This window comes from Mycobacterium sp. IS-1496 (assembly GCF_001499995.1).
Classification (GTDB): Bacteria; Actinomycetota; Actinomycetes; order Mycobacteriales; family Mycobacteriaceae; genus Mycobacterium.
In genome coordinates, this window is record NZ_LQIU01000002.1 from 1 (window position 1) to 57,671 (window position 57,671).

Sequence of the window (57,671 nt, forward strand, 5' to 3'; positions counted from 1 at the left end):
ACGCTGGCATCCTCGACCGCAACACACGATTCGAACCCACAACACTCCTCAATCAGAAGGGTGTTGCATCGACCGCTTGAAACCGCCGCTGAAATGCCGCCCTGAAAACACGATCGACGCCGCTCGCCGGCGGACGCGCGAAATTCTCAGGCGTGTTCGTCTTGCGCACTGTGCCGCATGGGTGAATCATCGCTGTTGCGTCATAAACATCGTGTTGCAGATAACGCAACAACTCCGAAGCTGAGTGGAAGCGGTCCGCCCATGCCCAAAATCGTCGTGATCGGTGCCGGGATTGTCGGCACCTCGCTGGCCGACGAACTGACGGCGCGCGGCGCCACCGATGTCACCGTGGTCGACCGTGGTCCGCTGTTCGCCACCGGCGGGTCCACCTCCCATGCGCCCGGCCTGGTGTTCCAGACCAACACGTCGAAGACCATGACCGCGTTCGCCCGCTACACCGTCGAGAAGTTCCTCACCCTAGACCACCCGGACGGGTGGGCGTTCAACCAGGTCGGCGGGCTGGAGGTCGCGACGACACCCGAACGCTGGGCCGATCTGCACCGCAAGGCGGGATGGGCGCAGTCATGGGGGATCGAGGGCCGGTTGCTGTCGGCCGACGAGTGCGCCGCCCTGCACCCACTGGTCGACCGCGACCGCATTCTCGGCGGATTCCACACTCCCACCGACGGTCTGGCGAAGGCCGTCCGAGCGGCCGAAGCGCAGGCCGGCCGGGCGATGGCCCGCGGTGCGGTGTTCCTCCCGCACACCGAGGTGCTCGGTGTGGTCGAGAAGGCGGGCCGGGTGACCGGCGTGCGGACCTCCAACGGCCTGCTCGACGCCGACGTCGTCGTGTGTGCCGCCGGCTTCTGGGGCGCCGAACTGGCCGAGCAGGTCGGGTTGGTGCTGCCGCTGGTGCCGATGGCCCACCAGTACGCCAGGACGGGACAGATCGCGCCGCTGGTCGGCCGCAACACCGAGCGCTCCGAGGCCGGCCTGCCGATCCTGCGCCACCAGGACGCCGACCTGTACTTCCGCGAACACGTCGACCGCATCGGCATCGGCTCCTACTGCCACCGGCCGATGCCCGTCGACATGTCCACGCTGATGGCCGACACCGCAGGCGAGGCGATGCCCTCGATGCTGCCGTTCACCGACGACGACTTCGCCCCTGCCTGGCGCGAGGCGGTGAAACTGCTTCCCGTGCTCGATGATTCGAAGATCGAAGAGGCCTTCAACGGCATCTTCTCGTTCACGCCCGACGGCTTCTCGATCATGGGGCAGCACCGCGATCTGGCCGGTTTCTGGGTGGCCGAGGCGGTATGGGTCACCCATTCCGCCGGGGTGGCCAAGGCGACCGCCGAGTGGATCCTCGACGGCGCCCCTTCGACAGACGTCGGCGAATGCGACCTCTACCGCTTCGAGGACATGGCCCGCAGCCCCGAGTTCATCGGGCAGACCAGCGCGCAGGCGTTCGTCGAGGTCTACGACGTCATCCACCCGTACCAGTTCCGCACCGCGCTGCGGGGACTGCGGACCAGCCCGTTCTACGAGCGTCACCGGGAACTCGGCGCACACTTCTACGAAGGCGGGGGCTGGGAGCGGCCCGCCTGGTTCGAGGCCAACGCCCCACTGCTGCGCGAGACGGTGGTGCCCGAGCGCGACGACTGGTCCGCCCGCCACTGGTCACCCATCTCGATCGCCGAGGCCCGGGTGACCCGCGAGCGGGTCGCGATGTACGACATGACACCGCTGACCCGCTACGAGGTCACCGGCCCCGGCGCGGCGGCGTTCCTGCAGCGGATGACCACCAACAACGTCGACAAGAGTGTCGGATCGGTCACCTACACGCTGTTGCTCGACGAAACGGGCGGAATCCGCAGCGACCTCACCGTCGCGCGCCTCGGTGAGACGACGTTCCAGGTCGGCGCCAATTCCCCCCGCGACCTCGACTGGCTGGACCGCCACCGGCCCGGCGACGTCGTCCTGCGCGACATCACCGGCGCCACCTGCTGCGTCGGCGTCTGGGGGCCGCTGGCCCGCGACATGGTCCAGCCGTTGTGCCCGGATGACCTGTCCCATGGCGCATTCCGTTACTTCCGCGCGCTGCGCACCTACCTCGGCGCCGTCCCGGTCACCATGATGCGGGTGTCCTACGTCGGCGAGCTCGGATGGGAGATCTACACCTCCGCCGAGTACGGCCGCGCCCTGTGGGACATGCTCTTCGAGGCGGGCCGCGCACACGGCGTCATCGCCGCCGGTCGGGTGGCGTTCAACAGCCTGCGCGTCGAGAAGGGTTACCGCAGCTGGGGAACGGACATGACGGCCGAGCACCGCCCCGCCGATGTGGGACTGGAGTTCGCGGTCCGGATGGACAAGGGCGACTTCGTCGGCAGGGCAGCGCTCGAGCAGGCGCCGCCACCGCGAAAAACGCTCCGCAGCATCGTGTTCGACGATCCTCGCGCCGTCGTACTCGGCAAGGAGCCGGTGTCTGTGGCCGGTGAATGCGTCGGCTACGTGACCAGCGCGGGTTACTCACCGACGGTCGGGCGCACGATCGCCTACGCCTGGCTGCCCGTAGGCGCGGACACCGGTGACGCGGTGTCCGTCGACTACCGCGGCACCCGGCATGCCGCCACCGTCCACGGCGAGCCGGTCGTCGACCCCGACATGCTGCGGATCCGGAGATAGCCGATGTCCTACGACGTCATCGTGATCGGCCTCGGCGGCATGGGCAGCGCCGCCGCGTACCACCTCGCCGCCCGCGGTCAGCGTGTGCTCGGGCTGGAGAAGTTCACCCCGGCCCACGACAAGGGGTCCAGCCACGGCGGGTCCCGCATCATCCGGCAGTCCTACTTCGAGGATCCCGCGTACGTTCCGCTGCTGCTGCGCGCCTATGACCTGTGGGACCGGCTCGCCGCCGACTCCGCCCGCGAGGTGTACCGGATGACCGGTGGCCTGTTCATCGGGCCACCCGACTGCCTCACCGTCGCCGGGAGTCTGCACGCCAGCCGGCAGTGGGGCCTGCCACACGAGGTGCTCGACACCGGCGAGATCCGCCGCCGATATCCGAACTTCACCCCGCGCCACGGCGACATCGCGCTCTACGAGGCCAAGGCCGGGTTCGCCCGCCCCGAGATGACCGTGCAGGCCCACCTGGACCTCGCTGATCGGGCCGGTGCAACCATGCGGTTCGGCGAGGAGGTCACCGGGTGGTCGGAGACCGCCGACGGCGTCCGCGTGACCACCGCCGCCGGGACGTACACGGCGGGCCAGCTGGTGATCTGTCCGGGCGCGTGGGCGCCACAGCTGCTCGCCGAGTTCGGCATCCCCATCACCGTCGAGCGTCAGGTGTTGTACTGGCTCGACCCGGTCGGCGGCGTCGACCCGTTCGCCGACCACCCCATCTTCATCGCCGAAAACGAACGCGCTGAACAGATCTACGGCTTCCCGGCCATCGACGGCCCGAACGGCGGGGTGAAGGTCGCGTTCTTCCGGAAGGGCATCGTGTGCACACCGGACACCATCGATCGCGTGGTACACGAGCAGGAGATCCAGGAGATGCGCGAGGAGGTGGCACGACTGCTGCCCGCACTGGACGGACCGTGTGTGCACTCCGCGACGTGCATGTACTCGAACACCCCCGACCAGCACTTCGTGATCGCCCGCCACCCCGACAGCATCAATGTGACCGTGGCATGCGGATTCTCGGGACACGGGTTCAAGTTCGTCCCGGTGGTCGGGGAGATCATCGCCGACCTCGCCACGACCGGCGCCACCGCCCACCCCATCGGCCTCTTCGACCCCCGCCGGCTGGTGACCGCATGACCGCCACCGGGCAGTCCGCAACCCTGCTCGCCACCCTCGGCGGCGAGTTCTACACCAGCGACGCGGTATTCGCCGCCGAGCAGACCGGGATCTTCGAGAACACCTGGATCTGCGCAGTCCGCACCGGCGACCTGGCCTTGCCGGGACAGTTCAAGAAGGTGCAGATCGGGCGGGAGAGCGTGCTGGTGGTGCGGGCCCGTGACGGGCTGCTCCGGGCGTTCCTCAACGTCTGCCGGCATCGCGGCGCGCAACTGTGCACCGAATCCGAGGGGCAGGTCCGGCGCACACTGCGCTGCCCGTACCACGCGTGGACCTATGCGCTGGACGGCAGGCTCGTCGCCGCACCGAACATCGCGACGCTCACCGACAACACCGGCGCGGCCATCGACCGCTACGAGTACGGGCTGGTGCCCGTGGCGCTCAGCGAATGGCTCGGATATGCGTGGGTGTGCCTGGCCGACGTCCCGCCGTCGTTCGAGGAGACCGTCGTGGGCGAGGTGGCGTTGCGCCTCGGCGACGCCGGGGCCATCGACCGCTACGGCGTGGACGGTCTGCAACTCGGCCACCGCATCGTCTACGAGGTCGCCGCAAACTGGAAGCTCATCGTCGAGAACTTCATGGAGTGCTACCACTGCTCGTCGATCCATCCCGAACTGGTCGACGTGCTGCCCGAGTTCGCGCGTGGCATGGCGGCCCAGTCCTCCGTCGGTCACGGCGCCGAATTCGGTTCCGAGGTCTCCGGTTTCACCGTCGATGGGTCCGCGGGTTTCGGCACCCTGCCCGGCCTGTCGGGTGACCAGGACCGGCGGTATTTCGCGATCACCGTGCGGCCGTCGGTGTTCGTCAACCTCGTACCCGACCACATCATCTTCCACCGCATGTACCCGCTGGCGGCCGACCGCACCGTCGTCGAATGCGACTGGCTCTACGCACCGGACGTCGTGACCGCCGGACACGACGTGACGCGCTCGGTCGAGTTGTTCCACCGGGTGAACCAGCAGGACTTCGAGGCCTGCGAACGTACGCAGCCGGCCATGTCGTCGCGGGCGTACCGACACGGCGGTGTGCTCGTACCCGCCGAACATCACCTCGCGGAGTTCCATCAGTGGGTAGTGTCCCGTCTCGGCATGTCGGACGGTTGCGCAAGGGGCTGACCCATGGACGGTGGACCGGACCTCTACATCGGAGGTTCATGGCGTCATGCCGGTGACGGCGGCACCCGCGACATCGTCAACCCGGCCGACGGCAGTGTCTTCGCCACCGTGGACGAAGCGACACCGGACGACGCCCGCGCCGCCGTCGCGGCCGCGCGGCACGCCTTCGACGACGGCGCCTGGCCCGCCACCCCGGTCGCCGAACGCGCGGACCTGCTCGACCGGATCGCCGACCTCCTCGTCCGCGACAAAGAGGACCTCGCGCTGCTGGAGACCCGTGACACGGGGAAGACGCTGCCGGAGAGCCGCATCGACATCGACGACGTCACCTCGGTGTTCCGCTACTACGCGCGGTTGATCGCCGTGCAGTCCGACCGGGTCGTCGACGTCGGTGACCCTGCGGTCATCAGCCGCGTCGTCCACGAGCCCATCGGGGTGTGCGTTCTCATCGCGCCGTGGAACTACCCACTGCTGCAGATGTCGTGGAAGGTGGCACCGGCGTTGGCGGCCGGATGCACGATGGTCATGAAACCCAGCGAGGTCACCCCACTGAGCACCATCGCGTTCTGCCGGCTGCTCGAAGAGGCTCTCGAAGGATGTGGCGCGCCCGCCGGTGTGGTGAATCTCGTCCAGGGCAGCGGGGCCACCCTCGGCGACGCGCTCACCGACACCGCCGACGTCGACTTCATCTCCTTCACCGGGGGTGTGGCCACAGGGCGCACCATCGCCGAGGTCGCGGCCAAGCACGTCACCAAGGTGGCGCTCGAACTCGGCGGCAAGAACCCCCACATCGTCTTCGCCGACATCGCGGAGTCGGGCCATTTCGACACAGCCGTCGACCACGTTCTGACCGGGGTGTTCCTGCACTCGGGGCAGGTGTGCTCGGCCGGTACCCGGCTCATCGTCGAGGAGTCGATCGCCGACGACTTCGTCGCCGACCTCGCCGCGCGGGCGGCCAAGATCCACGTCGGCGACGGGATGGACCCCGCCAGCGAGACCGGACCGCTGGTCTCCGAACAGCACCGCGCCAAGGTCGAGTCCTATGTGGCCCTGGGCATCTCGGAGGGCGCCCAACTGGTCTGCGGCGGCGCGCGGCCCAGCGACCCGGCGCTATCGAAGGGCAGTTTCTACCTGCCCACGATCTTCGACCGGTGTGACCGGTCGATGCGGATCGTCACCGAAGAGACCTTCGGGCCGATCCTGACGGTGGAGCGGTTCACCGACGAGTCCGAGGCGATCTTCCTCGGCAACGACACGCAGTACGGTCTCGCGGCCGGTGTGCGGACTTCCGACACGGCGCGGGGCGAACGTGTGGTGCGGGCCCTGCGGCACGGCACGGTGTGGCTCAACGACTTCGGTTACTACACCGCCGCAGCGGAATGGGGCGGATACGGCAAATCGGGCAACGGTCGCGAACTCGGTCCCGCCGGGCTCGCGGAATACCAAGAGACCAAGCACATCTGGCACAACGTCGCGCCTCAGAAGGCCGGTTGGTTCAAGGGCTGACCGCAGAAAGGACACCACGATGGTCATCAAGGAGCCTTCCGGGGCGAGCGGAGCGACGGGGAATGTGTCGGCCGACAGCGGCCTGGACGACTTCGGATACCGAGAGTCGCTGGACCGCAGCATCGGCAAGTTCGCCAGCTTCGCCGCAGGCGTCAGCTACATCTCGATCCTCACCGGCACGTTCCAGCTGTTCTATTTCGGCTTCGGCACCGCCGGTCCGGCCTACCTGTGGTCCTGGCCGATCGTCTTCGTCGGGCAGATGTCGGTGGCGTTGTGTTTCATGGAACTCGCGGCGAAATACCCCGTCGCCGGGTCGGTCTACAACTGGAGCAAGAAGCTGGCGAGCCGGCTGGTGGGCTGGACATCGGGTTGGCTGATGCTCACCGCGTCCATCGTGACGATCTCGGCGGTGGCGCTGGCCTATCAGCTGAACCTGCCGCGACTGTGGAGCGGCTTCCAGATCATCGGCGACGGCTCCGGCGAATACGACTACGCCGCCAACGCCGTACTGCTCGGCACGATCCTGATCGCCTTCACCACGCTGGTCAACGCGCTCGGTGTGCGGTTGATGGCGATGATCAACAGCTCAGGGGTGTTCATCGAGTTGATCGCCGCCGTGCTGATCGCGTTCCTGCTCGCCATCAACATCCAGAACGCCCCCGACATCTTCTTCTCCGCCAACGGTTACGGCGCCGACGAGAGCATGGGATACCTCGGCGCGTTCCTGGTGGCGTCGCTGGCGTCCGGGTACGTCATGTACGGCTTCGACACCGCGTCGTCGCTGGGGGAGGAGACCGTCGAACCCCGCCGCACCGCCCCCAAGGCCATCGCCCGCGCGATCCTCGCCTCGTTCGTGATCGGTGGCGCCATCTTGGTCTTCGCCGTGATGGCCGCGCCCAATCTGCAGGATCCCGCGCTCGGTGAGAGCTCAGGTGGGCTGCAGTACATCGTCGAACAGGTGATGTGGGGTCCGCTCGGCAAGGTGTTCCTGGTCTGCATCGTCATCGCCGTCACCGTGTGCACCCTGGCGGTGCACACCGCCGCGATCCGGCTGACATTCGCCATGGCCCGCGACAACGCACTGCCCTTCGGCGAGAAGCTGGCGACGGTCAACCCCAAGACCCAGACGCCGATCGTGCCCGCGGTGACCATCGGCATCATCGCCGTGTTCATCCTCGTCATCAACATCGGTCAGCCGAAGATCTTCACCGTGCTGACGTCGATCGCGATCATCATGATCTACCTGGCCTACCTGATGGTGACCGGACCGCTGCTCAAGAAGCGCCTGCAGGGACAGTGGCCGCCGAAGGATCTCAAGGAGGGCGGCTACTTCACGATGGGCCGCTGGGGCCTGCCGGTGAACATCTTCGCCGTGGTGTGGGGAATCGGGATGGCGCTCAACTTGGCGTGGCCGCGGGCCGCGGTGTACGGCGAGCCCTGGTACAACACCTGGGGCGCGTTCGTGTACATCGGGGTCATCCTCGGCGCGGGCCTGCTGTGGTACGCGGTCAAGGGCCGCCACCACATCGGCTGCCTCGAATCCCACGCGGCCACAACGAAAAACGAGGCCGCTCTCGATGGCTGAATCCCCGTTCCCTCCGCATGTTGGGGACACCGGCACGTTCGACTACGTGATCGCAGGCGGCGGGACCGCCGGATGTGTCCTGGCCGCGCGGCTGTCGGAGGATCCCGACGTCACGGTCTGTCTGATCGAGGCCGGGCCGAGCGACGTCGGCGACGACAAGATCCTGGTGCTCGCCGACTGGATGCACCTGCTCGACTCGGGCTACGACTGGGACTATCCGATCGAACCGCAGGAGCGGGGCAACTCGTTCATGCGGCATGCGCGGGCCCGGGTGCTCGGCGGCTGTTCGTCGCACAACTCGTGCATCGCGTTCTGGCCGCCGGCCGAGGCGCTCGACGAATGGGTGACCATGGGTGCCGACGGCTGGAGTGCCGCCGAAATCCTGCCGCTGACCGAGAGATTGACCAAGACCGTCCAGTTGCGCGACGTCCCGCCGGCCGATCCGTGCGGTGCCGCGGTGCTGCAGGCCGCTGCCTCGGTGGGTATACCGACCGTCGCCTTCAACCGCGGTGAGACGGTCCGCAACGGCGCAGGCTGGTTCCAGATCAACGCCGGCGAAGACGGCATCCGCAACTCGACCTCGCACGCGTTCCTGCACCCGATCCTCGACACCCGCCGCAATCTCGAGGTGCGCACCGACTGCTGGATCGCCGAGATCCTGTTCGACGAGGCGAACGTCGCGACCGGGGTGCGCTACCAACGCCCCGATCTGACCGGCTACGACACCGTCACGGCGCGGCGTGAGGTCATCGTCTGCGCCGGCGCGATCGACACCCCGAAGCTGTTGATGCTCTCGGGGATCGGACCCACCGCCCACCTGCGGGAGATGGGCATCCCGGTGCGGGTCGACTCCCCGGGCGTGGGGGCGAACCTCGACGACCACGTCGAGGGCCTGGTGTTCTGGGAGGCTGCCAGGCCGATGGTGAACTCCTCCACGCAGTGGTGGGAGATCGGGCTGTTCACCACCCTCGACGAGGGGGTGACGCAACCGGACCTGATGATGCACTACGGCAGCGTGCCGTTCGACATGAACACGCTGCGGCGCGGCTATCCCACGACCGACAACGGATTCTGCTTGACGCCCAATGTGACCCAGGGCCGCAGCCGGGGCACGGTGCGGTTGCGCAGCCGCGACTTCCGGGACCGCGCACGCGTCGACCCGCAGTACTTCACCGACCCCGACGGTTACGACGAACGGATCATGCTGGCCGGGGTGAAACTGGCGCGCTCGATCGCCGAGCAGCCGTCGCTGGCGCCGTGGGTGCAGCGGGAACTGGCGCCGGGGCCGGATGCCACCACTGACGACGAACTGCTCGACTACATCCATCAGTGCCACAACACCGTCTACCACCCCGCGGCGACCGCGCGGATGGGCGCCACCAGCGATCCGATGGCGGTTCTCGACCCGCAACTGCGGGTCAAGGGGGTGTCGCGGCTGCGGGTGGTCGACGCCTCCGCGATGCCCAAACTGCCCGCGGTCAACCCGAACATCACCGTCATGACGATGGCGGAGAAATGTGCTGACCTGATCCGAGAGTCATGACCCCCGCGGGCTCGACCGACGACGCCGTCCGGGCGTTCCTCGCCGGGCACACGCCTTTTCAGTCGATGCCCGACGAGGAACTCGACCGGCTCGCCGAGTGCGCCCGCGTCGAGGAGTTCCCCCAGGGCGCAGTGGTCGCCGACTACGCCAGCCGGATCCCGGACGACGTGTGGATGGTGTTCGACGGGCAGGTCACCCTGCACACCAGCGTCGACGGCGCGCTGATCGACACCGTCGATCCGGGCGGGATCTTCGGATACACCCCGATGCTGGTGGGCGGCGGGATGCAGTTCCAGGCGCGTACCGCCTTGCGCAGCAGACTGATTCGGCTCCCTTCCGGGCTGGTGCGCTCGCAGTTCGCCAGCCCGGCCGGGCTGGCGTTCCTGGCGTCGTCGGCGTGGAACGCGACCACGGCCGCGCGCCCGCCCGGCACATCGGCCGGTCAGGCGGTCGGCGAGATGGTGGCCGGGGACGTCCTGACCGTCGACCCGCACACCGCCGTGCGCGAGGCCGTCACCCAGATGACCCGCCACCGCGTGTCGTACGCCCTGATCCGGCTGCCCGACGGGGGCCTGGGCATCTTCACCGACCGGGATCTGAGGACCCGGGTCGTCGCGGCGGGCCTGCCCGTCGACGTGGAGATCAGTCGCGTGATGAGCGCCCCCGCGCGCACGGTCACCGCCGACCTGACCGCCGAGACGGTGCTCATGGAGATGCTCGAAAGCGGTGTGCGGCACATGCCGGTGCTGACCGGCCGCGGTGAGGTGGTCGGCGTGCTCGAGGACGCCGACCTGCTCGCGGCCTCGGCGCGGCAGAGTTTCCTGCTGCGCCGGGCGATCGGCTCCGCAGGGGACGCCCGCGAGTTGCAGCGCGCCGGGCAGCGGGTCCGGCGCATCGCGGGTGACCTGTTCCGCAACGGGACCAAGGCGTCGGCGGCCAGTGCGATCCTGTCCGTCGTCGTCGACAGCCTGGTACGCCGCGCGCTCGAGATCGCCCTGACCGAATCCGGGCGCGCGGTCGACGGTTTCGCGTGGCTCACGCTCGGCAGTGTCGCGAGACGGGAAGCGATGCCGTCCTCCGACGTGGACAGCGCGCTGTCGTGGCGTGACGAAACTTCCTGTGACGCAGCGGAACTACGAGAGATCGCGGCCCGCACCCACGCGATCATCGACGGCTGCGGGCTGCCGTCGGACACCAACGGCGCCGTCGCCACCCAACCCGGGTTCTCCCGGTCGGCCTCGCAGTGGTCGGCCGCGGCGCAGGGCTGGCTGGACCATCCGCTGCGCGACCGCGGCCTGATCATGTCGTCACTGATGATCGACGCCCGTGTGGTCTGGGGTGACGCGGCGCTGCACACCGTGCCGACCGCGTACCGCCGGCTGCGGGACCACCCCGAAGCGCTGCGGCTGCAACTGCTCGACGCCTTGTCTGGCCGGGTGCGCACCCGGTCGCTGCGTGACGTGCTCGCCCGCCGCGGCGGCACCTTCGACCTCAAGAGCCATGCCGTCACGCCGATCGTCAACCTGGCCAGGTGGGGTGGGCTGACGGCGGGCGTGACGGCTGCGACCACACCGGCGCGGTTGGCGGCCGCGGCGCAGGCGCGGGCCATCAGCAGCCAGGACGCCACCACCCTGCGTGACGTCTTTCTCATGCTGCAGCGCCTGCGCATGACCCACCAGGTCGATCAACTCGCCGCCGGGCACACACCCGGAGACGTCATCACGATGTCGGAGCTGTCGCCGCTCAACCGGAGCCTGCTCAACGAAGGCCTGCGCGAGATCGCCGCCGTGCAGCGCCGGGTGCGCCAAACCGGCATCCCTCCGGTTTAGGCTGGCGCCGATGCCCAGGGATGACGACAGGCCGGCCGCGGCGGTGCAGTCCGTCGACCGCGCGCTCGTCGTCCTCGAGATCCTCGCCAAGGCCGGTCAGGCCGGGGTCACCGAGATCGCTGCCGCGCTCGGCGTGCACAAGTCGACGGTCTCGCGGCTGATCGCGGTGCTGGAGTCACGCGGTTACGTCGAGCAGGTGTCCGGCCGGGGCAAGTACCGGCTCGGCTTCGCGATCGCCCGGCTGGCGCGGGCGAGCAGCGGCCACCTCGACCTGGGCCGGCTCAGTCAGGACGTGTGCGACGGCCTGACCGAGGCTCTCGGCGAGACGACGAACGTGGCGATCCTCGACGAGGATCGCAGTGTCAACATCGTCGAATCCATCGGCCCCGGCGAGATCACGCTGCGGACCTGGGTGGGGCAGAGCTGCCCCGCGCATGCGACGTCCAGCGGCAAGGTGCTGCTGGCCGGGCTCGACCCCGCCGAGGTGCGGGCACGGCTGACCGAACCGCTGGCGTCGTTCACGCCCGCCACCATTGCGACGGTGGCGCAACTACTGACCGAACTGGCCGAGGTCCGCGACCGCGGGTGGGCCAGCGTCACCGAGGAACTCGAGGTGGGCCTCAACGCGGTCGCAGCACCGGTTCGGGATGCGAACTCTCAGGTCGTCGCCGCGCTGAGTGTGTCGGGGCCGTCGTACCGGCTGGGTGAGGAGAAGTTCGGCGAGGTCGCCAAGCAGACCGTCGCCGCCGCCGACGCCGTCAGCCGGCGGTTGGGCTGGATCGACCCCGACACGGTGTGACAGATCGACCCGTCGATGTCACGTCGACGGCGCGTCATCGGGCGCCTTGCCTGCCGAGACCGGGGACAAACCCGTAAGCTCGATGAGGTGCAGCGACGAATCATGGGGATCGAGACCGAATTCGGTGTGACCTGCACGTTCCATGGCCACCGCCGGTTGAGTCCGGACGAGGTCGCCCGGTATCTGTTCCGGCGGGTGGTGTCGTGGGGCCGCAGTTCGAACGTCTTTCTGCGCAATGGCGCGCGGTTGTATCTCGACGTCGGGTCCCACCCGGAGTACGCCACCGCCGAATGCGACAACCTGATCCAGTTGGTCACCCACGACCGGGCCGGCGAGCGGGTGCTCGAAGACCTGCTCATCGACGCCGAGCAGCGGTTGGCCGACGAGGGCATCGGCGGCGACATCTATCTGTTCAAGAACAACACCGACTCGGCGGGCAACTCCTACGGCTGCCACGAGAACTACCTGATCGTCCGTGCCGGGGAGTTCTCCCGGATCTCCGATGTCCTGCTGCCCTTCCTGGTCACCCGTCAGTTGATCTGCGGTGCGGGCAAGGTGCTGCAGACACCCAAGGCGGCGACGTTCTGCCTCAGTCAGCGCGCCGAGCACATCTGGGAGGGCGTCTCGTCGGCGACCACCCGGTCCCGGCCGATCATCAACACCCGCGACGAACCGCACGCCGACGCCGAGAAGTACCGCCGGCTGCACGTGATCGTCGGCGACTCGAACATGTGCGAGTCCACCACCATGCTGAAGGTGGGCACCGCCTCGTTGGTGCTGGAGATGATCGAGGCGGGGGTCCCATTCCGCGACTTCTCGCTGGACAACCCGATCCGGGCCATCCGCGAGGTCAGCCACGACCTGACGGGGCGTCGGCCGGTGCGGCTGGCCGGCGGGCGGCAGGCCAGCGCGCTCGACATCCAGCGCGAGTACTACTCGCGCGCGGTCGACTACCTGCAGACCCGGGAGCCGAACTCGCAGATCGAGCAGGTCGTGGACCTGTGGGGCCGCCAGCTCGACGCGGTGGAGAGCCAGGACTTCGCGAAGGTCGACACCGAGATCGACTGGGTGATCAAGCGCAAGCTGTTCCAGCGCTACCAGGACCGCTACAACATGGAGCTGTCCGACCCGAAGATCAGTCAACTCGACCTGGCCTACCACGACATCAAGCGCGGTCGCGGGGTCTTCGACTTGTTGCAGCGCAAGGGCCTGGCCGCGCGTATCACCACCGACGAGGACATCGACGCCGCCGTCGACACACCGCCGCAGACCACGCGCGCGAAGCTGCGCGGTGAGTTCATCAGCGCCGCACAGGAAGCCGGCCGGGACTTCACGGTCGACTGGGTGCACCTGAAGCTCAACGACCAGGCGCAGCGCACGGTCCTGTGCAAGGACCCCTTTCGCTCGGTCGACGAGCGCGTCAAGCGGCTCATCGCCAGCATGTAGTCCCCGCCCCACTGACGCTGAATTTCGTGCGGTGGGGTCGAGCCGTGCTCAGGTAACATTTGCTGGACGATTCGTGAACGGGTGGCCGAGACGTGTCCCGAGGCAGATGAGGGTTTGATCTTGTCGGCGAAGCACTTGCTGGGCGGTTCGACGGCAGGGCTTCGCGCACTGGGTGAGTGGGGGTGGCGATGACCGAGTTGAGAGTCAACACCGGCGAGCTGGCTAACGGGGGGAACGGTCTGGTCAGCGGCGCACAGGCCATCCCGGAGCCGTTGCAACCGCTGGTGACCACGGGCACGGATGCGCTCTCACTCGCACTGACCGCGCGGACGAACGAGGTCGAGCTGCCGCTGATCGAGGGCATGCCCAAGACGAAGGCCGAAGCGCTCGCGACGGCGGAGAACATCATCCGAGCCGCAGCGCTCTACGAGCAGAGCGATCAACAGATCGCTGACCAGGTGCGCAAGGCGCTCGCGGAACTGGACGGCGCTCGAGCTGCGGGCGGTGGCGGGGGTGCTGCGGGCGGTGGCGCCGGTGCCGGTGCTGTCGGAGCTGCGACCGGCGGCGTCGGCGGGGGAGCCACGGGTGCCGCGGGCGCGGGCCAGGACATGGGTCAGATGGGCCAGATGATGGGCATGCCGATGCAGTTGGCGCAGCAGGCCGCTCAGATACCGATGCAGCTCGCCGGGATGGCGATGCAGATTCCGCAGGGGATCATGCAGGGCGTTCAGAGCGGAATGCAGCAGGTCGGCCAGATGACGAGCCAGTTCGGTGAGATGGGCGGCGCCGAGAAGGACGAGAAGGCAAAGCTCGAAGAGGAACTCCGCGAGAAGGAAGAAGCGCCGGCCGAAGAGGGGGAGCCGGAGGGTGCGGCACCCGCCGAGGGGGCAGGGGAGCGTGCGCCCGAATATGCCCCGCGGCACGCGGCTCCGGAGACGCCTCAAGCGGATGCCGCGCCGGAGGCCCCGCCGCCCCGGCCGAAGCCCGCGCCCACCAGGCCTGCTGATTCGTCGATTGTGTTGTGACTGTGGGTGTTTCTGACGCGAAGGTGCGCATATGAGTCTGCCTCCCCCTCCGAATCCGTACGGTGGCCAGCCGCCCTATGGCGGCCAGCCGCAGTTCGGAGGTCAGCCGCAGTGGGGTGGTCAGCAACCGGGTGCGGGTGAGGGGCAGTTCAGCGGACCGCCGCCGTGGGGCCCTCCGCCGCAGCAACCGCAGTGGGGCGGTCCGCCGCCCGGTCCGCCACCGCAGAGGGGCGGCAACGGGAAGTGGATTCTGGGCGGCGTCATCGTGTTGCTGGTCGTCGCGCTGGCGGTGACGCTGACGATCTTGGTGACGCGCGACGGTTCCGATGGGAATTCGCCGACGCCGCCGGGGGACGGGCAGGCGTCGGAGTTCGCGAGTGCGAACGACACCGGACCGGTCAACATCATCACCGAGGATCCGACGTGTGATGCGTGGGGGCGGGTGTCCCGGGACTACAGCCAATCCACAGAAGCCGCTGGGTGGGCGGCTCGTAACGCCGCGGTCCCTGCTTCTGGATGGACCCCCGAACAGCGTGCAATGTACGAGTCTGTTGGCGAATCGATGATGGACGCTTCAAACAAGGTCGAGAACCTCGTGAAGCTGACCACTCACCGTGCAATGCGCGAGCTTTATCAGCAATTTCGCGCTTACTCACGTAGCTTCGTCGGCCGCATACCGTCCTATGAGCCGAAAGACGACGATCTTGCCGTAGTCGTCGACAACTTAGCGTCCGGTCTCGCCATGATTTGCTCCGCCGCCGATTACGGTTCGGCGCAGGCGGTCTCACCGCTTGTCCAAGCCGCTCCCGATCCCTCCAATACGCCATCGTTGCCGGTCGATGCGTCAGAAGATTACCAGTTCCTCAGCGCTTCCAGTCCCTCGTGCAGTGCCTGGGATGCCGCAGCGAAGGGCTTTTCCTTGGCTGTCCGGGATTGGCGGGAGATAGATGCGAATATTGCTGCGGTTGACTGGACGCCGAACCAACGTCGGGTAATAGACGAGACTATTCCCGTCATGATGTCGAATGCAGACACGCTGGTTCGATTGGGCGGCACTAGCGAAAATGCGGTTTTCGAAGACTTCGCTTATCTCGCGGCGCAGTACCGTCGCGGTTACGCAGCCGCCTTGCCCGACTACACCAGCGCTGACAACTATCTCTCGGCCGCGTCAACATATGTTGTCAATGCGGTGTTGTGGGCGTGCAAGGCGGCGCAATGATTGGGCGAGCCGCATCCACGGAGAAGCCAACCGGCCACTACGCGGCTGAGATGACTGGCCCAGGTGCCTGGCCTGAGACCGATGAAAGCGTGTTTACTAACCGCGCGAGTTCGCTCCGTGAGACTCTCTCAAGTCTTGAAGGGGCACGCCAAAGTTGGGCGTCGAAACAAGCCGCCTTGTTTAATGGGATCCACATCTGGTCGGGTGGGGCGTCCGATAAGGCAGGAGCGCGGGTCTCGAAGAGCACTGGATCGATGGAACTTCACAAGCAACAATTGAGTGATGCGATCGCATGGTGTGATCGCGCCACAGAACACATCAGTGGAGCGAAGGAAGCTATCGGCGGGAACGTTCGGAGCGCTCAAGAAACGATCGCAGAAATGGAGCGGACTGCTGCAGAGCAGAATAAGGACGCTACCTATGCGATTCGGTCACTCGTGAATGACAAATATATGGAGAACTTCAACACCCTTAGCGATCTCGCTGAGAAGTTGGGTTACGAGCGCGGTGTTCCCCAAGCGCCTTATGACGAGGACGACCTAACGGATCCAACGAAAGACAACGGCGAACATACCGTGAATGCCGTCTCGCATCTAACTAAGCCTGTGGACGGTGACCGGATCTCAGCTTCACTCCCTCAACCAGGGTCTGCGCTTACGCCACCAGCGCCGCAACCAGAAAAGGTTGTCGATCGGCAGTTCGTCTCAAACTCTGTGGCACAGGTCCCGAGAACTCAGGGCCCCACGCTGCAAGGCCGCGGAGGAGTCGACGGTGAAGTTCTTACCTCTGCTGCATCCGGGCCCGCCCCGGTTGCGCCACCTACTCCGATCTCAGGTAAACCCCCTATCTCCGCGCCGCCTCCATCAATCAGTCCGCAAGCGCCGACTGTGCATTCCGGCTCCGCGCCATCCCCATCGCCTCTGGGCAGCGGGTCGTCTGCGCCCTCAGCGCCGAGCCTCGCCGGAGGCGGTGCCAGCGGTGCATCCGGACTCGGCGGCAGCAGCGGCGGCTCGTTGGGAGGCGACACGTCGAGCAGTCCGATCGGCGACAGCCCGTCCTCGGTGGGCGACCAGCCAAGCGTCGACCCGACCCAGGGCGCCTCGGGTCCGACGTCCGGCTCCGGTGGACAGCAGCCCTACCAGCCGCCGCCGATCGCGGACAGGCTGTCGAATATCGGACCACCGATGCAACCGGCCTCCGCGCCGATAGCCCCACCGGCCGCGCCGGCGGAGGTTGCGCCGCCGGCTTCGCCTGCTCCCTCGAGTCCGGTGACAAGCCAAGCGGCCCACGCGCCGGTGGCCCCCGTAGCCCCGCCGTCTGCCGGCGGTGGTGTTCCGATGTCGGGCGGTCCGGCCATGCCTCCGCCACCCATGCCGTTGGGTCCGCCACCCACACCGTCGCCCGCCGCACCGGTCGTCCCTCCATCCGCCGCACCACCTCCGGTGGCTCCTTCAGCCTCGAGCGCAGGGTCGGTGGTCGGTGCACCCGCTCCCGTGCCGGTGTCGGCGGCTCGCGCTGAGCGCGATGCCATCACCAGCTCGATGCGTAGGCAGTCAACCGGTGACCCGGTGCAGGTCGCGCGGCGAGTCGCCGCGGCCCTAAATGCCTCCGAGACAATGGATTTCGGTTTCTTTTGGGCTACCGGGGTCACGAAGGACGGCACCATCCTCGTCGCAAACAGCTACGGCATCGGCTACATCCCAGAAGGGGTGAAGCTGCCCGAGGGCGTGAAGTTGGTCAGCGCCGACGAGTCGATCCCGATCGAGGATCGCGCCAAGTGGGCGACATTCCCCATGCTCGCGCTGCACGGCTGGGCTCAGCACCACGACGTCCCGCTGCGTGCCGTGGTCGCGACGGCCGAGCAGTTCGACGGCTTCGATCCGGGGGCGGCGCGCGTCATCCTCAAACCCGATGACATCCCGGAGCGAGGCGACATGGCGGGCCGTTCCCGCCTTGAGGTCATCGCCCCCAGCGCCGCGCGCCAACTCGACTCAGTCGGCGACCCGATGCTCGGTGAACTCCTGCCACCTGCACCCGCGGACGCGACCCCTCCCGCCGACAAATCGATGATGCTGTGGTTCGACGTGATGAAGCCGCTGATGAGCACGTCAGCGGATCGCGGACCTGCGCATCTGGAAGCGATGGTCACTTACGCGAACCACGCGCAGGAGCTTGCTCTGCACAGAGCGCAGACAGCCGCAGATGCCCCGGCGCAACGGGCAGCCATCGCCGACTGGGTCTACTGGCAGCACATCAGCGTGATGAGCAGCGACGCCATCGTCGTCAAGCAGTAGGCGGGGCAATTCGTCGATGCGCGGTTGGGACTGACATGGCGATGGCGAACGTTCGCGTCGGGTAGCGGCACTGCGGCGTGTCGAGTACGTGGCGTTGGAGACGGGGAAAGTGCGGGGCCCGGAATTGTCAGACCCCTCTGCTTTTATGGGGTCATGTCCTCGAGCATGGCGTCCGGCGCGGTGGTGGTGCGCCCCATCGACCGCCTTGAGGTGCTGTTCGAGGAGCTGGCGGAGTTGATCGGTCAGCGCAATGCGATCGACGGCCGCATCGTGGAGATCGCCGCCGAGATCGACCACGACGAGCTGTGTGGGATGACGGGTGCGAAGTCGGTGGCGCATCTGATGGCGTGGAAGACCGGGTCGTCGTCGAGGAACGGTAAGACCATCGCCGCCATCGCGCACCGGATCGCGGAGTTCCCCCAGTGCGTGCAGGCGCTGCGGGAGGGCCGGTTGTCGCTGGATCAGGTCGGGGTGATCGCCGAGGGCGCGGGGGCAGGGTCTGATGAGCATTACGCCGAGCTGGCTCGAAGCGCCACGGTCAATCAGTTACGGACCGCGATCAAACTCGAACCCCGACCCGAACCGAACCCGAGCCCGAACCTCGGGCCGACACTGACATCCCGCCTGAGCCGGTGCCGGTGCCCGAGCCGCGATCATCGGTCACCAAGACCTCCGATGAGCAGTACACCTACTGGCACATCGCGATGCCGCATGCCGAGGCGGCGGTGTTCGACGCCGCCCTGCAGTCCCATCACGACGGGTTGGTCGCGCAGTGGAAACACGACCACGACAACCCCGACGACACCGACAGCCCGGGCGCGGGGCGGCCGCCGTTCCCCACTCTCGGCGATGCGTTCAATAGCCTGGTCGAGGCCGGGTGGGACGCCGAGGCCGCTCGCCGCCCGCACGGGCATCGCACCACCGTGGTCGTGCACCTCGACCTCACAGCCCGTATCGCCGCCCTGCACCTGGGGCCGCTGCTCTCGGATGCCGATCGCCGCTACCTGACCTGTGACGCCACCTGCGAAGTGTGGTTCGAACGCGCCGGACAGCCCATCGGCTCGGGCCGCGCCACCCGGTTGATCAGCCGCCGGCTGCGTCGCGCCCTGGAACATCGCCACCCCACCTGCGCGGTCCCCGGGTGTGGGGCCACCCGCGGGCTGCACGCCCACCACATCCGGCACTGGGAAGACGGCGGCCGCACCGACCTGGACAACCTCGTGCTGGTCTGCCCCTACCACCACCGGCTGCACCACAAAGGCGTCATCACCATCACCGGACCCGCCTCCCGACTCACCGTGACCGACGGCACCGGCCGCGCACTGCACTCCGGATCACTGGCCCGCCCGCCGAATCAGCCCCCGCCCACGGTCGCCCCCTATCAGGGACCCAGCGGGGAGCGTGCCGACTGGTGGTGGTACCCGCCATACCAACCCCCACCACCAACGAAGAACTGAGGACGCCCCGGGCGTCGATAAGTGCAGAAAAGCCGTGAGCACAGAGTCATTCGTCGTGCTACTCGTCGTACCGTCATCACATCGAGCCCAAACCGGAGGAGACCAGCCACGTGACGCTTCGCAACCGCATCCCGAGGTGGAGGTGCCGGTGCGGCTGGCCCGGACAGTTCATCGTCCCGGGCGCACGGTCTTACGGCGCTGGGGCCGACCAGCCGAGCACACGCACCGCGTCGCCGAGCCTGACCAACCGCCCGACGCCCTAAGCTCTTACGAGTGGCGACCTCCAAAGTCGAACGGCTGATGAACCTGGTCATCGCGCTGCTCTCGACGCGCACGTTCATCACCGCCGACCGCATTCGGCAGGTCGTCGCCGGCTACGCCGACAGCCCCAGCGACGAGGCGTTCTCCCGCATGTTCGAGCGGGACAAGAACGAGCTCCGCGACCTCGGCATCCCGCTGGAGACCGGGCGCGTCTCGCAGTTCGACCCCACCGAGGGCTACCGCATCAACCGCGACGCCTACGCCCTGCCCGCCGTCGAACTCACCGGCGACGAAGCCGCCGCCGTCGCGGTCGCCACCCAGCTGTGGGAATCACCCGAACTCATCACCGCCACCCAGGGTGCCCTGCTCAAGCTGCGCGCGGCCGGCGTGGACGTCGACCCCGCCGACGGCGTCGCCATCTCCACGGCGACCCTGCCCGGTGTCCGCGGCAACGAAGAGACACTGCGAACCCTGCTCCAGGCCATCGACACCGGTCAGGCTGTCCAGTTCGGCCATCGCAGGGACCGCTCCGAGCCCTACACCACCCGCACCGTCGAACCCTGGGGCGTCGTCACCCACCGCGGCCGTTGGTACCTGGTCGGCCACGACCGCGACCGCGACGCCCCCCGCACCTTCCGCCTGTCGCGCATCGCCGACGACGTCACCACCATCGGCCCGCCCGGCGCGGTCCACAAACCCCACGATGTCGACCTTCGCGAACTGGTCCACCGCGCCGTCGCCGAGTGGCCCACCGGCGCCCAGGCCCGCGTCTGGGTCGCCGACGGCCGCGCCACCGCCCTGCGCCGCCAGGCCATCGTCGAAGGCCCGATGACCCTCGGCGGCCGCGCCGGCGAGGTGGTGACCGTCGAGATCGGCATGTTCGACCGGCTGGCCCGCGAGGTCGCCAGCTACGGCGCCGACGCCGTCGCGCTCGAACCGCAGTCGCTGCGCGACGACGTCATCGCCCGACTGAGAGCGCAGGCCACCGCATGAGCGCCGTCTCGACCCGGCTGGTCCGGCTGCTCAACATGGTCCCGTACTTCCAGGCCAACCCCCGGATCACCTACACCGAAGCCGCCTCCGACCTCGGTGTCACCGTCAAGCAGCTGCAGGACGACCTCAACCAGCTGTGGATGTGCGGCCTGCCCGGCTACGGCCCCGGCGACCTCATCGACTTCGAGTTCTCCGGCGACACCATCGAGGTCACGTTCTCCGCCGGGATCGACCGGCCGCTACGCCTCACCTCCCCTGAGGCCACCGGTGTGCTGGTGGCGCTGCGCGCGCTCGTCGACGTGCCCGGCATGGTCGACCCCGAGGCGGCCCGCAGCGCCATCGCCAAGATCGAGCAGGCCGCCGGCGCCGCTGGACACGACCTCGGCGACACGGTGACCGCCGTCGAGGAACCCGCACCGGCGGAGAGCGAGGCCGCCGCCGCGGTCCGCACGGCGGTGCGCAATGCCCGCGCGCTGATGATCGAGTACTACTCCGCCTCCCACGACATCCTCACCAGCCGCGTCGTCGACCCGATCCGCGTGATCCTCGTCGCCGATCACACCTATCTCGAGGCGTGGTGCCGCTCCGCCGAAGGTGTGCGGCTGTTCCGGTTCGACCGCATCGTCGACGCCCGCGTCCTCGATGAACCCTCTGCGCCGCCACCCCCTGCGGTTGAGGCCGGCCCCGACACGTCGCTGTTCGACGCCGATCCGGCGTTGCCGTCGGCCACTCTGCTCATCGACCGTTCCGCCTCCTGGATGTTCGACTACTACCCCCTTCGCGTGGTGCGCGAACTGGCCGACGGCGCCTGCGAAGCCGCGATGACGTACGCCTCCGACGACTGGATGGCCCGCTTCGTGCTCGGCTTCGGTTCGGCGGTGCGGGTGGTCGAACCGCAGGCCCTGGCCGACAGAGTGCGGCAATCGGCCGCCGCGGCCTTGCTCGCCTACGAGAACGACCCCGCCGGCGGGTAGACTCGGCGACGACTTCGAGGAGGTGCACATTGGGCGGTCTACAACCCTGGCACTGGGTAATCGTCATCGCGGTGTTCGTGCTGCTGTTCGGCGCCAAGAAACTGCCAGATGCTGCGCGTTCACTGGGCAAGTCCATGCGGATCTTCAAGTCGGAGATCAAGGAGATGCAGTCGGAAGGCAAGACGGACAACCCGTCGGCCACACCGATCGCCTCCGAGCGCGTCGACACCGCCAACCCGACGGCCGAGCAACCCGACAAACGGTCGGCCTGACCCCACGCTTTCCGTCCCACGCGGCCTGACGCCGCGTCGTCAGGCGGCGTCCGTCGGCGGCCCCTAGGCAACTACACGTGCAAACCCCCGGATTCCTCAAGCGGCTCAACCCGCGGCAACGCCGCGCACGGGTCAACCCCGACGGCACCATGTCGTTGGTCGAGCACCTCCACGAACTGCGCAACCGGCTCCTCGTGGCGGCCGCCGCGATAGTGCTGACCACCATCTTCGGGTTCTTCTGGTACAGCCACGGCTTCCTCGGCTTCCACAGCCTGGGCGAATGGCTGCGCGGCCCGTACTGCGCGCTGCCCGACTACGCGCGGGCCTCGATCACCGACGACGGGCAGTGCCGCCTGCTGGCCACCGCGCCGTTCGACCAGTTCATGCTGCGCTTGAAGGTCGCGCTGATGGCGGGCATCGTGCTGGCGTGTCCGGTGTGGCTGCACCAGCTGTGGGCGTTCATCACCCCCGGCCTGTACCGCAACGAACGCCGCTTCGCGATGGCCTTTGTCGGCATCGGGGCGGTGCTCTTCATCGCCGGCGCGATCCTGGCCTACGTCGTGCTCGCCACCGCGCTGGGTTTCCTGCTCACCGTCGGCAGCGACGTCCAGGTCACCGCGCTCTCGGGTGACCAGTACTTCGGCTTCCTCATCAACCTGCTGCTGGTGTTCGGTTTCAGCTTCGAATTCCCGCTGCTGATCGTGATGCTCAATTTCATCGGGATGCTGCCCTACGAACGCCTCAAGGCGTGGCGCCGCGGCCTGATCTTCGCGCTGTTCGTGTTCGCCGCGTTCTTCACGCCCGGCTCCGACCCGTTCTCGATGCTCGCGCTGGCCTGCGCGCTGACCGTGCTGCTCGAGTTCGCGATCCAGGTGGCCCGGATCCACGACAAGCGCAAGGCGAAGCGGGAGGCCGCCGAGACCGTGCCGGAGGACGAGGCCGCGCCGATCGGCGGCGTCGAACCGATCGAACCGCCCAGCGCGGTGTCGACTCCATCCCGATCCACCATTCATGACGAATCCACCTGACACCCAACTCGCCGCGTTCTCCGCGGCGCTGCCGTTCACGCTCGACCCGTTCCAGATCCGCGCCTGCGAGGCGCTCGAAAGCGGGCACGGCGTGCTCGTGTGCGCCCCCACCGGCGCCGGGAAGACCGTCGTCGGCGAGTTCGCCGTGCACCTCGCCCTGGCCGCGGGCGGCAAATGCTTCTACACCACCCCGATCAAGGCGCTGAGCAACCAGAAGCACGCAGACCTGGTCCGGCGCTACGGGGCCGACAAGATCGGCCTGCTCACCGGGGACCAGTCCATCAACGGCGACGCCGACATCATCGTGATGACCACCGAAGTGCTCCGAAACATGCTGTACGCGGATTCCCCTGCACTGCACGGTCTGTCGCACGTCGTGATGGACGAGGTGCATTTCCTCGCCGACCGGATGCGCGGTGCGGTCTGGGAGGAGGTGATCCTGCACCTGCCCGACGAGGTGAGGCTGGTCAGCCTGTCGGCGACGGTGAGCAACGCCGAGGAGTTCGGCGGGTGGATCCAGACGGTGCGCGGGGACACCACCGTGGTGGTCGACGAGCACCGGCCGGTACCGCTGTGGCAGCACGTGCTGGTCGGCAAGCGGCTGTTCGACCTGTTCGACTACCGGGCGCACAGCCCCGCACGCAGCGGCCGTGAACTCGTCGTCGACCCCGAGCTGCTGCGCCACATCGCCCACCGGCGCGAAGCCGACCGCCTCGCCGACTGGCAGCCGCGCGGCCGGGGACGCTCGGCCCACCGCAGCCGGCCCACGATCTACCGGCCACCCGCCCGGCCCGACGTGATCGCCGCCCTGGACCGAGAGGGGCTGCTGCCGGCGATCACGTTCGTGTTCTCCCGCGCCGGCTGCGACGCCGCGGTCAAGCAGTGTCTGCGGTCGCCGCTGCGGTTGACGACGAACGAGGAGCGCCAACGCATCGCCGAGGTGATCGATCGCCGCTGCGCCGACCTCGCCGAAGCCGACCTGATCGTGCTCGACTACCACGAATGGCGCGAGGGCCTGCTGCGCGGGCTGGCCGCCCACCACGCCGGCATGCTCCCGGTCTTCCGCCACACCGTCGAGGAATTGTTCACCGCCGGTCTGGTCAAGGCCGTCTTCGCCACCGAGACACTGGCTTTGGGCATCAACATGCCCGCCCGCACCGTGGTGCTCGAGAAGCTGATCAAGTTCAACGGCGAACAGCACATGCCGCTGACGCCGGGGGAGTACACGCAGTTGACCGGACGGGCGGGCCGCCGCGGCATCGATGTCGAGGGCCACGCGGTCGTGTTGTGGACTCCTGACGTGGAACCCGTCGAGGTGGCCGGGCTGGCCTCGACCCGCACGTTCCCGCTGCGCAGCTCGTTCGCGCCGTCGTACAACATGACCATCAACCTGGTCGGGCAGATGGGCCCGGCGCTGGCGCGCCAACTGCTCGAGCAGTCGTTCGCCCAGTACCAGGCCGACCGCTCGGTGGTCGGTCTGCGCCGCGGCGTCGAACGCGGCGAACGGATGCTCGACGAGATCGCCGGCGAGCTCGGCGGCCGCGACGCCCCGATCCTGGACTACGTCCGGCTACGCGCGAAGATCTCCGAACGCGAACGCGCGCAGTCCCGGTCGTCCCGGCTGCAGCGCCGCGCGGTCGCCAACGACGCGCTCAGCGCACTGCGGCGCGGTGACATCATCACCATCACCAACGGGCGGCGCGGAGGGTTGGCCGTCGTGCTCGAATCCGCCCGCGACACCGACGATCCGCGTCCGCTCGTGCTGACCGAACACCGATGGGCGGGCCGCATCTCGTCGGCCGACTACACCGGCGCGACCCCCCGCGTCGGCACCATGACGCTGCCCAAACGCGTCGAGCACCGCAATCCGCGGGTGCGCCGCGACCTGGCGTCGGCACTGCTGTCGGCTGCCGCCGGGATGGCGATGCCGGAGTCCCGGGGCCGGCGCAGGGGGGCCCAGCAGGACGACGACACCGACCCCGAGCTCGTCTCGCTGCGTGACCGAATGCGCCGCCACTCCGCCCATCACCTGCCCGACCGCGAGGACAAGGCCCGCGTCGCCGAGCGGTATCTGCGCATCGAACGGGACAACGCGCAGATCCAGAAGAAGGTCGCCTCCGCCACCAACTCGCTGGCGCGCACCTTCGACCGGATCGTTGTCCTGCTCGGCGAACGCGGGTTCATCGACACCACCGGTGACGATCCGAAGGTCACCGACGACGGCCGCCTGCTGGCCCGTATCTACAGCGAGAGCGATCTGCTGGTCGCGGAGTGCCTGCGCGCGGGCACCTGGGAAGGGCTGGACGCCGCAGAACTGGCCGCGGTGCTGTCGTCGGTGCTGTTCGAGTCGCGTGGCGACACGCCCGGCGTCCCGGCCGGATACGAGGCGCCGACGGCGAAGGTGCGCCGCGCGTTGTCGCAGACCCGGCGCCTGTCTGCTGACCTGCGCTCCGACGAGCGGCGCCACCACCTCAGCCCCGGCCGGGAACCCGACGAGGGTTTCGTCAGTGCCATCTACCGGTGGGCGACCACCGGCGACCTGACCACCGCGCTGGCCGCGTCGGACGCCTCCGGTGGCGGGTCACCGCTGTCCGCAGGCGATTTCGTGCGGTGGTGTCGACAGGTGCTCGACCTGCTCGACCAGGTCCGCAACGCCGCGCCGACGCCCGCCCTGCGCACCGCCGCGAAACGCGCGATCAACGACATTCGACGCGGCGTCGTGGCAGTTGATGCGGGGTAGTGTGTGGTGCCAGCGAGCCGAGCGAGGACCAAGGAGACACGATGAGCGGACCGCAGGGATCTGATCCGACGCAGCCGTGGGCCGGTCAACAACCGGACGCGGGTACGGATCAGCCGGCCGGCGACCCGTCGAACACCCAGTGGCAGTCACCCGGACAGGGCGGCGAGCAGGGCACTTCCGAGACCCCGCAGTGGCAGCAGCCCCCGGCGTACACGCCGCAGCAGTATCCCCAGTACCAGCAGCCGACTCAGCAGCAGCCGTCGTATCAGCCCTACCCGCAGACCGAGCAGTACGGCCAGCCCCAGTACGGTCAACCGCAGTACGGCCAGCCCGGTCAGTACGGCCAGCCCCAGTACGGGCAACCGCAGTACGGTCAGCAGCCGCAGTACGGCCAGCAACCCCAGTACGGCCAGCCGCAGTACGGCCAGCCGGGTCAGACGGGCCAGTACGGCGCGTTCCCGCCTCCCGGTGCCGAGGACGGCTCCAAGCGTTCGCTGGGCGTGATCGGCGCCGTCATCGGCGTGCTCGCCCTGGTGATCCTGGCCGTGGTCCTGGTTCTCGGCTTCTGGAAGCCCGGCTTCTTCGTGACGACCAAACTCGACGTCAATGCCGCCCAGTCCGGTGTGCAGCAGATCCTCACCGACGAGTCGAACGGCTACGGCGCCAAGAACGTCCGCGACGTGAAGTGCAACAACGGGGAGAGCCCCGAGGTCAAGAAGGGCGCCACGTTCGACTGCGAGGTCAGCATCGACGGCACGAAACGCGAAGTGACCGTGACCTTCCAGGACGACGACGGCACCTACGAGGTCGGCCGGCCGCGTTAGTCGAGGGCGTCGAGCGCCTTCTGCAGCCGCCCGACCGAGGAGGTGACGCCGAGGTCGCCCGCCAACTGGGCGACCTTGCGCGGATGTGCTGCGGCCAACGGCAACTCGTCGGTCTTCGTCGACATCGAGACCGGGGCGTCGGTGGCCACCCGCACCACCGGTTCGGCCGCCTCGATGTAGTCGGCGGCGGCCAGCATCTTCTTGCGGTACGCCTTCGACATCTTCGACTTCGGGTCGTTGGCGGCTGCGACGATCGCCTCCAGGGAGCCGAACTGGGCCAGCAGCGTCGCGGCGGTCTTCTCGCCGACACCCGGCACCCCGGGCAGCCCGTCTGACGGGTCCCCGCGCATCAACGCCAATTCGGCGTAGGCCGCTCCGGCCCGCTCCTTGGGCACCGCGTACTGGTCGGCGACCTCGGTCGGCCCGAACAGCGTGGCCTTGCTCATCCCGCGGCCGAGGTAGAGCACCCGCACCTCGACCGGTGAGTCGCGCACCACCTGCAACATGTCCCGGTCACCGCTGACCACGATCACCCGGTCGCGCGTCTCGGCGGCGGCCAGTGTGCCCAGCACGTCGTCGGCCTCGTACCCGGGCGCGCCGGCGTGGGGGATCCCGAACGCGTCGAGCATCTCCATGATCATGTCAACCTGCGGGGTGAGGTCGTCGGGCACGACCTCGACATCGGCGCCGGTGGGTTGCTCCTCGGCGACCCGGTGCGCCTTGTACGACGGGACCAGGTCGACGCGCCACTGGGGTCGCCAGTCGTCGTCGCGGCACACCACCAGCCGGGAGGGCCGCTCCCTGCCGATCAACATCGCGACGGTGTCGAGGAATCCGCGCACCGCGTTGACCGGTCGGCCGTCGGGGGCGGTGATCGACGACGGCAGCGCGAAGTACGAGCGGAACCACATGCTCGCGCCGTCGAGCAGCAGCAACTGACCGCTCATCGCCGGCTCTCGAACACGTAGGAGGCGCTGGTGATCGGGCGGTCGCCGTTCCCCTCGTCGTGCAACACCACCCGCACCGCGACGACCCCGTCGGCCGACACGGGCTCGGCCTCCGCCCGGAACGGGCCCGTCTTCCCGCGGGCCATGAACATCACGTGCGACGACGTGCCCTGCAGCTGGTCGGTGCCCGCCACCCGGGCCGCGGCGTCGGCGGCCGCGGTCTCGAGCACCACGAACTGCGGGCCGATGTGCAGGGCGGCGTCCGGCGACGCCACCTCGGCGGACAATTCCGGAAGCGCCCAGTGCCCGTCGGGACGCCGGTACGCGCCGAACACCTGCCACAGCGGCGGCAGGTCGGGGGAGTCGATGACCTCGATCGCGTCGACCTCCATCTTCTGCAGACCCTCCGGCGGCGTGCCGATGCTGACACCCTGACCCTCGATCAACGCCAGCACGCGGTCGGGCCGGTCGGCGTCGACGATCTTGGCGCGGCTGTACCCCATCTGCCTGCCCCGCCTGAGCTCCTCGGAGACGACCTCGATACGCCGCACGTCGCGGCCGGCGTCGAGGAGCTGACACGAATGCACGACCGGGTTGGGCACGGCCTCCAGATCGGACATGTGCCCGCTCTCCGGCGCCGCGATCCCCAACACGGACAACAGGAGTCCGCCGGTCGGGTTGCGCATGTCGCTGCGCAGGGTGACGGTGTCGTCGACTGCACGCGGGTCCATGGAGGCGTACAGCCGGCCGATGTAGCGGTAACTGAGCAGACCACCCCAACGTCGCCGCAGTTCCTCGGCATACGCGTCGTGGTCGTCGATCAGGTCGCGGATATCTCGGAGCATCGCCTAGAACAGTAGCCTTGAAGTCATGACCGGCAGCCGATTCGACACCGATGTCTACGCCCGACGACTCCAGGCCGCCGCGGCGGCGGCGGGTGACGCCGGACTGGCCGGCCTGGTCATCACGCCCGGTTACGACCTGCGCTACCTGGTGGGTTCGCGCGCGCAGACCTTCGAGCGGCTGACGGCGCTGGTGCTGCCCTCCGGCGGCGACCCGACCATCGTGGTGCCACGGCTGGAGTTGGCCGCGCTCAAAGAGTCAGCGATTCCCGAACTCGGTGTGGCGGTGCGGGACTGGGTCGACGGCGACAACCCGTACGAACTCGTCGCCGAGGCGCTCGGCGGCGCCCCCGCCCGCACGGCGGTGACCGACTCCATGCCGGCGCTGCACCTGCTGCCGCTGGCCGGTGTGCTCGGCGAGGTGCCGGTGCTGGCCACCGACGTGCTGCGGCGCCTGCGGATGCTCAAGGACGCCGCCGAGGTCGACGCGTTGCGCAAGGCCGGTGCGGCCATCGACCGGGTGCACGCCCGGGTGCCGGAGTTCCTGGTGGCCGGCCGCACCGAAGCCGACGTCGCCGCCGACATCGCGGAAGCCATTGTCGCCGAGGGCCATTCCGAGGTGGCGTTCATCATCGTCGGGTCGGGCCCGCACGGCGCCGACCCGCACCACGAATGCTCCGACCGTGAGTTGCGGGCCGGCGACATCGTCGTGGTCGACATCGGTGGCCCCTACGAACCGGGCTACAACTCCGACTCCACCCGCACGTACAGCCTGGGTCAACCGGATCCCGAGGTGGCGCGCCGCTACGCGGTGCTGCAGCGCGCCCAGCAGGCCGCCGTCGAGGCGGTGCGTCCGGGCGTCACCGCCGAGCAGATCGATGCGGCCGCGCGCGATGTGCTGGCCGCCGAGGGGCTTGCCGAGGCGTTCGTGCACCGCACCGGCCACGGCATCGGCCTCTCGGTGCACGAGGAGCCCTACATCGTCGCCGGTAACGACCTGCCGCTCGAGCCGGGGATGGCGTTCAGCGTGGAGCCCGGCATCTACTTCCCGGGACAGTGGGGTGCGCGCATCGAGGACATCGTGATCGTCACCCAAGACGGCGCCGAGTCGGTGAACAACCGGCCGCACGACCTGATCGTGGTGCCGGCCGGCCCGGACGCCACGGCCTGACGGGTCGCCGCAGCCGGGTCAGTCTCCGGAGCGGTCGAGCAGTTGGGACGACCCCAGCACCCGCTCGACGCGCACCTCGATCACCACGCGCTCCGGGTTGACCCGCGGCGTGCGGTACCGCTGGGCGTAGCGCAGTTCGGCGTCGCGGACGGCGTCCGGGTCGGAATTCACGGTCGACTTGCCCTCCAGCGACAGCCAGCGGGCCCCGTCGACCTGGCTGAGTACCGCCACCCCCCGCTGCTCGGCGTTGACCGCCTTCTGCGAGCCGCCGGAGGTGATTACCCGGGCGATGTGCGTCTTGGGGTCGAAGGTGAATCCGACCGCCACGACGTGCGGAGAGTTGTCCGACCGCAAGGTGGTCAGCATGGCGAGATGACGTTCGGTCAGGAACGCCAGCGCGTCGCTGGTGAGCCGGGTGGTCGCCTTGCGGCCCGATGTAGCCACGGGACCCACGCTAGCGCAGGAGATACTGGCAGCCGTGAAGGACACGGATAGCGGTTCGGTGGTGATCTTCGGCGGCCGCAGCGAGATCGGCGTCGAGGTGGCGACGCGGCTGGCGCCGGGTGCGACGGTGGTGCTGGCCGCGCGTGGTGCCGACCGGCTCGACGACGAGGTCAGCGCCGTACGGGCAGCCGGTGCGGCGGCGGTGCACACCGTCGACTTCGACGCCGACGACCTCGCCTCGCACGCGCTGTTGGTGGCGAAACTGGTCTCCGACCACGGCCCGATCGCCACCGCGGTCGTCGCCTTCGGCATCCTCGGCGACCAGGCGCGCGCCGAGCGCGACCCGGCCCACGCGGCGGCGATCGTGCACACCGATTACGTCGCCCAGGTCAGCCTGCTGACGGTGCTCGCGGCGACCATGCGGGAACACGGGTCCGGTGCGCTCATCGTGTTCTCGTCGGTGGCCGGCGCCCGCGTCCGCCGCGCGAACTACGTCTACGGGTCGGCCAAGGCCGGGCTCGACGGTTTCGCCAACGGACTGGCCGACGCGCTGCACGGGTCCGGGGTGCACCTGTTGCTGGTCCGGCCCGGCTTCGTGATCGGCCGGATGACCGCGGGCATGGACCCCGCGCCGCTGTCGAGCACCCCGGCCCAGGTGGCCGAGGCGACGGTGCGCGCGCTCGAGAAGGGGCGCCGCGAGGTGTGGATCCCGCGGTCGCTGGGCGCCGCGGTGGTGGTCATGCGGTTGTTGCCGCGGTTCGTGTGGCGCAGGATGCCGCGGTGAACCGAGTGATGGTGGTCGGCATCGGCGCCGACGGCATGGCCGGGCTGTCAGCCGCATCGGCCGCCGAATTGCGCCGCGCGACAACGATTCACGGGTCGAAGCGTCAGCTCGATCTGCTCGACGACACCGTGGCCGCCGAACGCCGGGAATGGCCGTCGCCGCTGCTGCCCGCCCTGCACGCCCTCCGCGACGCGCCCGGCGGCGACGTCCACATCGTGGCCAGCGGCGACCCGATGCTGCACGGCATCGGTGGCACGGCGGTGCGGGTCTTCGGAGCGGAGCGGGTCACCGTGCTGCCCCACGTGTCGTCGGTGACGCTGGCGTGCGCCCGCCTGGGCTGGGCGGTGCAGGACACCGAGGTGATCAGCCTGGTGACGGCCGCGCCCCGGCTGGCGGTGCGCCGCGGCGGCCGTGCGGTCGTGCTGTCCCGCGACGAATCCACCCCGGCGACGCTGGCCCGGTTGCTGACCGACACCGGGCGGGGCGAGTCGGAGATGACGGTGCTCGAACAGCTCGGCGGGCCGGCCGAGCGCCGACTCGATGCCACCGCCAGGGCGTGGGCGGCCGACCCGCCCGGCGACGTCGACGCGCTCAACGTCGTCGCCATCCGGTACCTGCCTGACGACCGGCGGTTGCAGGTGCTGCCCGACGACGCGTACGCCCACGACGGGCAGATCACCAAACAGTCGATGCGCGCGGTGACCCTGGCCGCGCTGGCGCCGCGCCCGGGCGAGCTGCTGTGGGACGTGGGCGCCGGATCGGGCAGCATCGGCATCGAGTGGTGCCGCAGCGGAGCGGGATGCCGGGCGATCGCCTTCGAGCGGGACGAGGCACGACGGGCGCGCATCGCCGCCAATGCGGACGCCCACGGCGTCGACGTCGAGGTGTGGGAGGTGGCGCCGGATTCGTTCGGCGATGCGCCGGTGCCGTCGGCGGTGTTCGTCGGCGGTGGCCTGACCGCACCCGGTCTGTTGGACGGCTGCTTCGCGGCGCTGCCGTCCGGCGGCCGGCTGGTCGCCAACGCCGTCACTGTGGAGTCCGAAGCGGTTCTCGTTCAGTGGTATTCGAAGATGGGTGGGGAGTTGCGCCGCTACCAGCACTACCGTGGTGAGCCGGTCGGCACGTTCACGGGCTGGCGGCCCGCCATGCCGGTGACGCAGTGGGTGGCGGTCAAGCCGTGACCGTCTACTTCATCGGGGCCGGTCCGGGCGCGGCCGATCTGATCACCGTACGCGGGCAGCGGCTGCTCAGCCGGTGTCCGGTGTGCCTGTACGCCGGATCGATCATGCCCGAGGACCTGCTGGCGCTCTGCCCGCCCGACGCGCGCATCGTCGACACCGGCCCGCTCACGCTCGACCAGATCGTCGACGAACTCGCCCGGGCACACGCCGCGGGACAGGACGTGGCCCGCCTGCATTCCGGGGATCCGTCGATCTACAGCGCGCTCGCCGAGCAGTGCCGCCGCCTCGACGCGCTGGGAGTCGATTACGAGGTGGTGCCGGGCGTTCCGGCGTTCGCCGCGGCGGCGGCCGCGTTGGGTCGCGAACTCACCGTGCCCGGCGTCGCCCAGACCGTCACGTTGAGCCGGGTCGCGACGTTGTCGACGGCCATGCCGCCCGGGGAGGACCTGCGCACCCTGTCCGCCGCGGGCGGCACCCTGGTGCTGCACCTGGCGGCCGCGCAGATCGACACCATCGTGCCCGAACTGCTGGCCGGCGGCTACCGTCCGCAAACACCCTGCGCCGTGGTGGCTTTCGCGAGCTGGCCCGAGGAGATCGTGCTGCGCGGCACCCTCGCCGACATCGCCGCCCAGATGCACGACGCCGCCGTCACCCGCACCGCGGTGATCGTCATCGGCGACGTGCTCGCCGCCGACGGCACCGACAGCTACCTGTACTCGTCCGGGCGTGTGCGCCGCGGGCGGCACTGATGCGGATCCTGCTGCTGGGCGGCACGGGGGAGGCGCGGGCGCTGGCGGCGGCGCTGCACCCCGACGTCGAGGTGATCAGTTCCCTGGCCGGGCGGGTGCCCGATCCGGCGCTGCCGGTGGGGCAGGTGCGGATCGGCGGCTTCGGTGGCGTCGACGGGATGCGTCGCTGGTTGACCGACAACCCCGTCGACGCGGTCGTGGACGCGACGCATCCGTTCGCGGCGACCATCACCGCGACGGCCGCCGCGGTCTGCGCGGACCTGGGCCTGCCGCACCTGCTGCTGGCCCGGCCGGCGTGGCCGCCGGGCGACGCGATCGTGGTGAGTGACGATCGAGAGGCAGCGGAAACCGTTGCACGACAAGGGTTCGCCAGGGTATTCCTCACCACCGGGCGCACCGGCGTCGCCGCCTTCCGCGACAGCGACGCCTGGTTCCTGATCCGGGCGGTCACCGCGCCCGATGCCGAGCTCCTCCCGCGGCGCCACGAACTGCTGCTCTCGCGCGGCCCGTACCGCTACGACGACGAACTCGCCGTGCTGCGCGACCATCGCGTCGACGCGCTGGTCACCAAGAACAGCGGCGGCGACATGACCCGGCCGAAACTCGACGCCGCCGCGGCCCTGGGCATCCCCGTCGTGATGGTGGATCGGCCGCCCGTTCCGCCGGGTGTCCGCATGGTGGGGACCGTGGCGGACGCGGTGGCGTGGGTCAGCTCGCGGGCGCGATGAGGTCGAGGGTGCCCAACTCGCGGATCGCCTGACAGCCACGGGCCGCCATCACGAGCATCATCTCGTCGCCGCGTTCGGTGGACGTCGCGAACGCACACCCGAGCACGGTGATCAGCGGCGCCTGCAGCATGCCCAATCGATAATCCCGCCAACAGGTTTCGAGGTCGTAACCGGTGACGCCGTGGCTGAGCAGCCGCCGGTGGTAGGCGGCGACCAGATCGCGTTCGACGGCGGCGCGGATCTCGGGCTGCAGACTCGTGGCGCTGAAGTACGAGAGATCGCGGGCGGGCAGACCGGATCCGAGCGTCTGCCAGTCGACCACGGTGATCCGCGACCGGTCCGGGTCGAACAGCATGTTGTCGAGGCGGTAGTCGCCGTGCAGCACCGCGAACCGGTCCGGTTCGGCCAGCAGCCACGGCGTCACCACCGACATCGCGGCCGTCACCGTGTCGCGGTCCTCCTGGCGCATCCGGTCGCCGAGCCGGTCCAGCGTCATACCGGCCGCCATGGCCGCCACCTCGCCGAAGCCCTGCGCCGAGGCGGGTTCGGGCTTCGGCATCGCGATGCCGGGGAAGTCGGCCCACCGCGGGTCACACCACGTCGGCCCGTGCAGATCGGCCAACGCCTCGACCGCCAGGCGCGCCTCCTCGGCGCTGCACCCGGCGATCTGGTCACCCTGCACGGCGGGCGCCATGTCGCCGAGCAGCAGCACGAAATCGACTCCGTCACCGGCGATCTCGCAGTGGTAGCAGGGTGGGGTCGGGATCTGCACCACACCGGCGAGGTTGGTGTAGAAGGCATGCTCGGAGCGGTAGCCGATCGCGACCCGGTCGCGGACCGTCTCGTCCTGGGCGGGCAGTTTGATCGCGTACGACGACGGCAGGTCCGGGCGCGGCTCGGCATAGGTGACCGTCACCCGGTAGGTGGCACCGGTCTGCCCGGTGCCGATCGGCACGATGTCGACGGCGGTGACGTCGACGGGCACGCCGTCGCGGGCCAGTGCGCTGCCGAGCCATTGCGGGGTGACGTCTGCGGGCTTGCCGGGGATGAGGGCCTGCACGGCACCGCCTTTCGTCACGCTGTGACGCGTGACACTATCACCCGGGATAGTAACGCGGGGTGAACACCCGATCGCCGGCATCGCCGGTGTACCACTGGGTCTGGGACGACCCCACGATGAGCAGGCAGCGCATGTCGACCTGGGCGGGGTCCAGGTCGGCCAAACGCACCACCCGGACCTCCTCGTGCGGGCCCGCCACGTCGCGGCCGATGATCACCGGCGTGCCGGGGTCGCGGTGGGCCAGCAGCAGCTCGCGCATCCTGCCGACCTGCCAGGTGCGGCTCTTCGACGCCGGGTTGTAGATCGCCAGGACCAGGTCGGCCTGCGCGGCCGCGGTCAGCCGGGCCTCGATGATCTCCCACGGTTTGAGCCGGTCGGACAGCGAGATCACCGCGTAGTCGTGGCCGAGCGGCGCGCCGACGCGACTGGCCACCGCCTGGGCGGCCGTCATCGCCGGGATCACCCGCACCTCGACGCCCGGCCACTGCTTGGCCTCCTCGAGGACGGCGGTCGCCATCGCGAACACCCCCGGATCTCCGGACGACACCACCGCGACGGCGCGGCCCTGTTCGGCCAGCGTGCACGCCAGCCGGGCGCGGGCCGGCTCGTCGGTGTTGTCGCTGGGGTGCCGCTGCTGGCCGTCGCGCAGACCGACCCGGTCGAGGTAGGGGCCGTAGCCGATCAGGTCGGTCGCCGCGACCAGTTCGCGGCGGCTCTGGGGGGTCATCCACTCGATCGCCCCGGGTCCCAGCCCGATCACGGTGACACTGCCGCTGCCCGCGCGCCGGCGCGAACCGCCGGGGAGCATCGCCAGCGAGAAGTACGGCACCTTGTCCTCGCCGTCGACGTCCGCCGCGGACAGGGTGCGCTGATCGGGGGTGCTCGCGCGTTCGACGTAGAACGCCTCGTCGAGCCGGCCCGTCGCCGCCAGCGCCGCCCGCACCGTCGGGTACGACCGGCCCAGCTTGAGCACGACGGCGGCGTCGGTGTCGGCCAGCCGGCGTTCGAGTTCGGCGGCGGGCAGGGTGCCCGGCAGGATCGTCAGCACCTCCTCGCCCTGCACCAGCGGCGTGGCGATGGCCGCCGACGCGGCGCTCACCGACGTCACACCCGGCACGATCTCGGCGGCGAACCGCTCGGTGAGCCGCGTGTGCATGTGCATGTAGGAGCTGTAGAACAGCGGGTCGCCCTCGGCGAGCAGCGCCACGTCGCGGCCCGCGTCCAGGTGGGCGGCGATGCGTTCGGCGGCCTCGCGGTAGAAGTCCTCCATCGCACCGGCGTAGCCGCCGGGATGGTCGGTCACCTCGGTGGTCACCGGATAGACCAGATGCTCTTCGAGCTGACCGCCGCGCAGGTACGGTTCGGCGATCCGGCGCGCGATGCTGCGGCCGTGGCGCGCACTGTGGTAGGCCACCACGTCGGCCTGCCCGATCACCCGGGCCGCCTTGACGGTGACGAGTTCGGGGTCGCCGGGCCCCAGCCCGACGCCGTACAGCGTGCCGCGCTTCGTCGTTGGCAGGGTCATTCGCGTTCGCTCGCAATCGCATTCACGGCGGCCGCCGCCATCGCGCTGCCGCCGCGCCGGCCCGTCACCACGAGATACGCCATCCCTCGGGGCCGCGCGACGAGCTCGTCCTTCGACTGCGCCGACCCGACGAACCCGACCGGTCCGCCCAGCACGGCCGCGGGGACCGGCGCACCCTCGTCGATCAACTCGAGCAGCCGGAACAGCGCCGTCGGCGCATTCCCGATCGCGAGCACCGCACCACCGAGCCGGTCGGCCCACAGGTCGACCGCCGCCGCGGACCGGGTGAAGCCCAGCTTCGCCGCGAGCTCGGGTGCGCGGGGATCGGCGACCAGCGACACCACCTCGTTGTCGGCGGGCAGCCGCGACCGGGTGATCCCGGCGGCCACCATCGACGAATCGCACAGCACCGGAGCGCCCGCGGTCAGCGCGGTGTGCGCGCGGGCCACGACGTCGTCGCTGAACGCCACGTGGTCGGCCACGTCGACCTGTCCGCACGTGTGGATCAGCCGGACCACCACCCGCGCCACATCGTCGGGGAAGCGCGCCAGATCCGCCTCGTCGCGGATGGTCGCGAACGACTGCCGGTAGATCTCGGCGGCGTCGCGGATGTAGTCCAGCACGCCGCTCACCCTACGACGGGCGCTCGCGCGGCCGATAACCGTCCGGGCCCGCGATCAGCACCTGGCCGACCGGCGGGCTGCCGCACCCGCGTTCGCACCCCACGAAGTGGCGATGGCCCGGCGCGGGGTCGTCGACCGCGGCGGCCGCGTCAGCGCGCACGTCGGCGGCCGACCGTTCGCAGCCCGGGCTTCCCGTGCAGGCACTGACGTCGAGCCACAGGGAGTTCTCGTCGAACACCAGCCCCATCGGCGCCAGCACCCGCAGCGCCACGTCGGCGACGCCTTCGTCGAGGTCGCAGATCAGCAACGACCGCCACGGCGTGACGATCACCGGCGCCTCGACCGCGCCGACGAACTCGGCGGTCCTGGCGGGCAGCACGCCGAGCGGAACCGCGGCGCCCAGGGTGATTCGGCCGTCGTCCTGGGGGAGCCAGCCCACCGGCGGGCGAATGACCGGGGGCCAGGTGGCGCCGGGTTCGGCCGTGACCGGCAGCCCGGTCAGCAGGTCCTGCGGTGCGGCGAGCTCGCCCACGCGCCAGGCGATGCCGCGCACCGCCACGAACCGCACGGCCACGTCGATCAGGGTGCGGACCGCGTCGTCGAGGGTCAGCCGTACGCCGGTGTCACGGCCGGCCAGCAGCAACGCTGCGTTGTCGCCGTCGAGAGCGTGCACGCCGACATCGGTACCGAGACCGGAGATGTCGCCGCGACCGTCGTCGAGGCCGAACCAGAACCGGCCGGAGGACTCCGCCAGCGCGGGCTCGTGCCGGATCGCCGCGTCGAGGTCGCCGATCAGGTGCCGCAGGTCGGCGAGACCACCGGAGCGTCCGGACAGGGGCGAGGCCACGATGTTGCGGACCCGCTCGTGGGTCGGGGAGGGCAGCAGTCCGGCCCCGGCCATCGCCTCGGCGACCGCGCCGGTGTCGGTGATACCGCGGATCTGGAGGTTGCCGCGCGAGGTCAGCTCGAGATCCGGTGAGCCGTAGCGGGTGGCCGTCTGCGCGAGCGCGGTGAGCGCGGCGCCGGAGATCATGCCGCCGGGCAGTCGGACACGGGCCAGCGCGCCGTCAGCGGCCCGGTGCACCGAGAGGGCACCCGGGCACGCGTCCTGATCGCGGGATCGAGTCGTCACTGGCTGCCATTCTAGGAACGCCCGTCCGGGGACCGTGGCCGTCGCAGGGTGTGAGCTGTTCCGGCACCGCTGTCCAGGATTTGTTTGATCGAGTCACTATTTTTCAGATCCGGCCTCCGTTCGGATCTGCGGAAGGCCCCCGATTCACTAGGCTCCGCGATGTCAGGGTCACATCGGGGAACAGGAGCCGGTCATGAAAGCCCGCGACAAACAAGACGAGGAAGACGTCAGCCGGCTTCGCGAATTCGCGGAATTCGCGGACTTCTCCGACGACGATCTCCGGCGTCTCGTTCGAGCGGCACACCGCACCTCGACGTCGGCGCCGTGGCCGTTGATCCACGAGCAGACCCCGTCGGACGCCTGCTTCATCCTGCTCAGCGGATCAGCCTCGGTGTACCTCGGCCGCGACCGCGTGGCGGAACTGTCGCCGGGCGAGGTCATCGGCGAATCGGCCCTGCGTCAAGGGAAGCTGCGTTCGGCGACCGTGACGACGACGGGCCCGGCCGAGGTCCTGCGCATCGGCCGCGAGGACTTCGCGCGCCTGCTCGACGAGATCCCCGCGCTGCGCGGGACGGTCGACGACACCGTCGCGCGCCACACGTCGGGGACGCCGGCGACCGACTGACTCAGCTCGCGAGCGCGATCGGCACCACCACTTCGGAGTAGCCGGACGCGTCACCGACGACGACCCGGCTGCGCTGTCCGTACACGTCGACGGGGATGTCGCCGGCCAGCGTGACGCGGCTCAGCCGCCGGTACTGGTCGTCGTAGTCGGCCACCGCGTAGTGCTGGGTCGCGCGGTTGTCCCAGACCGCCAGGTCACCAGGTTCCCAGCTCCACCGCACGGTGTTCTCCAGCTTGGTGACGCGGTTCTGCAGCAGCGCCAGCAGCGCGGTCGACTCGGCGACCCCCAGGCCGACGAACTGTTTGATGAAGTGGCCGAGCAACAGCACCTTGCGGCCGGTCTCGGGATGGATGCGCACCACCGGGTGTTCGGTCTCGAAGTACTCGGAGACGAACTCCTCGCGGTACTCCCGTTCGGTGGCGGCGAGCGCCTCACGGCGGCCGTCGTAGTCGGCGGCGTAGTCGAACCTGTTGGTGTGCACGGCCCACAGGTTCTCGACGAGCGCGCGCAGCGGGGCCGGCAGCTGGTCGTAGGCGGCCTCAGTCGACGCCCACGTGGTGGTGCCGCCGTACTCCGGCAGGGTGACCGCGCGCAGCAGCGAGGCCTTGGGGATGCGGTCGACGAACGTGACATCGGTGTGCCAGCTGTTGGCCTTGTCGTAGCGCGAGTCGATCGGCAGGATCCGGTGCCCGCGCGAGGTCACCGTCGGATGGGCCGTCGTCGGGGTGCCCAGCCGCCGCGCGAACGCCAGCTGTCCGTCGTCGTCGAGGTGATGCTGACCGCGGAAGAAGATCACCTTGTGCTCGAGCAACGCCTCGTTGATCGCGGTCACGGTCGTCGGGTCCAGCCCGCCCCCGACTCGGACCCCGTCGATCCGGGCGCCGATGTTCGCGCCCAACTTCACCACTCGTAACGACATGCCGGTCAGGGTGGCCGCCGCGCCGACGCCGCACCATGGTTTGACTCATGGCGAACCGAACCCCCGTCGCGCCGTCGGGTCGTTTCGTTTTCCTTGACCGGGGGTACCAGCGAATTCGGCATTCAACGAGCCGAGACGCGGAGGTGGTCGTGCGGGAGCTGTGGGACTACCTCAGAACCCACCAGGCACAGCTGATCTTCGACTCGTACCAGCATGTCAGCGCGGTGGTGCAGAGCGTGCTCATCGCGACGGTCATCGGCGTCGCGATCGGGGTGCTGACCTACCGCAACGCCACCGCGGCCAACCTCGCCACCGCGACGTCGAGTGTGATCCTCACGGTGCCGGCGTTCGCACTGCTCGGTCTGCTGATCCCGCTGTTCGGCCTCGGCGTGGTGCCGAGCGTGGCGGCGCTGGTGCTGTACTCGCTGCTGCCGATCATCCGAAACACGATCGTCGGGCTCAACGCCGTCGACCCGGCCCTCACCGACGCGGCGCGCGGTATCGGCATGAGCCGGATGGCGACCCTGGGCCGTGTCGAACTGCGGCTGGTGTGGCCGTCGATCCTGTCGGCCATGCGGATCAGCACCCAGATGTCGATGGGCGTGCTGGCCATCGCCGCCTACGTCAAGGGCCCCGGACTCGGAAACCTGATATTCGCCGGGCTGGCCCGGGTCGGCAGCCCCACCGCCGTCCCCATGGCGCTCACCGGAACCCTGCTGATCGTCATCCTCGCCCTCGTCCTCGACGCCGTGCTGGTGCTGATCGGCCGGCTCACCACATCGAAAGGCATTCGATGACAACACAGAACGGCGCGACGGTGACCGATCCGTCCGGAGTGCGCATCGAACTCGACCACGTGTCCAAGGTGTATCCGGGCGCGGCCGAACCCGCGGTCGACGATGCGTCGCTGGACATTCCGGCCGGTGAGATCGTCGTCTTCGTCGGACCCTCCGGGTGCGGTAAGACCACGATGATGCGGATGATCAACCGGCTCTCCGAGCCGACCTCCGGTCAGATCCGCATCGGGGACGTGGACGCGCTGTCGATCAAACCGACCGAACTGCGGCGCAAGATCGGTTACTCCATCCAGCAGGCCGGCCTGTTCCCGCACATGACCATCCGGCAGAACGTCGGCCTGGTGCCCGGGCTGTTGCGCTGGGATCGCAAACGCATCGAGTCGCGGGTCGACGAACTGCTCGACCTGGTCGGGCTCGATCCGGGACAGTACGCCGACCGGTATCCGCGGCAGCTGTCCGGCGGTCAGCAGCAGCGCGTCGGGGTGGCCAGGGCACTGGCCGCCGACCCGCCCGTCCTGTTGATGGACGAGCCCTTCGGCGCCGTCGACCCGATCACCCGCAGCACCCTGCAGGACGAATTGCTGCGTCTGCAAACCGAATTGCGCAAGACCATCGTGTTCGTCACCCACGACTTCGGGGAGGCCGTCAAGCTCGGTGACCGCATCGCGGTGCTCGGCCCCCGCTCGAAGCTGCTGCAGTACGACACCCCCCAGAACATCCTGGCCAGCCCCGCCGACGACACCGTGGCCGGCTTCGTCGGCTCCGGTGCCTCCCTGCGGCAGCTCGGGCTGATGCGGATCAAGGACATCGAGTTGCGCGACCATCTGGCCGTTCACGAGGACGACTCCCTCGAACAGGTCCGCAGCACGCTGGCGGGCAGCGACGCCGAGTGGGCGGTGATCCTCGACCACCGCGACCGTCCGGTGAAGTGGGTGCGGGAGAACCGGTTGCGCAACGCCGCGTCGCTCTCGGACGCCGCGGAGGACCTCGACGTCGTCAGCACGCACTCCACCCTCGAGGACGCCCTGGAAGCCATCCTCGCCGAACAGCACGCCTCCGCGGTGGTGACCGGGGCCGGCGGCCGGTACGCCGGGCTGGTCACCCTGGAGATGCTCATCGACACGATCACCCGGCTGCGCGCGGAGGCCAACGCGGAGAACTCCGAATCGTGAGCACCGTCGCCGACCGGGCTCGGGATCGCAAGGCGCCCAAGACCGCATCCGCCGAGCGGCTGCGGCTGCTCATCCAGCCGGCGCTCGTGCTCGTCGTCGGTGCCGCGGTGGTGTTCTGGGCGTTCAACCGCGATCTCACCGCGACGCAACAGGAGAACATCAACCCCGGCAACGTGGCGACGCTGATCTGGCAGCATCTGCTCATCACCGCCGCGGTGACGGCGATCGTGCTGGCGGTCGGCGTCCCGCTGGGTGTCCTCGTCACCCGCCCGGGCGCCAAGGCGTTGCGGCCCTTGTTCATCGGCGTGGCCAACGTCGGCCAGGCGGCCCCGGCGATCGGTCTGCTGGTGCTGCTCTTCCTGCTCACCGCGCGGACCGGGTTCTGGATCGGCGTCCTGCCGATCGCGCTCTACTCGCTGCTTCCGGTGCTGGCGAGCACCATCCTCGGCCTCGACCAGGTGGACCGCTCGTTCATCGACGCTGGGCTCGGACAGGGGATGTCGCGCAAGGGTCTGCTGCTGCGCGTGGAACTCCCGCTGGCGGTGCCCTACATCCTCGCCGGCATGCGCACCTCACTGGTGCTGGCCGTCGGCACCGCGACGCTGTCGTTCCTCGTCAACGCCGGCGGCCTGGGCATCCTCATCGACACCGGCTACAAGCTGCAGGACAACGTCACGCTGATCCTCGGCAGTGTGCTCGCCGTCTGCCTGGCCCTGCTGGTCGACTGGCTCGGCGGACTCGCCGAATTCTTCCTGAACCCCAAGGGGCTCCGATGAACGGCGATTTCGGTGTACTTCGTCGCGGCCGGCGCAACCGACGACACCGGCATCGCCGGGTGACGGCGGCCCTGCTCGCGGTGTTGCTCACCGTGAGCGGGTGCGGGCTCGGCTCGGGCAGCACCGTCCCGCTGATGGTGGGGCCGGGTTCGGTCAGGCCGACGCCGGGTCTGGAGGGCGTGCAGATCACCGTCGGCTCCAAGGAGTACACCGAGCAGGTCATCCTGGGCTACATCCTGGAGTTCACGCTGATGGCGGCCGGCGCACAGGTGCGCGACCTGACCGGCATCGTCGGCTCGCGCAGCACGCGGGAGGCGCAGCTGCGGGGGCAGGTCGACGTGGCCTACGAGTTCACCGGCAACGCGTGGATCAACTACCTCGGCCACGAGAAGCCGATCCCGAACACCCGCGAACAGTTCGAGGCCGTACGCGACGAGGACCTCGAGCGCAACGACATGGTCTGGCTCGACCCCGGACCGATGGACGACACGTACGCGCTGGCGGCCAGCAAGCAGGTGATCGAACGGACCGGCGTCCGCACCCTGTCGCAGTACGCCGACCTGGTCCGGTCCAACCCCGCAGCGGCCAAGACCTGTGTCGACACCGAGTTCCGCGCGCGCCAGGACGGGTTCCCCGGGATGGCGGCCGCGTACGGTTTCGACCCCGCGCGGGCCCAGACCCCGATTTTGCAGGTCGGCATCATCTACCAGGCCACGGCCGACGGCCGGCAGTGCGATTTCGGTGAGGTCTTCACCACCGACGGCCGCATCGCCGCCCTCGACCTGACCGTCCTCACCGACGACAAGCAGTTCTTCGCGCACTACAACCCGTCGGTGACGATGAAACGCGGGTTCTTCGACGCCCATCCGGAGATCGCCGAGGTCACCGCGCCCGTCACCGCCGCCCTCACCAATGAGGCGATCATCGAGATGAACAAACAGGTCGACGTCGAAGGGCGGGATCCCGCGATCGTCGCACGCGACTGGATGGTCGCCGAAGGGTTCGTCACCCCCGCCTGACCGGGGCGAATGGCCCGGCTGTGTGGCGTCCGTCACACGCCCGGCGTAGTTGATCGGTCCGGCACAAACAGTGGCCTGCGCTGCGTCCCGGTCGTACGTTGCCAGTGAGCCGATACCGCGGGTACCGGTTAACTGACTCGAAAGGGGTGTCCAGTGTTCGCACTGATCGCCATCGCCGTGACGCTGTTCGTCCTCCTCGCCGTACTCGGCCTGCCCTATCAGCAGTCGTGGTACGGCCGGTGGGGTGGCTCGGACCAGTGAGCGGATGCGGTGGGGTACGAATGGTGAGTGACCCCGCCGCACCCCGCGCCGACCGTCCTGCTCCTGTCGACCTCTGACACCGACCTGATCACCGCCCGCTCCAGCGGCGCGCGGTATCGCTGGGCGAACCCGTCCCGGCTGGTGACCGGGGAGCTCGACGAGCTGCTCGACGGCGCGGACGTCGTCGTCATCCGGATCCTCGGCGGCTACCGGGCCTGGCAGGAGGGCATCGACGCCGTCTCGGCCAAGGGGCTGCCCACCGTGGTGGTCAGCGGCGAGCAGGCCCCCGATGCGGAGTTGATGCGGCACTCCACGGTCCCGCAGGGCGCCGCACTCCAGGCTCACGTCTACCTCGCACAGGGCGGCGTGGACAACCTGCGTCAGCTGTACGCCTTCCTCTGCGACACGCTGCTGATGACGGGCTTCGGGTTCGCTCCGCCCGCCACCACGCCCACCTGGGGGCTGCTCGACCGGGACGTCCCCGCCGCCGACGGGCCGACGGTCGCCGTCCTGTACTACCGGGCTCAGCAACTGGCGGGCAACACCGCCTACATCGAGGCGCTCTGCGACGCGATCGAGGCGCAAGGCGGGCGGCCGCTGCCGGTGTACTGCGCCTCGCTGCGCAACGCCGACCCGGAACTGCTGACGCTTCTGGGATCCGCGGACGCGCTGATCACCACCGTGCTCGCGGCGGGCGCGGCCACCCCCGCCGCCGTGGGCGCCGGGGGCGACGACGACAGTTGGAACGTCGCCCACCTCGCCGCGCTGGACGTGCCCATCCTGCAGGGCCTCTGCCTGACCAGTTCCCGCGCGCAGTGGTCCGACAATGACGACGGCCTGTCGCCGCTCGACGTGGCCACGCAGGTGGCCGTCCCCGAATTCGACGGCCGCGTCATCACCGTGCCGTTCTCGTTCAAGGAGATCGACGGCGAAGGCCTGATCTCCTACGTCGCCGACCCCGAACGGTGCGCCCGGGTGGCCGGCATCGCCCTGCGGCACGCACGCCTGCGCCGAATTCCTGTGCGAGACAAGCGGATAGCGGTGGTGTTCTCGGCCTATCCGACCAAGCATGCGCGGATCGGCAACGCCGTCGGACTCGACACCCCCGCGAGCGCGGTGGCATTGCTGCGGGCCATGCGGGAGGCCGGCTACGACATCGGTGAGGTACCCGGTGTGGAAGCCCAGGACGGGGACGCGCTGATCCACGCCCTCATCGAGCGCGGCGGTCAGGACCCGGAGTGGCTCACCGACGGTCAGCTGACCGGAAACCCGGTTCGACTGTCCGCCAACGACTATCGCGCCTGGTTCGCCACCCTGCCCGCCGAACTGACCGACGCCGTCGTCGAACACTGGGGCCCACCGCCCGGTGAGCTCTTCGTCGACCGCACCGGCGATCCCGACGGCGAGATCGTCATCGCCGCACTACAAACCGGCAACATCGTGCTGATGGTGCAGCCGCCCCGCGGATTCGGGGAGAACCCGGTGGCCATCTACCACGATCCCGATCTGCCGCCCAGTCACCACTACCTCGCGGCCTACCGCTGGATCGACTCCGGGTTCGGCGCCCACGCCGTCGTGCACCTCGGCAAGCACGGCAACCTCGAGTGGCTGCCGGGTAAGACGCTGGGCATGTCGGCGGCCTGTGGCACCGACGCCGCACTCGGCGATCTGCCGCTGATCTACCCCTTCCTGGTCAACGACCCGGGGGAGGGGACCCAGGCCAAGCGACGGGCCCACGCCACCCTGGTCGACCACCTCATCCCCCCGATGGCCCGGGCCGAATCCTACGGTGACATCGCGCGTCTCGAGCAACTCCTCGACGAACACGCCAACGTCTCGGCGCTCGATCCGAACAAGCTCCCCGCGGTGCGCCAACAGATCTGGACGTTGATGCGGGCGGCGAAGATGGACCATGACTTGGGTCTCGAGGAACGCCCCGACGAGGACTCGTTCGACGACATGCTGCTGCACGTCGACGGATGGCTCTGCGAGATCAAGGACGTCCAGATCCGCGACGGGCTGCACATCCTGGGCGCTCCGCCCGCCGGCGAGGCCGAACTGGACCTCGTGCTGGCGATCCTGCGCGCCCGCCAACTCTTCGGCGGCGAGCAGACCCTGCCCGGACTGCGCCAGGCCCTCGGCCTCGCCGAGGACGGCCACGACGAGCGAACCAGCGTCGACGCCGTCGAAGCCAGGGCCCGGCACCTGGTGGCGGCGCTGCAGGCGGCCGGCTGGGATGCCGCGGTGGTGGACACCATCACCGACGACGCGCAGGTGGCGGCGATCCTGCGGTTCGCCGCCACCGAGGTGGTGCCGCGGCTGGCCGGTACGGCGGCCGAGATCACGCAGGTGCTGCGTGCGCTCGACGGCCGCTACATCGCCGCGGGCCCTTCAGGATCCCCGTTGCGCGGGCTGGTCAACGTCCTGCCGACCGGGCGCAACTTCTACTCCGTGGACCCCAAGGCCGTGCCCTCCCGGCTGGCGTGGGAAACCGGTGTGGCCATGGCGGATTCGCTGCTCGAGCGCTACCGCCACGACCACGGGACGTGGCCGCGGTCGGTCGGGCTGTCGGTGTGGGGCACCTCGGCCATGCGGACCTCCGGTGACGACATCGCCGAAGTCCTTGCGCTGCTCGGTGTCCGGCCGGTTTGGGATGACGCGTCCCGCCGGGTCGTCGACCTCGAGCCGATCACACCGGCCGAACTCGGCCGGCCGCGCATCGACGTCACGGTCCGGATCTCCGGCTTCTTCCGTGACGCCTTCCCGCACGTGGTCGCCATGCTCGACGACGCGGTCACTCTCGTCGCGGGGCTCGACGAATCCGACGACGACAACTACGTCCGCGCCCACACCCGGGCCGACCTCGCCCAGCACGGTGACCAACGGCGCGCCACCACACGGATATTCGGATCCAAGCCGGGTACCTACGGGGCGGGGCTGCTGCAGTTGATCGACAGCCGCAACTGGCGCGACGACGCCGACCTCGCCGAGGTCTACACCGCGTGGGGCGGATTCGCCTACGGCCGCGGACTGGACGGCAGACCCGCCGCCGACGACATGAACCGCAGCTACCGGCGAATCGCGGTCGCCGCCAAGAACACCGACACCCGCGAACACGACATCGCCGACTCCGACGACTACTTCCAGTACCACGGCGGGATGGTCGCCACGGTGCGCGCGCTGACGGGCAAGGCCCCCGCCGCCTACATCGGTGACAACACCCGGCCCGACGCCGTACGCACCCGCACGCTGTCGGAGGAGACCAACCGGGTCTTCCGCGCCCGCGTGGTCAACCCCCGCTGGATCACCGCGATGCGCAGGCACGGCTACAAGGGCGCGTTCGAGATGGCCGCGACGGTGGACTACCTGTTCGGTTACGACGCCACGGCACACGTCATGGCGGACTGGATGTACGACAGGCTGTCGCAGGAGTACGTGCTCGACGCGGAGAACCGCAAGTTCATGGAGGAATCGAATCCGTGGGCGCTGCACGGGATGGCCGAACGGTTGTTGGAGGCCGCCGGACGCGGCATGTGGGCCGAACCCGACCCCGCCACGCTGGACGGTCTGCGCCAGGTGCTGTTGGAGACCGAGGGGGAGTTGGAAGGCTGATCCCGGTGCGGTCGGGCGGACGCCGCTAGGTTGATCACATGGCCCCCACCTTCGCCGAGATCGCCGGCTCCGAGTACATCCTGCTGACCACCTTCACCAAGGACGGCCGAGCCAAGCCGACCGCGGTCTGGGCCGCACCGGCCGGCGACAAGCTCCTGGTGATCACGCAGGAGAAGTCCTGGAAGGTCAAGCGGATCCGCAACACCCGGCGCGTCACGATCGCCAAGTGCGACCGCGCGGGGAAACCGCAGAGTGAGCCGGTGGAAGCCGCGGCGACGATCCTCGACAAGTCCGCCAACGCCGCCACCTACGACGCGCTCGGAAACCGCTACGGGCTGCTGGGCAAGACGTTCAACGTTTTCTCGAAGCTGCGCGGGGGCATGAAGAACAACGTGACGATCGAGATCGAGGCGGCGGCCTGACATGGCGCCCACCTTCACAGACGTCTACGGCGAGAAGTACCTGCTGTTGACGACGTTCACCAAGGACGGCCGACCCAAGCCCACCCCGGTGTGGGGGGTGCCCGACGGCGACAAACTGCTCATCATCACCGACGACGGGTCGTGGAAGACCAAACGCATCAACAACACTGCGCGGGTGACGATCCAGAAGTGCGGCGTACTCGGCAAACCCAAGGGCGACCCGGTCGAGGCCGTCGCCCGCAACCTGCCGCACTCCGAGACCCGCCGGGTCTGGAACATGGTCACCAAGCGCTACTGGTGGCACGCATGGTGGTGGGTGCCCCACGCGATCATCCGCGGTGGCGTCGACAAACTGCACAGCGCCATCGAGGTGACCAGCCCGGCCTAACGGGTCAGATGCGTGGCGAAGAACGCGAACACCCGCCGCCATGCGTCGTCGGTGGCCTCGGCGTGGTAGCCGAAATTCGCGATACGGATCAGCGGCTGCGCGGGCAGCCGGTTGGCGAAGCTGTGGCCGGCGTCCGGGTAGACCTTGACGTCCGCGGGCACCCCCTTGGCCGTCACCATCTCCTGCAGTCTCGGCCCCGCGTCCCGGCCCAGCGGGTCGCGCCCGCCGAAGCTCGCCACCACCGGGCACGACGCGTCGAGGGTCTCGTCGATGTGCTTGGGCAGCGGGGTCCCGTAGAACGGCGCCGAGGCGCCGAAGTTGCCAGGACCGAGGAGCAGCGCGAACTGTCCGCCCATGCAGAACCCGGCGATCCCGACCGCGCCCGAGCACTGCGGCAACCCGAGCAGGTGGTCACGGGCGGCGAGCACGTCGTCGAAGGCGCGGCCGCGCTGCTGCAGCGCCTCCCGGAACACCCGGGTGATGCACCGGGCCCGGCCCCCGCGTGAGTACAGGTTCGGGGTGATCGCGACGAACCCGGCGGCCGCGATCCGCGCCGAGGTGGCCTCGTTGTCCGGGCCGTACCCGATCGCGTCGTGCACCACCACCACACCGGGCCAGGGGCCGTCGCCCTGAGGCACGCTCAGCAGCGCCTCGATCGGTCCGTCCGGGGCGTCGACGCGCACTGTGGTCACCGTGTTGATCATGGTTCCCGAATGTACGGAACCCACCTGGCCCCCGAGACGTTGGAGGGCTATGGCAATGCGGCTGTTCCTGCTCTACGCGGTCCTCGAGGTGGCGGTCATCGTGGCGCTCGTCTCGACCGTCGGTCTGGGTTGGGCGCTCCTGATCTCCGTGGCGACGTTCGTCCTCGGCCTCCTGCTGGCCGGGTCGCAACTCAAGCGGCAGCTGCAGCGCCTGCGTTCCGGCCTGACGGCGACGACGGCTCACGGTGCGGTCACCGACAGCGCGCTGGTCGCGCTGGGCACCGTGCTCGTCGTCCTGCCCGGGATCGCGAGCTCGGTCGTCGGGGCGCTCCTGCTGCTGCCGCCGACGCGGGCGGCGGCCCGTCCGGTGGTGACCGCGCTGGTGGCACGCCGGTTCGGGCGCGGCATGCCGATCGTCGTGACGGGGATGTCCGCCCGACCCCGCCGTGCGGACTACATCGACGGTGAGGTCGTCGATGTCGTCGACGTCGCACCCCCTGCGGTGGAGCGCCGGGTCGACTGACCCGGCTAGTCTGTCGGCTTCGTGACGACACTGCTGCTGAACGGGCGGGTGCACAGCCCCGCCCAACCCGATGCCACCGCCATCGCCGTACGCGACGGCATGGTGGCGTGGCTCGGCAGCGACGACGTCGGCCGCGCCCAGTTCCCGCAGGCCGAGATCGTCGACCTCGACGGCGGCTTCGTGGCGCCGGCGTTCGTCGACAGCCACGTCCACGTCACCGCGACGGGTCTGACGCTCGTCGGCCTCGATCTGCGCCCCGCCACCTCACTGCGCCACTGCCTCGACCTGCTCACCGAGCACGCGCGGAGTCACCCGGACGGGGTGATCTGGGCGCACGGCTGGGACGAATCCGGATGGCCCGAACCCACGCCGCCGAGCACCGACGATCTCGACGCCGCGGTGGGGCAGCGCGCGGCATACCTCGCCCGGGTCGACGTCCACTCCGCGGCGGCCTCGACCGCGCTGCGCGAGCAGGCGACGAACCTGGTCGACGCCGCGGGATACCACCCGCAGCGGCCCCTGACCGCCGGCGCGCACCATCTCGTGCGCGCCGCCGCACGCGCGCTGCTGACCGCGGACCAGCGCGGCCGGGCCCGCCGGGCCGCACTGGACGCCGCCGCCGCCCACGGCATCGTCGCGGTGCACGAGTGCGCGGGGCCTCAGATCGGCGGTCTCGAGGACTGGCTGGAACTGCGCGACATCGAGCACGGGGTGGAGGTCGTCGGGTACTGGGGTGAGGCCGTCACCGACGCCGACCGGGCCCACGATCTCGTCGACCGCACCGGTGTCCGCGGTCTGGCGGGGGACCTGTTCGTCGACGGTGCGCTCGGCTCACGCACCGCGTGGTTGACCCGGCCCTACAGCGACGCGCCGGAGCAGTGCGGCAACGCCTACCTCGACGAGGACGCCGTCGCGGCCCATCTGCGCGCCTGCACCCAGGCCGGCGTCACCGCCGGCTTCCACGTCATCGGCGACGCGGCGGTCGGCGCGGTGGTGTCCGCGCTCGGGCGGGTCGTCGAGCAGTTCGGAGCGCCCGCGGTGGCCCGGTGCGGGCACCGCCTCGAACATCTGGAGATGGTCACCACCGAGCAGGCCGCCCGACTCGGCTCATGGGGTGTGGTGGCCAGCATGCAACCGCACTTCGACGATCTGTGGGGCGGTCCGGACGGGATGTACGCCCAGCGGCTGGGCCGGGATCGAGCCGCCGGGCTCAACCCGTTCGCGCTGTTAGCATCCCATGGCGTGCCCCTCGCGTTCGGCTCGGACAGCCCCGTCACCAGCATCGATCCCTGGTCGACGGTGCGGGCGGCGAGCCGCCACCAGACCCCGGGCAGTGCGATCTCGCTGCGCGCCGCGTTCGCCGCCGCCACCCGCGGCGCCTGGCGCGCGGCCGGCGTCCGCGACGGCGTCACCGGCACCCTGGTGCCCGGCGCCCCGGCGTCGTATGCGGTCTGGGACGTCGGCGACCTGACCGTCAGCGCCCCCGCCGACAGCGTCCAGCGCTGGTCGACCGACCCGCGCTCGCGCGTACCCGCGCTGCCGCGACTGGAACCCGGCGACGCGCCGCCGCGCTGCCGCCAGACGGTGCACCGAGGGGTCGTCATCCATGGCTGACGCACCGCGCGGCCGGATGGCGGGCCTGGCGCCTCGGCTTCGCAGCCTCCCGCAGGCGGTGGTCGACCGGATGTGGCAACTGGTCGCGGCGATCGCCGGCGGGCTGCTGCTCTGCGTGAGCTTCCCGCCGTTCGGGTGGTGGTACTGCGCATTCCTCTCGGCTGCGCTGCTGGCGTGGGTGCTGCGCAAGGACTCGACGACGCGCGCAGGCGGATTCGGGTACGGATACCTCTTCGGGCTGGCGTTCTACGTCCCCCTGCTGCCGTGGATCAGCGGCCTGGTCGGCGCGTTGCCGTGGTTGGCGCTGGCGGCCGTCGAGGCGCTCTTCCCGGCGTTGTTCGGCCTCGCCGCGGTGACGGTGCGCCGGCTGCCCGGCTGGCCGCTGTGGTTCGCCGCGCTGTGGGCAGCGCAGGAGTGGCTGAAGTCCAGCGTGCCGTTCGGGGGCTTCCCGTGGGGTGTGGTGGCGTTCGGCCAGACCGACGGTCCGCTGCTGTCGCTGGTCCGCATCGGCGGCGCGCCGCTGCTGTCGTGCGCCGTGATGCTCGCCGGTTTCGCGGTGGCGGCCCTGATCGAGGAGATCGTGCACTGGATCCGCGGTCACGACGTCCGCGTCGGCGCACCGCCCGCGGTCGTGCTGCCGGGAGCGATCATCGCGGTGGTGCTGCTCGGAACCGCCGTCGTCTGGCCGCAGGTGCGGCACTCGGCGACGGGCGCGGTCGACGACCAGCCGGTGACCGTCGCGGCGGTCCAGGGCAACGTGCCGCGACTGGGGCTCGAGTTCAACGCCCAGCGGCGTGCGGTCCTCGACAACCACGTCGAGGAGACGCTGCGGCTCGCGCAGGACGTGCGGGCGGGACGGGCGCCGCAGCCGATGTTCGTGGTGTGGCCCGAGAACTCGTCGGACATCGACCCGCTGGCCAACCCGGACGCCGCCGAACGGATCTCGACGGCGGCCGCGGCGATCAACGCGCCGATGCTCGTCGGCGCCGTCGTCCGGACGCCCGAACACACCCCGGACAACCCGGTGTCGACCAACACGGTGCTGGTGTGGAATCCGGCCACGGGCCCCGCCGACCGTCACGACAAACGGATCGTGCAGCCGTTCGGCGAATACCTGCCCTGGCGCGGCTTCTTCAGCAAGCTCTCGCCGTACGCCGAGCGGGCGGGTTACTTCATCCCCGGCGACGGCAGCGGCGTCGTCAACGCGGCCGGTGTGCCCGTCGGGATCACCACCTGCTGGGAGGTCATCTTCGACCGGGCCGCCCGGGAATCCGTGCGCAACGGGGCACAGGTGCTCGCGGTGCCCACCAACAACGCCACGTTCGACGAGGCCATGAGCCGCCAGCAACTCGCCTTCGGCAGACTGCGCGCCGTCGAACACGACCGGTACGTGGTCATCGCCGGGACCACCGGCATCAGCGCGGTCATCGCCCCGGACGGCCGGGACCTCGCGCGGACGGCGTTCTTCGAACCCGCCTACCTCGACACCCAGATCCGGCTCAAGACCGACATCACGCCCGCCACCCGGTGGGGTCCGCTCGTGCAGGGGCTGCTGCTGATCGCCGGGGTGGGCGCCGTGATCGCCGCCATACTGCACAATGGGAATTTCGTGCCCACGAGGACGGCGCGGCGGTCGCGGCGGCGGCGAACCGCGATCCCGGACCGGGATGACCGGTCCGCAGCACGCAGCAGCAGCAACGAAGGAGCCTCATGAGCGACCCGGCGGCGCAAGCGCAACGCCCGGCCGGCGCGGACATCCGCCCGAGCCAGCGGACGCTGGTCATCATCCCGACGTACAACGAGCGGGAGAACCTGCCGCTGATCGTCAACCGCGTGCACCAGGCGTGCCCGCAGGTGCACATCCTCGTGGTCGACGACGGCAGCCCCGACGGCACCGGGGAGCTCGCCGACGAGTTGGCGCTGACCGACCCGGACCGGATGCACGTCATGCACCGCGCCAGCAAGGACGGGCTGGGCGCGGCGTACCTGGCCGGGTTCGCGTGGGGGCTCAGCCGCGGCTACTCGGTGCTGGTCGAGATGGACGCCGACGGCAGCCACGCACCCGAGCAGCTGCACCGGCTCCTCGACGCCGTCGACGCGGGCGCCGACCTGGCGATCGGCTCGCGGTACGTCCCCGGCGGCGCCATCCGCAACTGGCCGCGGCGCCGCTACGCGCTGTCCAAGACGGCCAACACCTACGCCCGGGTGCTGCTCGGGGTGGACATCCACGACATCACCGCCGGCTACCGCGCCTACCGGCGTGAGGTGCTCGAGAAGATCGACCTGTCCGCGGTCGACTCCAAGGGGTACTGCTTCCAGATCGACCTGACCTGGCGGACCATCAACAACGGGTTCGTCGTGGTCGAGGTGCCCATCACGTTCAGCGAGCGTGAACTGGGTCAGTCGAAGATGAGCGGATCGAACATCCGCGAGGCCATGCTCAAGGTCGCGGACTGGGGAATCCGCGGGCGCTTCGACCGCGCCCGCGGACTGGAATACCGGCGCTAGCCGACGCTCAGCTGCCGCGCCGCTTCGACTTGATCAGATCGAGGCGCTCCTTGAGCAGTTCCTCGAGCTCCTCGACGCTGCGGCGCTCGAGCAGCATGTCCCAGTGGGTACGCGGCGGCTTGACCTTCTTCGGCTCGGGGACGTCACCCTCGATCAGGGTGCCTTCCAAGCCGTTGCGGCAGAGCCACGTGCCGGGGATCTCGGCGTCGTCGGCGAACGGGACGTCGAACTCTTCGCCGTTGTCGGTGCGGTAGCGAGCGACCTGACGCGGCGCCAGGTCGTGGTTGCGGTCGGTCTCGTAGCTCACAGCTCCGAGGCGACTGCCTCTCAGGACACGATCAGCCATCGTCGAACACTCCTCATCGAAAAAGATTCTTGCCGGATTATCAACGCGGCGGAGCCACGAACGGTTCCCGACTCGACCCTCCATGTTACCGGGGTCGGCGGGGTGACCCGTCTACAGTCTGATTTCGTGGAGACCGCGAGCAGACGGCGTACCCGGGCCCAGCCGTGCCGTTGGTGTGGCCGCGAGGTCGCCGACGCCGGTCTGGGCCGGCGCCGTCAGTACTGCAGGCAGTCCTGCCGGCAACGGGCCTACGAGCAGCGCGCGATGGTGCGGGGCACCTCACTGTCCCCGGACGCGGTCGTGCTGACCGCGGAGGAGGCCGCGCTGCTGGCCGACCGGGTGTTCGAGGTGCGCTGCGCGGCCGAGGACGTCGCGACGGCGATCGACGAAGGAGCCGGATCCGACGAGCTACGCCAACTGTGCGATGCGCTGATGCGCGCAGCCAAGGCGGCCGACGGCTGGCGGTAGGTTTTCCCGTGTGCGGCCCGGGTAACCGGCCGCGGTGGTTGGAGAAGACAAGCGCGCCGCGGACCTGACTCGCACGGCCCGACGGGTGTTCGGCTGGGAGGAACTGCATCCCGAACAGCTCGAGGCGATGGAGGCCGTCCTCGCCGGCCGCGACGTGGTGACCGTGTTGCCGACCGGTTCGGGCAAGTCCGCGATCTACCAGGTGCCCGCGGTGCTGCTGGAGGGTGCGACCGTGGTCGTCTCCCCGTTGATCGCGTTGCAGCGCGATCAGATCGCCGGTCTGGCCGATTCCGACGCACCCGAGGCCGTCGCGATCCACTCCCAGCAGCGTTCGACCGTCACCGAGCACAACTGGGAGGCGGTGCGCAGCCACGAAGCCGAATACATCTTCGTCTCGCCGGAGCAGCTGGCCAACGACACGGTGCTGGCCGAGCTCGCCGAAGCGTCGGTGTCGCTGATCGTCGTGGACGAAGCGCACTGTGTCTCCGCGTGGGGCCACGACTTCCGGCCGGACTACCTGCGGTTGGCCGACGCGTTCGCCCAGTTCGGCAAGGGGGCGCCGGTTGTGGCGCTCACCGCGACGGCGTCGGTGGTGGTGCGCCGCGAGATCGTGGAGCGGCTGAAGCTGCGTGACCCGCTGATGGTGGTGGGCGGCTTCGACCGGCCCAACCTGACCCTCGAGGTGCAGCAGTTCGTCCGCGACGCCGACAAGCGCGCCGCGGTGGTGGACGCCGTCGTCGACCTCGAAGCCCCCGGGCTGCTCTACACCGCCACCCGCAAGGACGCCGAGCGCTACGCCGACGCGCTGGGTGAGCGCGGCGTCCGCGCGGCGGTCTACCACGCCGGACTGGCGGCCGCGGACCGCGAGACCGTCCACGAGAGTTTCCGCAACGACGACGTCGACGTGGTCGTGGCCACCTCGGCGTTCGGGATGGGGATCGACAAACCCAACGTGCGGTTCGTCGTGCACGCGTCGGTGCCCGACTCGTTGGACTCGTACTACCAGCAGATCGGCAGGGCGGGGCGCGACGGTGAGGTGGCGCGCGTGGTGCTGTTCTACCGCGCCGAGGATCTGGGGTTGGCCCGCTTCTTCACCACCCACCGCCCCGACGGCGACCTCATCGACGCCGTCTACCGGGCGCTCGCCACCGACAGGCCCACGCGGCTCAAGACGCTGCGCGAACGACTCGACGTGCGGGGACGCCGCCTGACCAACGCGATCAACCTGCTCGAACAGGCGGACGCGATCCGGTCGACACGAAAAGGCTTCCTCTCCAATGGGATTGCACCTGGGGATGCGGTGGATGCCGCAACCGAGGTGGTCGAGGCGCGTGAACGCGTGGACCGCAGCCGCGTCGAGATGATGCGGGGCTACGCCGAGTCCCGGCACTGCCGGCGGCAGTTCCTGCTCACCTACTTCGGTCAGCCGCTGCCGGGCCCGTGCGGCAACTGCGACCGCTGCCGCGACGGCGAGGCCACCGAGGACGCGGACACCTCCGGACAGTCCGCCATCCCGGTCAACACCGCGGTGGCGCACAAGGAGTGGGGCGACGGTGTGGTGATCGGTGGCGACACCGACCGCGTCACCGTTCTGTTCGAGGATTACGGGTACCGCACGCTGGCCATGGCGGCCGTCACCGAGAACCACCTGCTCACGACGCTCTGACATCGCGGTCGACGCGCTGTCATCAGGCGCGGGACGTCGTACGATGAGGCGACCCGACACCGAGATAGGCAGCTGTGGCTCCGTCACCGCCCGAATCGCTCCCGGCCACCACGAGTGGCGCGGTGCACCGTGGCGTCTGGCGGTTCGGCGACTTCACGCTCGACACCCTTCGTTACGAATTACGTTGCGGTACAGACGTGATCAGAGTCGAACCGCAGGTGTTCGACGTACTCACCCACCTGGTGGCGAACCATGACCGATTCGTCAGCAAGGAAGAGCTGTTCGACACGGTGTGGGGTGGACGTTTCGTCGGCGAGGCCGCGCTGACCAGCCGCATCAAGGCCGCCCGACGGGCGCTCGGCGACGACGGCGAGTCGCAACGCTTCATCCGCACGGTGCGCGGTCGCGGTTACCAGTTCGTCGCCGCCATCCTGGCGGACGCGACACCGGCGGCGCCTCCGCCGGCCGACGTCCTGCCGCCGGCGGCCGAGGCCGCCCCGCGCCAGCACATCGCGTTCTGCCGTGCCGCCGACGGCGTCCGGTTGGCGTACGCGGTCTCCGGTGAGGGTCCGCCGCTCGTCCGGGCCGCCAACTGGATGACCCACCTCGGCTACGACATCGAGAGTTCGGTGTGGCGGCACTGGGTCCGCGAGTTCTCGCAGCGCCACTCATTCGTCCGCTACGACGAGCGCGGGTGCGGACTGTCCGACTGGGAGGTCGACGATTTCACCTTCGACGCGTGGGTGACCGATCTGGAGTCGGTGGTCGAAGCGCTGGGACTGGAGCGGTTCCCGCTGATGGGGGTGTCCCAGGGCGGCGCGGTGGCCGTGGCCTACGCGGCCCGGCATCCCGACCGGGTGAGCCGGCTGGTGCTCGCAGGCGCCTACGCCAAGGGCCGTGCCGTGCGGGCGGTCAACGAGGACGAGAAACGCGCCGCCTCGCTGGATCTCGACCTCGCCAGGGTCGGCTGGGGACGCGACGACCCGGCTTTCCGTCAGGTCTTCGCCGCGCAGTTCCTGCCCGACGGCACGCGCGCCGACTGGGCCGCATTCGATCGACTGCAGCGCCGCACCACCTCGCCGGAGAACGCCGTGCGCTTCCTCACCGAGTTCGGCCGCATCGACGTCTGCGACGCAGCCCGGGAGGTGAAGTGCCCGACGCTCGTGTTGCACTCGCGCGACGATCATCGCGTGCCGGTGCGCTTCGGCGAGGAGTTGGCCGCGCTGATTCCCGACGCGCGGATGGTGCGTCTGCACAGCAACAACCACCTGCTGACGGGCACCGAACCGGCCTGGCAGGTGTTCTGCGCCGAGGCCGCGGCGTTCCTGGCCGACTGATCTCCACGCAATCTCCACGGATTCTCCATGTATCGCCTGAATCGGGAATCCATGCTGGTCACATGACACAGCACATCCGTAAGCACACCCGCACCCTGCTTCTCGGGGTCAGTGCGATCTGCGCGTTCGGCACGCTGTCCGCGTGCTCGGGCGGCGAGTCCACCACCGAGACGACGACGTCCGCGCCGGGCACCACCGCCGCACCCGCATCCGCGGAGGCGTTCCCGCCCTCGGCCAAGTACATCGCCGATATGGAGAAGGACGGCCGCACGATGACGATCGGGATCGCCGTCGACGGCGACCAGTTCGCCGCGTACGCCTGCAACGGCACCGATGACGAAGCCTGGTTCTTCGGCGACCAGGCCGACGGCGCCATCCAGGCCACGTCGAAGTTCCGCGACACGCTCGAGGCCTCGTTCGACGGCGACGACGTCGAGGGCGATCTGACGATGGACGGCGTCACCTACGCCTTCACCGCCGCGGAGGTGCCCGCGCCGGCGGGCATGTACACCGCGGCGCTGGGCGGCGTGCGCGAGTCGTGGGTGCTGCGGCCC

The 57,671-nt window shown here is 69.6% G+C and carries 48 protein-coding genes and 2 pseudogenes (1 of these 50 running past the window's edge); 40 read left to right on the top strand and 10 right to left on the bottom strand.

The features are described 5' to 3' along the window. Positions 1-261: 261 nt before the first annotated feature. From AU195_RS01920 to AU195_RS02010, 19 genes and pseudogenes are all read left to right on the top strand, one after another. Positions 262-2,688, top strand: coding sequence for a GcvT family protein (locus AU195_RS01920; protein WP_059157382.1), 2,427 nt, complete (start codon positions 262-264; stop codon positions 2,686-2,688). A 3-nt stretch (positions 2,689-2,691) separates the two neighbouring features. Continuing rightward, positions 2,692-3,825, top strand: a complete 1,134-nt coding sequence (gene solA / locus AU195_RS01925; RefSeq protein ID WP_059157383.1) for an N-methyl-L-tryptophan oxidase — start codon at positions 2,692-2,694, stop codon at positions 3,823-3,825. Next, positions 3,822-4,979, top strand: a complete 1,158-nt coding sequence (locus AU195_RS01930) for an aromatic ring-hydroxylating oxygenase subunit alpha (protein WP_059157384.1) — start codon at positions 3,822-3,824, stop codon at positions 4,977-4,979. Before solA ends, AU195_RS01930 begins: the two co-directional genes overlap by 4 nt. A 3-nt stretch (positions 4,980-4,982) precedes the next feature. After that, on the top strand, positions 4,983-6,485 hold the full coding sequence (locus tag AU195_RS01935; protein WP_059157385.1) for an aldehyde dehydrogenase family protein: 1,503 nt from the start codon (positions 4,983-4,985) through the stop codon (positions 6,483-6,485). A 19-nt stretch (positions 6,486-6,504) separates the two neighbouring features. Next, complete coding sequence (locus AU195_RS01940; RefSeq protein ID WP_059157386.1) at positions 6,505-8,070, top strand: APC family permease; 1,566 nt, start codon at positions 6,505-6,507, stop codon at positions 8,068-8,070. Beyond that, complete coding sequence (locus tag AU195_RS01945; RefSeq protein WP_059157387.1) at positions 8,063-9,613, top strand: GMC family oxidoreductase; 1,551 nt, start codon at positions 8,063-8,065, stop codon at positions 9,611-9,613. Before AU195_RS01940 ends, AU195_RS01945 begins: the two co-directional genes overlap by 8 nt. Continuing rightward, positions 9,610-11,442, top strand: coding sequence for a putative nucleotidyltransferase substrate binding domain-containing protein (locus tag AU195_RS01950; RefSeq protein ID WP_059157388.1), 1,833 nt, complete (start codon positions 9,610-9,612; stop codon positions 11,440-11,442). The genes AU195_RS01945 and AU195_RS01950 overlap by 4 nt, the downstream gene beginning before the upstream one ends. A gap of 10 nt (positions 11,443-11,452) precedes the next feature. Then, positions 11,453-12,241 (top strand): IclR family transcriptional regulator, encoded by a 789-nt coding sequence (locus AU195_RS01955; protein ID WP_059157389.1) that lies wholly within the window; start codon positions 11,453-11,455, stop codon positions 12,239-12,241. Positions 12,242-12,328: 87 nt separating this feature from the next. After that, complete coding sequence (gene pafA / locus AU195_RS01960; RefSeq protein ID WP_157530996.1) at positions 12,329-13,687, top strand: Pup--protein ligase; 1,359 nt, start codon at positions 12,329-12,331, stop codon at positions 13,685-13,687. 188 nt (positions 13,688-13,875) lie between these two features. Further along, entirely contained in the window at positions 13,876-14,712 is an 837-nt protein-coding gene (locus tag AU195_RS01965; protein ID WP_286149106.1) for a hypothetical protein, read from the top strand. A gap of 265 nt (positions 14,713-14,977) precedes the next feature. After that, positions 14,978-15,931 (top strand): ESX-1 system-associated protein, encoded by a 954-nt coding sequence (locus AU195_RS01970; RefSeq protein WP_286149094.1) that lies wholly within the window; start codon positions 14,978-14,980, stop codon positions 15,929-15,931. A 1,472-nt stretch (positions 15,932-17,403) separates the two neighbouring features. After that, entirely contained in the window at positions 17,404-18,225 is an 822-nt protein-coding gene (locus AU195_RS26090; protein ID WP_286149095.1) for an EspK C-terminal domain-containing protein, read from the top strand. Between the two features lie 153 nt (positions 18,226-18,378). After that, positions 18,379-19,682: pseudogene (locus AU195_RS01980) on the top strand (HNH endonuclease signature motif containing protein). 273 nt (positions 19,683-19,955) lie between these two features. Next, entirely contained in the window at positions 19,956-20,936 is a 981-nt protein-coding gene (locus AU195_RS01985) for a helix-turn-helix transcriptional regulator (protein WP_059157392.1), read from the top strand. Continuing rightward, positions 20,933-21,910 (top strand): helix-turn-helix transcriptional regulator, encoded by a 978-nt coding sequence (locus tag AU195_RS01990; RefSeq protein ID WP_059157393.1) that lies wholly within the window; start codon positions 20,933-20,935, stop codon positions 21,908-21,910. Before AU195_RS01985 ends, AU195_RS01990 begins: the two co-directional genes overlap by 4 nt. 29 nt (positions 21,911-21,939) lie before the next feature. Then, positions 21,940-22,182, top strand: coding sequence for a Sec-independent protein translocase subunit TatA (tatA, locus tag AU195_RS01995; protein WP_059157394.1), 243 nt, complete (start codon positions 21,940-21,942; stop codon positions 22,180-22,182). A 77-nt stretch (positions 22,183-22,259) separates the two neighbouring features. Continuing rightward, positions 22,260-23,210: a twin-arginine translocase subunit TatC gene (tatC, locus tag AU195_RS02000; RefSeq protein ID WP_059157395.1), complete on the top strand. Its 951-nt coding sequence runs from the start codon at positions 22,260-22,262 to the stop codon at positions 23,208-23,210. Then, positions 23,194-25,950, top strand: coding sequence for a DEAD/DEAH box helicase (locus tag AU195_RS02005; protein ID WP_059157396.1), 2,757 nt, complete (start codon positions 23,194-23,196; stop codon positions 25,948-25,950). The genes tatC and AU195_RS02005 overlap by 17 nt, the downstream gene beginning before the upstream one ends. Before the next feature lie 41 nt (positions 25,951-25,991). Next, positions 25,992-26,774, top strand: a complete 783-nt coding sequence (locus AU195_RS02010; RefSeq protein WP_059157503.1) for a DUF4333 domain-containing protein — start codon at positions 25,992-25,994, stop codon at positions 26,772-26,774. Here the strand turns inward: AU195_RS02010 and AU195_RS02015 are convergent. Both AU195_RS02015 and AU195_RS02020 read right to left on the bottom strand, forming a co-directional pair. Further along, positions 26,771-27,721 (bottom strand): 5'-3' exonuclease, encoded by a 951-nt coding sequence (locus tag AU195_RS02015; protein WP_059157397.1) that lies wholly within the window; start codon positions 27,719-27,721, stop codon positions 26,771-26,773. The genes AU195_RS02010 and AU195_RS02015 overlap by 4 nt on opposite strands. Beyond that, on the bottom strand, positions 27,718-28,566 hold the full coding sequence (locus tag AU195_RS02020) for a hypothetical protein (protein WP_059157398.1): 849 nt from the start codon (positions 28,564-28,566) through the stop codon (positions 27,718-27,720). The genes AU195_RS02015 and AU195_RS02020 overlap by 4 nt, the downstream gene beginning before the upstream one ends. A gap of 25 nt (positions 28,567-28,591) precedes the next feature. Here AU195_RS02020 and AU195_RS02025 point away from each other — a divergent pair, with 25 nt between their 5' ends. Then, positions 28,592-29,734 carry a M24 family metallopeptidase gene (locus AU195_RS02025; RefSeq protein WP_059157399.1) on the top strand — a complete coding sequence of 381 codons (1,143 nt, stop codon included), beginning with the start codon at positions 28,592-28,594 and terminating at the stop codon, positions 29,732-29,734. A gap of 18 nt (positions 29,735-29,752) precedes the next feature. On the opposite strand, the gene AU195_RS02030 is transcribed toward AU195_RS02025, so the two are convergent. Then, positions 29,753-30,178 carry a F420-dependent biliverdin reductase gene (locus tag AU195_RS02030; protein WP_059093551.1) on the bottom strand — a complete coding sequence of 142 codons (426 nt, stop codon included), beginning with the start codon at positions 30,176-30,178 and terminating at the stop codon, positions 29,753-29,755. Positions 30,179-30,212: 34 nt separating this feature from the next. Between AU195_RS02030 and dprE2 the strand changes: the two genes are divergently transcribed. Genes dprE2 through AU195_RS02050 form a run of 4 tightly spaced genes read left to right on the top strand, consistent with a single transcriptional unit; the run spans position 30,213 to position 33,620 of the window. Beyond that, positions 30,213-30,962: a decaprenylphospho-beta-D-erythro-pentofuranosid-2-ulose 2-reductase gene (dprE2, locus tag AU195_RS02035; RefSeq protein WP_059157400.1), complete on the top strand. Its 750-nt coding sequence runs from the start codon at positions 30,213-30,215 to the stop codon at positions 30,960-30,962. An 8-nt stretch (positions 30,963-30,970) separates the two neighbouring features. Beyond that, positions 30,971-32,143, top strand: coding sequence for a bifunctional cobalt-precorrin-7 (C(5))-methyltransferase/cobalt-precorrin-6B (C(15))-methyltransferase (locus AU195_RS02040; RefSeq protein WP_059157504.1), 1,173 nt, complete (start codon positions 30,971-30,973; stop codon positions 32,141-32,143). Next, positions 32,140-32,892, top strand: coding sequence for a precorrin-4 C(11)-methyltransferase (gene cobM, locus AU195_RS02045; protein ID WP_059157401.1), 753 nt, complete (start codon positions 32,140-32,142; stop codon positions 32,890-32,892). Before AU195_RS02040 ends, cobM begins: the two co-directional genes overlap by 4 nt. Then, positions 32,892-33,620 carry a cobalt-precorrin-6A reductase gene (locus AU195_RS02050; protein ID WP_059157402.1) on the top strand — a complete coding sequence of 243 codons (729 nt, stop codon included), beginning with the start codon at positions 32,892-32,894 and terminating at the stop codon, positions 33,618-33,620. Before cobM ends, AU195_RS02050 begins: the two co-directional genes overlap by 1 nt. Here the strand turns inward: AU195_RS02050 and AU195_RS02055 are convergent. The 4 genes from AU195_RS02055 to cobG are packed head-to-tail and all read right to left on the bottom strand — an operon-like array spanning position 33,601 to position 37,960. Continuing rightward, entirely contained in the window at positions 33,601-34,680 is a 1,080-nt protein-coding gene (locus AU195_RS02055; RefSeq protein ID WP_059157505.1) for a phosphotransferase family protein, read from the bottom strand. The genes AU195_RS02050 and AU195_RS02055 overlap by 20 nt on opposite strands. A gap of 37 nt (positions 34,681-34,717) precedes the next feature. After that, positions 34,718-36,205, bottom strand: a complete 1,488-nt coding sequence (locus AU195_RS02060) for a precorrin-2 C(20)-methyltransferase (RefSeq protein ID WP_059157403.1) — start codon at positions 36,203-36,205, stop codon at positions 34,718-34,720. Next, positions 36,202-36,828 (bottom strand): precorrin-8X methylmutase, encoded by a 627-nt coding sequence (locus tag AU195_RS02065; protein WP_059157506.1) that lies wholly within the window; start codon positions 36,826-36,828, stop codon positions 36,202-36,204. The genes AU195_RS02060 and AU195_RS02065 overlap by 4 nt, the downstream gene beginning before the upstream one ends. 10 nt (positions 36,829-36,838) lie before the next feature. Beyond that, positions 36,839-37,960: a precorrin-3B synthase gene (gene cobG, locus AU195_RS02070; RefSeq protein ID WP_059157404.1), complete on the bottom strand. Its 1,122-nt coding sequence runs from the start codon at positions 37,958-37,960 to the stop codon at positions 36,839-36,841. 193 nt (positions 37,961-38,153) lie between these two features. Between cobG and AU195_RS02075 the strand changes: the two genes are divergently transcribed. After that, on the top strand, positions 38,154-38,585 hold the full coding sequence (locus AU195_RS02075; protein WP_059157405.1) for a cyclic nucleotide-binding domain-containing protein: 432 nt from the start codon (positions 38,154-38,156) through the stop codon (positions 38,583-38,585). A 1-nt stretch (position 38,586) separates the two neighbouring features. On the opposite strand, the gene AU195_RS02080 is transcribed toward AU195_RS02075, so the two are convergent. Next, positions 38,587-39,504 carry a TauD/TfdA dioxygenase family protein gene (locus AU195_RS02080; RefSeq protein ID WP_059157406.1) on the bottom strand — a complete coding sequence of 306 codons (918 nt, stop codon included), beginning with the start codon at positions 39,502-39,504 and terminating at the stop codon, positions 38,587-38,589. 149 nt (positions 39,505-39,653) lie between these two features. On the opposite strand from AU195_RS02080, the gene AU195_RS02085 reads away from it, so the two are divergent. The 7 genes from AU195_RS02085 to AU195_RS02115 all read left to right on the top strand — a co-directional run bounded on the left by AU195_RS02085 (position 39,654) and on the right by AU195_RS02115 (position 47,951). Further along, a complete protein-coding gene (locus AU195_RS02085; RefSeq protein ID WP_157530998.1) occupies positions 39,654-40,301 on the top strand; it encodes an ABC transporter permease in 648 nt (215 codons plus the stop codon). Next, entirely contained in the window at positions 40,298-41,473 is a 1,176-nt protein-coding gene (locus AU195_RS02090) for an ATP-binding cassette domain-containing protein (protein WP_059157407.1), read from the top strand. The genes AU195_RS02085 and AU195_RS02090 overlap by 4 nt, the downstream gene beginning before the upstream one ends. After that, positions 41,470-42,249 (top strand): ABC transporter permease, encoded by a 780-nt coding sequence (locus tag AU195_RS02095; protein ID WP_059157408.1) that lies wholly within the window; start codon positions 41,470-41,472, stop codon positions 42,247-42,249. The genes AU195_RS02090 and AU195_RS02095 overlap by 4 nt, the downstream gene beginning before the upstream one ends. Next, entirely contained in the window at positions 42,246-43,268 is a 1,023-nt protein-coding gene (locus AU195_RS02100; protein ID WP_059157409.1) for a glycine betaine ABC transporter substrate-binding protein, read from the top strand. Before AU195_RS02095 ends, AU195_RS02100 begins: the two co-directional genes overlap by 4 nt. Positions 43,269-43,556: 288 nt before the next feature. Continuing rightward, entirely contained in the window at positions 43,557-47,141 is a 3,585-nt protein-coding gene (gene cobN / locus AU195_RS02105) for a cobaltochelatase subunit CobN (RefSeq protein WP_059157410.1), read from the top strand. A gap of 38 nt (positions 47,142-47,179) precedes the next feature. Beyond that, complete coding sequence (locus AU195_RS02110) at positions 47,180-47,563, top strand: PPOX class F420-dependent oxidoreductase (protein ID WP_059157411.1); 384 nt, start codon at positions 47,180-47,182, stop codon at positions 47,561-47,563. Between the two features lies 1 nt (position 47,564). Next, a complete protein-coding gene (locus tag AU195_RS02115; protein WP_059157412.1) occupies positions 47,565-47,951 on the top strand; it encodes a PPOX class F420-dependent oxidoreductase in 387 nt (128 codons plus the stop codon). Here the strand turns inward: AU195_RS02115 and AU195_RS02120 are convergent. Beyond that, on the bottom strand, positions 47,948-48,643 hold the full coding sequence (locus AU195_RS02120; RefSeq protein ID WP_216636372.1) for a dienelactone hydrolase family protein: 696 nt from the start codon (positions 48,641-48,643) through the stop codon (positions 47,948-47,950). The genes AU195_RS02115 and AU195_RS02120 overlap by 4 nt on opposite strands. A gap of 61 nt (positions 48,644-48,704) precedes the next feature. Between AU195_RS02120 and AU195_RS02125 the strand changes: the two genes are divergently transcribed. The 4 genes and pseudogenes from AU195_RS02125 to AU195_RS02140 form a co-directional block, all read left to right on the top strand. Next, positions 48,705-49,178, top strand: coding sequence for an FxsA family protein (locus AU195_RS02125; protein ID WP_059157414.1), 474 nt, complete (start codon positions 48,705-48,707; stop codon positions 49,176-49,178). A gap of 21 nt (positions 49,179-49,199) precedes the next feature. Then, the gene (locus AU195_RS02130) at positions 49,200-50,792 is read left to right on the top strand and encodes an amidohydrolase (RefSeq protein ID WP_059157415.1); all 1,593 of its coding nucleotides are present in this window, start codon (positions 49,200-49,202) and stop codon (positions 50,790-50,792) included. Beyond that, complete coding sequence (lnt, locus tag AU195_RS02135; RefSeq protein ID WP_059157416.1) at positions 50,785-52,506, top strand: apolipoprotein N-acyltransferase; 1,722 nt, start codon at positions 50,785-50,787, stop codon at positions 52,504-52,506. The genes AU195_RS02130 and lnt overlap by 8 nt, the downstream gene beginning before the upstream one ends. A gap of 41 nt (positions 52,507-52,547) precedes the next feature. After that, positions 52,548-53,276: pseudogene (locus tag AU195_RS02140) on the top strand (polyprenol monophosphomannose synthase); the annotation flags it as partial. A gap of 31 nt (positions 53,277-53,307) precedes the next feature. Here AU195_RS02140 and rbpA read toward each other — a convergent pair. After that, on the bottom strand, positions 53,308-53,646 hold the full coding sequence (gene rbpA, locus AU195_RS02145) for an RNA polymerase-binding protein RbpA (protein WP_059093532.1): 339 nt from the start codon (positions 53,644-53,646) through the stop codon (positions 53,308-53,310). 126 nt (positions 53,647-53,772) lie between these two features. Here rbpA and AU195_RS02150 point away from each other — a divergent pair, with 126 nt between their 5' ends. The 4 genes from AU195_RS02150 to AU195_RS02165 all read left to right on the top strand — a co-directional run. Then, the gene (locus AU195_RS02150; RefSeq protein WP_286149097.1) at positions 53,773-54,114 is read left to right on the top strand and encodes a hypothetical protein; all 342 of its coding nucleotides are present in this window, start codon (positions 53,773-53,775) and stop codon (positions 54,112-54,114) included. A gap of 34 nt (positions 54,115-54,148) precedes the next feature. Further along, positions 54,149-55,780 carry a RecQ family ATP-dependent DNA helicase gene (locus AU195_RS02155; protein ID WP_059157419.1) on the top strand — a complete coding sequence of 544 codons (1,632 nt, stop codon included), beginning with the start codon at positions 54,149-54,151 and terminating at the stop codon, positions 55,778-55,780. A gap of 74 nt (positions 55,781-55,854) precedes the next feature. After that, positions 55,855-57,117: an alpha/beta hydrolase gene (locus AU195_RS02160; protein WP_059157420.1), complete on the top strand. Its 1,263-nt coding sequence runs from the start codon at positions 55,855-55,857 to the stop codon at positions 57,115-57,117. A 74-nt stretch (positions 57,118-57,191) separates the two neighbouring features. Then, positions 57,192-57,671 carry the 5' portion of a hypothetical protein gene (locus AU195_RS02165; protein WP_059157507.1) on the top strand. It continues 252 nt past the right edge of the window, so only the first 480 of its 732 coding nucleotides appear in the window; its start codon is at positions 57,192-57,194; its stop codon lies off the right edge, out of view.

Bases quoted from the DNA above. Each gene is read 5' to 3' on its own strand.
- AU195_RS01920 (WP_059157382.1), top strand. From the start codon at position 262: ATGCCCAAAATCGTCGTGATCGGTGCCGGGATTGTCGGCACCTCGCTG.
- solA (WP_059157383.1), top strand. From the start codon at position 2,692: ATGTCCTACGACGTCATCGTGATCGGCCTCGGCGGCATGGGCAGCGCC.
- AU195_RS01930 (WP_059157384.1), top strand. From the start codon at position 3,822: ATGACCGCCACCGGGCAGTCCGCAACCCTGCTCGCCACCCTCGGCGGC.
- AU195_RS01935 (WP_059157385.1), top strand. From the start codon at position 4,983: ATGGACGGTGGACCGGACCTCTACATCGGAGGTTCATGGCGTCATGCC.
- AU195_RS01940 (WP_059157386.1), top strand. From the start codon at position 6,505: ATGGTCATCAAGGAGCCTTCCGGGGCGAGCGGAGCGACGGGGAATGTG.
- AU195_RS01945 (WP_059157387.1), top strand. From the start codon at position 8,063: ATGGCTGAATCCCCGTTCCCTCCGCATGTTGGGGACACCGGCACGTTC.
- AU195_RS01950 (WP_059157388.1), top strand. From the start codon at position 9,610: ATGACCCCCGCGGGCTCGACCGACGACGCCGTCCGGGCGTTCCTCGCC.
- AU195_RS01955 (WP_059157389.1), top strand. From the start codon at position 11,453: ATGCCCAGGGATGACGACAGGCCGGCCGCGGCGGTGCAGTCCGTCGAC.
- AU195_RS01965 (WP_286149106.1), top strand. From the start codon at position 13,876: ATGACCGAGTTGAGAGTCAACACCGGCGAGCTGGCTAACGGGGGGAAC.
- AU195_RS01990 (WP_059157393.1), top strand. From the start codon at position 20,933: ATGAGCGCCGTCTCGACCCGGCTGGTCCGGCTGCTCAACATGGTCCCG.
- AU195_RS02005 (WP_059157396.1), top strand. From the start codon at position 23,194: ATGACGAATCCACCTGACACCCAACTCGCCGCGTTCTCCGCGGCGCTG.
- AU195_RS02010 (WP_059157503.1), top strand. From the start codon at position 25,992: ATGAGCGGACCGCAGGGATCTGATCCGACGCAGCCGTGGGCCGGTCAA.
- AU195_RS02015 (WP_059157397.1), bottom strand. From the start codon at position 27,721: ATGAGCGGTCAGTTGCTGCTGCTCGACGGCGCGAGCATGTGGTTCCGC.
- AU195_RS02020 (WP_059157398.1), bottom strand. From the start codon at position 28,566: ATGCTCCGAGATATCCGCGACCTGATCGACGACCACGACGCGTATGCC.
- AU195_RS02025 (WP_059157399.1), top strand. From the start codon at position 28,592: ATGACCGGCAGCCGATTCGACACCGATGTCTACGCCCGACGACTCCAG.
- AU195_RS02040 (WP_059157504.1), top strand. From the start codon at position 30,971: ATGGTGGTCGGCATCGGCGCCGACGGCATGGCCGGGCTGTCAGCCGCA.
- AU195_RS02050 (WP_059157402.1), top strand. From the start codon at position 32,892: ATGCGGATCCTGCTGCTGGGCGGCACGGGGGAGGCGCGGGCGCTGGCG.
- AU195_RS02060 (WP_059157403.1), bottom strand. From the start codon at position 36,205: ATGACCCTGCCAACGACGAAGCGCGGCACGCTGTACGGCGTCGGGCTG.
- AU195_RS02075 (WP_059157405.1), top strand. From the start codon at position 38,154: ATGAAAGCCCGCGACAAACAAGACGAGGAAGACGTCAGCCGGCTTCGC.
- AU195_RS02080 (WP_059157406.1), bottom strand. From the start codon at position 39,504: ATGTCGTTACGAGTGGTGAAGTTGGGCGCGAACATCGGCGCCCGGATC.
- AU195_RS02090 (WP_059157407.1), top strand. From the start codon at position 40,298: ATGACAACACAGAACGGCGCGACGGTGACCGATCCGTCCGGAGTGCGC.
- AU195_RS02100 (WP_059157409.1), top strand. From the start codon at position 42,246: ATGAACGGCGATTTCGGTGTACTTCGTCGCGGCCGGCGCAACCGACGA.
- AU195_RS02110 (WP_059157411.1), top strand. From the start codon at position 47,180: ATGGCCCCCACCTTCGCCGAGATCGCCGGCTCCGAGTACATCCTGCTG.
- AU195_RS02115 (WP_059157412.1), top strand. From the start codon at position 47,565: ATGGCGCCCACCTTCACAGACGTCTACGGCGAGAAGTACCTGCTGTTG.
- AU195_RS02125 (WP_059157414.1), top strand. From the start codon at position 48,705: ATGGCAATGCGGCTGTTCCTGCTCTACGCGGTCCTCGAGGTGGCGGTC.
- lnt (WP_059157416.1), top strand. From the start codon at position 50,785: ATGGCTGACGCACCGCGCGGCCGGATGGCGGGCCTGGCGCCTCGGCTT.
- rbpA (WP_059093532.1), bottom strand. From the start codon at position 53,646: ATGGCTGATCGTGTCCTGAGAGGCAGTCGCCTCGGAGCTGTGAGCTAC.